The following is a 44,724-nucleotide window of genomic DNA, read 5'->3' on the forward strand; positions in this document are numbered from 1 at the left end:
CCCCCCGCCAATGAGGAAAGCGTTAAGAATGTAAACGGCCCAATCAGGACGGGCTTCGTTTCAATCCCGTATGACCGGGCTTCAAGGAATTCGTCAAAGGGTTTACTCCCGGAAATCTGAAGGGGGGCGGAATCTATCTCGGGAACCAGGTAATGGTAATTGGTATTAAACCATTTTTTCATGGCTAGAGCCTTGACATCCCCAGCCGGCCCCTGATAGCCGCGAGCCATCGCGAAATAAGTATCCAATGAAGAAATTCCCAAATCCCGGTACCGCTGGGGAACAGCATTTAACAAAACCGCAGTATCTAGCATCTGGTCGTAAAAAGAAAAATCATTGGAAGGGATGCCGTCAATGCCTGCCTCCATTTGTTTCTGCCAGTGCGTCCTGCGAAGGCGGCTTCCCGTCTCCAACAACGCCTCCGGTGCCATTTTCCCCCGGAAATACTGTTCCACGGCAACTTTGAGTTCCCGTGACGAGCCTATTCTGGGATATCCTGCAACTGATATTTTCATGGTATTTTTCAATCTGTAATGAAATGCAGGTTTCTTATAGCAAATAGCGTTATTATTCGATAATACAATTATTCTATGGCATAATATAACAAAAAGCTATAACAAATTACTGCTTGCCAGGTTCATTGACAAGAAACCGGAAGAAGGTTAGGATACGGCTTTCAACCTCTCTTCAAATAATGAATATCAAATCCGCCCTTTTGACGCTCGCCGCAACCCTTGCTCTCTCCTCCTGCAATACGATCAGTGGAATAGGAAAAGACGTGGAAGCCATGGGAAGCAAGATTGACAGCGCCTCCCAGGCCACCAGCAAGTCCATGCAATAAGGCCCGGGAAGTGCCGGACGCTGCTTCGAATCCTCTTTTAATGGAAAAGAGGCAGTACTTTACTTCCTGCCATTCTGCCCTGAATGGCAGCCATCTCCATGGGGTTCCCAACGAATTGGCATGGTCCGGCTCCATCCTGCATGGAACACGCCAAACCTTTGCGGCCATCCGGAAATCAGGGCATGCGGGCGGCAGCACATTTTTTACCGGAAAGCCGCTTCATCCGCCCGGATGAAGCGGCTTTCGTCCAAGGTCTCCACATAACCTTTTTACATGGCCCGGCTAGTGGAACGGGCGGCGGAATTAATGTCGCTGCCGACCGCTTCCACATCCTTGCCCACCCCGCCTATCGTATTGCAGGAAACGCACCCCAGAAGGGTGGCGATACTCAGAATAATCAATTTGCTTTTCATCGTTTTATTGGAAGAGTTCCGAGTAATCAGACTCTATTTCTCCGCCCCCCGTTCAAAGAACCGGCAATCATGCCACAAAGCCCCCTGTCATTCTCCGTTCTTGCCATGCGTTCCCAAAACACTTAAAAAACATGCGCCAAAGGAAAAAATGCCGGGCGGACATTCCGCCCCATTACCCGGAACCATTACTATTTACTACCAAGATGATTAAAGTAGCCATTGTAGGATACGGCAACATCGGGAAATACGCTGTGGACGCCTTGCGCGCCGCTCCCGATATGGAACTGGCAGGTATCGTGCGCCGCCCCGGCAGCGAAGCTGTACACGGCATCAAGACCGTAAGCGACGTGGAGGAACTGGGTCATGTGGACGCGGCCCTGCTCTGCACCCCCACCCGCAGCGTGGAAGAAACGGCCCTGCCTCTGCTCGCCCGCGGCGTCAACACAGTAGACAGTTTTGATATTCACGGGGACATCGTGGCCCTGCGCCGTTCCCTGGGAGCCCAGGCAATCAAGCATGACGCCGTCTCCATCATTTCCGCCGGCTGGGACCCCGGAACGGACTCCGTCATCCGTACCCTGATGCTGGCTATGGCTCCCAAAGGCATCACGTACACCAACTTCGGCCCCGGCATGAGCATGGGCCACAGCGTCGTGGCGCGTTCCAAGGAAGGAGTGGCGGACGCTCTCTCCCTCACCATCCCCACGGGTTCCGGCGTACACCGCCGCATGGTTTATGTGGTGCTGAAAGAAGGCGCCAAATTCTCCGACGTGGAATTCGCCATTAAATCAGATTCCTACTTCAGCCATGACGACACCCGCGTGCTGCAGGTGCCCGACATCGACGTGCTGAAAGACATGGGCCACGGTGTGCTGATGGAACGCAAGGGCGTTTCCGGCTCCACGCAGAACCAGATGTTCACGTTTGAAATGCGCATCAACAATCCGGCCCTGACCGCCCAGGTCATGGTGGCTTCCGCCCGCGCCAGCATGAAACTGGCTGCAGGCTGCTATACGCTGCCGGAAATTGCCCCGATGGATTTTCTGCCGGGCGACCGCGAAGAATTGATTGCCCAGCTGGTCTAATCCGGAGCATTCCGGACACACGGTGCCCGGGGCGCTCCTGTCGCCCCTGTTCCGCAGGCCTTCCTTTATCCTCCGGTCCTCAACCGGAGGATTTTTATTGCTCCACAACGACCAGCCTGCCATTGACGACCTTCACCCGGGCCGGAGTACGGGTCCGTTCCGTCCAGTCCCACGCTCGGGCCATGTCCGCCCAAAAGGCGGCGTGGGGAGAATCCTTTTCCTCTGACAAACGCGCCGGAGTGGGCACGAAGGGATAAATCTGCACGGGAACGTTTTTTTGCCCATGAACCAGAGCCTGTTCCACCATGGTATAAATCTCCTCAATTCCGGAATCGGTCATCGCCAGGCAGCCGATGGAAACATCCCGGCCATGCACCATGATGAAGCTTCCCGTCCGGTTCAGGGAGCGGTCATAGGCATTCGGATACCCGATGTTGAAAGACAGATGGTAATTGCTCCGGGGATTGAGCCCGGACGGTTCCACTTCATAAAAACCTTCCGGCGTTTGCCTGTCCCCCTCCTTCTCCTTGGGACCCAGTTTTCCGGACCATGCGGCAATCGGATAGCGCTTGGCAAGCATGTAGCATTCCGCCTTGTCCGGTTTCACCCACAGTTCCAGGACGGAGTCTTCCTTTACGGCCCGTAAAAACACAGGACTTCCCACCCTGGCGCCGCACGGCTCCAGAAAGGAATTCAGCACGGGCGTTACCCGTTTCCGCGCGATATCCGCACGGTTGGAGGATTTTTCTGCACATGCCATATTGAAAGCCGCTACGGCGGAAACCAGCAGAACCAGCCCCAGCAAGGACAGGACTACATTCTTCTTCATAAATCATCTATAATGGCGGTTTTTGTTTTGACAAGCAGAAAACCAGCCGGTTCTCTCCGAAGAAGGAAAAGGAAAAAACGGCGGAAAAAGAAGACGGAAAGAAAAGCGGTTCCTGAGAAAGGCGCCCTTCGCGAAGCTGTCCCCGGATAGAATCCATGTCTGTGCTGGAAATGCAGGCTCCGGAGAAGTATCATCGGCCCTCAGAACATCAGCGGAAGACCGACCTATAAACGCCATGGAAATAAACAACCTTCTTCCCATCACTACACGGAAGGAATTAAGAATATGGCTGGAAAACAACCACCTCACTTCCTCCTGCTGCTGGGTTCTCACAACGAGAAAACCTTCCCCACATGCCCTCCTTTACCTGGATGCCGTGGAGGAAGCCCTGTGCTTCGGATAGATTGACAGCACCCGCAAAAAGACGGCCTCCGGTTTCCTGGCCCAGCGTCTCACTCCCCGATCCAGAAAAAGTAAATGGTCCGAACTGAACAAGGAACGCGTCCGCCGCCTGGCCAGGCTGGGACTAATGACGCCCCACGGCGAAAAATGTCTGCCGGAAATGAATCCGGAAACGTTCCGTATTGACTCGTATATTTTACAGCTCCTTCAACAGGATCCGCTTATTTACGCCAATTTCCTGGCGTTTCCCCGGCTATACCGCCATGTGCGCCTGGATACCATTCAAATTAAAAAAAACCAGCCGGAACTGTTCTGCAAGCGCCTGGAAAAATTTCTGAAGAATACCCGTGAAAACAGGATGTACGGAGAATGGCACGACGGAGGACGGCTGCTGGAAAAGTAGACGCCAGGATCCCGCCATTTCCCTGCCGGACGAGCTCTGACGTTACCAAGCCGTTCCGGAATAAATCCGGAACGGCTCTGGAGGGTCAGGAGGAAGGCCTTTCGGGGGTGGGCCCCCCTCCTTGTGTTTTCTCTTGTTAGAAGTCGTAGCGGTAGCCGATGCTTCCGTTCAGCGCGCTGGACCCGTCACGGATGTCCGCGTTCCCGTTCACGTAGATGGTTCCCTTCGTTCCTACAGGCACGCTCAGTCCGGCTCCCAGCTGCAGCGCCGTCGTTCCCACTTTCGCTCCCCTCACGCTTTGCGCAAAGCCTGGGTTGCCCAGCAGAGAGACGTTCGTTTCCCCTCTCCGGTCTCCCAGGTCCTGCGCCGCGTTGACCCGGATTTCCGCCAGCGCTTCTCGTCCGAAGATGTTGCTGCCCACCAGACCCATCCACCGGCCGCCCAACGCCAGCGTCCCCGTCGTCCAGTCCTGCCTGCCGACGTTCAGGCCCGCGTTGCCCGCACCCGTTTCCTCATAGCCGTCCATCCGCGTCGTCACCACCGAGGCGTTGAACAGCGGCTGCAGCACGCTGCTGCGGTTTTCGTTGAGGTAGATGTCGTAGGTGAGTTCATACATCGCTCCAAAGCCCCACCCGCTGGTGCTTCCCTGCGTCCCGTAGCTTCCTTCCCCGTAGTTGACCGTACGGTTGAGTTTCGCGTCGTTCCACCCTCCCGTCAGGATGAGCGTGTGCGCCCAGCGCCTGTCCTGGTAGCGGCCGAAGAGGCTGGCGTAGTAGCTGTCCAGGTGCCCGTCGGCGCTGTCCGCCGCGCTGGCCGTCAGGTCGCCGTAGTTGGCCGTGAAGGCCGCTCCCATCGTGAAGTGGTCGCTGAGGTCCACGTCCATGCCCACGGTGCCCCCCCAGGTGGTGAGCTGGTAGCCGCTTTCATCCCCCCTGGTGTCCAGCTTGGCGTAAGAACCCGTGCCTTCCATCCACATGTGGAAGCAGGGGAGGTCTTCGTTGACGTAGGCGGGGTTGACGCCCATGAGGGTAGTGCGGTTCCTGATCCAGCCCATCTGGTCGCGCAGGGCGTCCCTCTGTGCCGTTCCCAGCGCGTTGACCGTGCTGCCTGCCGCGGCTGCCATGGAACGTGCCGCCCGGGAGGTGTTGCCGGACTGGATGTCGTTTCTGACGGCTTCCCTCAGGTCACCGAGCTGCGTGCCTTTCGGCGCGTTGCCGCGGTTGTTCCAGAGCAGGTTGGCCCCCGCTTCCGAGTTGGCCGTGTTGGCCGCGTCCATAAAGGCGTTCTCCGTCTTGACCATGCCCGTCACCACAATCTTGCCGCCTTCCGTCCGGATGCCGAATTCCTGGTAGTAGAAGTCAAAGTAGCCGGAGGCGTCCACCGTGGCTCCGTTGGCCGAAACCGTTCCGGCTCCCGTCGCGTCCACCAGCGTGAAGTTGAGGTTGGCCGTCGGGTCCGCCGGGTCGTCGTAGTCCCCCAGGCTTCCCAGGGAAACGGTGGTTCCGTCCAGATTGACGTCTCCTGCCTGCACGGTGATGACCGGGCTGGAGAAGAGGTCGTCACGGTTGGTGTTGATGACCAGGTCCAGATGGGAGTTTTGCAGGTTGAGTCCGTTGGCGACGGTGAGCGTCGTGTTGACCGCTCCGGTTCCTTCCCCTACCGGGCTCAGGCGCACATGGGCGCCGCTTCCCGCCGTGAGGCTCTTATAGGTAACGGAGCCGTTGCCGCCTTCCGCACCCGTCAGTTCCAGCGTTCCCTTCGTGACGCTGAGGGCCTGCCCGATCGCGCCGTTCCCCTTCAGAACCTGCGTGCCGGTGCCGTTCATGGTGATGCTGCCTTCTCCGCTGAGAGAGCCTTCATACAGGGCATTCCCGGCAGTGGTGATTTCCAGGGCGGAGCCGTTGTTCAGCGCGCCGCTTCCCGTCAGGCCGGAAATGCTGTTGGCCGCGTTGCCGAGCTCCAGCATTCCGTTGCCGTCCAGGTCCACCTGCACGCCGTCAAGCTTGGAGGTGCCGTTGAGCGCCAGGGAGGCGTTGTCCGCCACCTGGAGCACGCCGGCTCCGGAAACGGTGCTGTTGGAAAGTTCGGAACCGGCTCCCGTGAGCGAGAGGGTACCGTTTTTCCCGATGGAGAGGTTGCCGCCGTTGCCTTCATCCGTCAGCGTTCCCGCTTCCGCCTTCCCGGTAATGTCCAGGGAGGAAAGGTCGCCGGAGTTGGAGGAGTTGAGCTTGATGGAGCCGAGGTCCGCCGTGCCGGAGAGGATGAGTTGGCCGTCCTGCATGTCCAGCGTGCCGCTGGTATCCAGGGTTCCGGCAAGCTCCAGGGAGCCGTCTCCCGTCTTGGTGATATTGGCCGTCCCCCCATTGATGGTTCCGGAGTACTTCGTATCGGGACCGGACGTATTCGGATCGGTTCCCAGCAGCTCGTTGTTCAGGATGACGGAAGCCGTCTTGTCGTTCGTGCTGGTGATGTTGATAACGCCGGAAGCCGCACCGGAAAGATTGTTGATCGTCAGGCCGTCAGCCGTATCGTCCACGCCGGGGAGGTTGAGGGCCAGGTTGCCGTCCACGATGACCGCGCGGTACGGGTCCAGCTCGGAATTGTTCGTGACCGTCTTGTCTTCGCTTCCCACGGCGTAAATCTGCGTGGCGTCCCCCGTGATGCCGATGGAGCCTCCGTTGATGCCCGTCACCGTAAAGCCCAGGGATTCCAGCAGCGGGTTGAAGATGGCCGTACCGTAGCCCAGCGCTCCGTTGGTCAGGTTGAGCCACGCCGTGCGGTCCCCCGCGCCCCAGCCCTGCATGGCGTTAATCACGTCAGCGGAGAGGGTAAGGGTGAGCGTTTCAATTTCCAATTGCGTTCCGGCCGCGTCAAACTGAATCATGGAAGTGCTTCCGGCCAGGTCCTGCGTCTTGGAGACGTTCCCCGTGCCCACCACCAGGCTGGCGCTGTCCAGATTGGCGGCGCCGTTGATGCCGCTGATGACCGTTCCGGCGTCCGTCATGTTGACGGTCTTGAGCGCGGAACCGGAAAGGCCGCCCAGGGAAATGGCGCTGACGCCGGAGGCCGCATTGACGGAGACGTTCTTGACGCCCTTGTAATTCTGGCCGCCCGTCACGTTGCCTCCGGTGATGTTGAGCCCGGCTTTATAGCCATCGGCGGTGTCCTGGAAGGAAAGCGTTCCGGAAGCAAGCGTCACGGTACCCGTGTAACCCGCACTGGCGGCCCCTATGCTCAGAGTGCCCGTACCGGTTTTCAGAAGGTTGCCTGAACCGGTGAAGGCGCCGTTGAGGGTGATGTCCCCCCCCGTGGTATCCACCGTGGCGGTCTTGCCGGAAGCGGCGTTGAGGGCGACTCCGACAGAAGTTGTCCAGGCAGCGGAGGAGTTGAGCGTGCCTTCTCCCAGCGTGAGGGTTCCGGACGTGCCGGTGATATCGCCGCCCATCGTGAGCGTACCGCCGCCGCTGAGGGTGATGCCGGAGTCGGAGCCATCCAGGAAGGAGGCGGCCGCCAGCACGGCAGTGCCGCCGTTGATGTTGAGATTGCCTGCCAGGGCTCCCTGCCCGTTGGCGCCGCCCAAATTGACGCCGGTGGTGGAGGTGAGCGTGACGCCCGTCCCCACGTTGACCGCGGAAGCCTGCGTGTTGCTGCCCATCGTGCCGCCGCCTATTTGCAGCGTGGCGATATCAAGGTCTTTCTTCAAGTCCAGCGTCACGCCGTACGTGACGTCAATGAGATCGGCATTCAGCGTGCCGTTCATCGTGATGGTACGGTTGGCCGTAGCCGCTCCGTAGCCGGAAAGAACGATGCTGCCTCCGGCATTGCTGAGCGTGCCGTTAAGCGCGTCATTGCCGTTGGCCGCCTTGACGAGCAGGGAGCCTCCGTCCGTCTTGGCCAGGGTGCCGCTGATGTTCTTGAGCACGCCGGAAAGGGCGATTTCATTGCCGCCGGAGAGCTTGAGGGTGGAGCCGCTGGCCACCGTCACGGTTCCGGAGAGGACCTTGGTATTGGCGATGTTCCCCAGCGCCACGGCTCCATTCCCGGAGATGTTCCAGTTGAGGGACAGGAAGCTGTCCTGCCCGGCCGTATTCACCGTCAGTGTGGTGCCGGCTCCGGAGGCGGCCAGCTTGACCGCGTCCCCGGCGTTCTTCTGCACCATGGTCTGCGTCAGCGTCACGTTCCCGGAGGCCTGCAGGATGCCGCCGCCGAAGATGATGGAACCCGTTCCCAGCGCTCCGTCTCCGTTGATGTCCACAATGCCCCCTTCCAGGGACGTAGAACCACCGTAGGTGTTCGTATTGCGGATTTGCAGGGTGCCGTCCCCCCTCTTGGTCAGGATGGTCGTGGCGCCCGTGATGTGCCCGTCTCCCTGGAAGGTGTAGGTGTTGTCCGCGCCGCTGTTGCTGACGACGATGGAGGAGGGAGCCACGTCTCCCGTGATCGTCACGGTTTTGTTGGCTGCCGTGTTGTCAAAGAGCAGGGGCTGGCCGTCCGTGGTCGCCGGCGCGGAGCCGCTTCCGCCGTAGGTCCAGTTGCTCACGTCGCCCGCGCTCCATGTTCCGGCGTCCGCCGTTCCGTTCCAGGTGAGCATGTTCGCGGAGGATTCGATCTTGAGCTGAAGCGTTTTGCCGTCCGCGGAAAGTCCCAGCGTGTAGGTCAGTTCCGGATGGGCGTCATTGATGAGGTCCCCGATGTTGAAGGAGCCGAGCGTGAGCGTTCCGCTTCCCACCGTCAGCAGGGAATAGTCTCCCGAGTCGGTGAGCGTGTCGTAGTTGTTGAGGGTGACGTTGTGCGTTCCGGTGAGCGTCAGTCCGCCGGTGAGCGTCACCAGGGCGTTTCCTCCCGCCGTCAGTCCTGTCATGTCAAAGGTGAAGGAGGAGCCCGCGGCCATGGCCATGTCTCCGGTGACGTTCAGGCGCGAGTAGCTGACCAGCGTCAGGCTGCCGATGGAGCCGCCGTTGCTGGTGATGGCGCCCGTGGAGAGCGCATCCGCCGTGCCGGCTTTCACGTTGACCGCGTTATTCACCGCATAATTGCCGATGTCCAGCGTCGCTCCGGAGGAGATGGAGACCGTGCTGGTCCCGAACGCCGTAGCGCTTCCCGCCGCCAACGTTCCGGCTTCCGCATTGGTCGTGCCGGCATAGGTATTGGCGCCGCTGAGCGTCACCTTGCCCGGACCCTTCTGGGTGATGGAACCCGTTCCGCCGATGACGTTGGCCACCGTCTGGTCCGCATCCACCGCATAGGTCAGGAAAGCGTCTCCATTGCCGCCGAGCGTCACCGCTCCGGAACCCAGGGAGCCGGCTCCCGTCAGCAGGATGGTCCCTTCCTTGATCAGGGTCTGGTTGGTATAATCGCTGGCCTTGGTCAGTTGAAGCACGCCGTTCCCCTGCTTTACGAGGTTGGCGCCGTTGCCTTCCTTGGCTACGATTACATCCAGCTTCAAATCTGCCGTATTAGTATCGTCCAGCGCAAAATTCCCGCGCGCTATGTCAAAGATGGCCGTGCCGCCGCGGAGGGTCAGGGCATTCGCCTGACCGGTGGAGGGGGCTCCCTCCGCCACGGAGAAGACGCTCATTCCGGTAGCGGACTGCTGCGTCACAATGGTATTGGTGCCGCTGAACAAGTCGAAGCCGTTTAATCCCCCGCCGGGCATGTTCAGAATGACCCGGCTGTTGTTGAACACCATTCTGGTATTGGCCATGGTCGTATTGCCGCCGCCGACATTCCAGGTGCCGCTATTCAGGGTCAACGTGCCGAAATTCCCATTGTTGTTGTAACCGAACGGATCGCCCGCGGTAGTGTTCAGCGTGCCGCCGTTCACTATCAAATCGCCGTAAAGGATGGATTGCTGTCCGTCTCCATTCTTGCCGAGGTTCAGGACCGCGCCCTCGCCCACCGTGGTCAGCGCGGTTTTCGTCTGGGCGGTGGAAACCGTCAGGGCCGTTCCGGCGCCCGACACTTCCAGATTGATGCCGGAGCCGGTCAGCAGTTTGCCGAGCGTATTGGCCCCTCCGGAGGCAAAGGCGATCGTGCCTCCGTTGATCGTCGGCATCGTGGCTCCCAGAATATCCGCAATTCCGCCCGTTACGCCGATTTCCAGCCGTCCCGTCCTGTCCACGGTCACCGTTCCGGTCCCCAGGGCCATGTTCGCCTTCACGGCAACGGTTCCTTCCTTGATGTTGACCGCGCCGGAGTAATCATTGTTGGAGCTGTTGAAGGTCACCTTTCCTTCACCCAGTTTGGTCATGGTTCCGTTCCCGGCAAGCTTGCCTCCGTTGTTGGTCAGCTCCAGGTCCTGCCCTATCCCGTTGTTGAAATAAATGGCCTTGGCATTCACGTCCCCCGTCAGGGACGCCACTCCCGTGTGCGTTCCGTCAAACAGATAGGTCGTCGTGTTGTCCACGGCGCCGATCGGATTGCCGTCCCAGACCACCACGCCGTCCGCCATGCTGACGGAAACGGTCACCGTCTTGTCACCGGTATTCACGTTGAAGGTTCCCTGGTACAGGCTGGCCAGCGTACCGGTCAGGGTCATCGTCCCCGCATCTGCGAAGTTGCCTGCCGTCAGGTTGTCCCAGGAAACCAGCGTATAAGTCCCCGCGGTGATATTCCCGTTAATGTCCAGGCTGACGCCTGCATCCGCGCCCAGCGCCAGGTTGCTCACCGTCAGCGTCGCTCCGTCCGAGCTCAGGGCGCTTCCGTCAACCGCCAGTGAAGCGGCGTTCAGCGTTCCGGTCACGTTCTGCTTCCGCAGCGCCGTCACCTTGGCGGTGGAGGCGTTCAATGTTCCGGCCAGAGCCGTATCCGCATTCAGGTAAAGATTGTTCCCTGAAAGGTTCAGTGTTCCGGTAAAATCGCCAACATCGCCGCCCAGCGTCAGGGAGCCCGCGCTGTTGCGGGTAGTGACGGCCAGCGTTCCCGCACCGCCCAGTCCGCCGAGCATCTGCAGGCTGTCTCCTCCGGCGAGGGTCGCCGTTCCGCTGCCGGACGTTTCCACGGACACCTTGCCGTTAAGCGTCGCGGTTCCTGTGATTCCGGTAAAGACGTTCAGGACGGTCGCGGCGTTCGTCCCTTTCAGCGTGACATCCCCGTCCAGGGACACTCCCCCCGCCGCGGCTGCGGCATTCAAGCCGTTGAACGTCACCGTGACATTTTTTTCACTGCCGCCCAGCGTGACGCTGCCCTGCCCCCACGGGGTCAGCACCTGTCCGGCAGCGACGGAGGCTGTGCCGACATTATAAGTCAGGCTGATGTTACTACCGGTTCCGGCTATTTCCGTATCGCCGTCATAGGAATTCTTCACCCATCCCGTTTTAAAATTCCAGCCGTTGCCCCCAACATCGGAAATGATTTTCAGGCCGCCCGTTCCCGTGATGGCGGAGGTCAGCGTGGCATTATTTCCATTGCTGGAGCCGTCAATGACGGCGTAGCCGCCTTCTCCGGCGTCCAGCCGGATTTGCATGTCGATGAGACGGTTACCGTTCCCGTTCAGCAGGCGCAGCTTGGAACCGTTCCCCATCGTCAATATGCCCGTGCCGGTGATGTTGGTGGCCCAGCCGGTCTGCATCACCGCGTTTTTTCCCAGGGTGATGTTCAGGTCGGAGCTTAACGTCCCCTCTGCCGCAACAGCGAGAGTGCCTGATTCCACCACCAGCGTCCCTCCCGCCGATGCGTTGAACGCGTCCCTGCTCAGGGACAGCGTGCCGTCACCCGTCTTGACGACCGTCCCGGAAATGCCTCCTCCCAGCGTGGCGTTACCCGCTCCGATCACCAGCGAGCCGGCTCCGCTGTTAATCAGCTTGCCTCCGTAGGCGCCCGCCGCCAGATTCAGGCTGCCTTCTCCCGTGCGGGTGATGGTTCCCATCCAGCCGGCCAGGGATGCCCATGTGACGGCATTCCCGTTCGTATCCACCAGAACAGCGTTGGAAGCCAACGCGCCTGTCTGAATTTGTCCGGAAATGTCCGCCGTTATCCCAGCGCCGTATTTCAGAGAGCCTCCATTAAAGATGATGCTGCCGGCACCCAGCGCGGCGTCATGCCGCATTTCCACCGTGCCGCCGCCCAGCAGGACTTCTCCGGAAAAACCGGCGTTGTCCGTGGCGATGGACAAGGTTCCGCTGCCGGTCTTCTGCAGCTTGGAGCTTCCCACCAGGGAACCGGACCCCGTCCACGTATAACCGGTTGCGTCAGCATTGACGACGATCAGGCCCGGATTCACCTGCCCGGCGATGTTCACGGTCTGCGGCGCATTGCCTGCTACGTCACCGAAGATGACTCCGTTGCCGTTGGCAAAAGGCAATCCCGCATTCCAGGGGGAATCCCCCGTTCCTCCCACCGTCCACGTATTGTCTCCGCCGCCCGTCCAGGTCAGGGACGTGACCTGCGCCACGACGAATTTCAGGGTATTGTCCGTCGTGCTCCAGTTGCCGATGTATTCGGTCCCCAGCAGAATGGTATTGGCCAGATCCCCGGTGATGCCGCCCGTGGCATTAATCAGATTGTACGTGCCCGCGCTCCAGCTCACGCTGTCGCTGTTCTCCAGCAGCAGGCTGCCGTTCACCGTCAGGGCGCCGTTCAGGGCCAGCAGGGGATTGCCGTTCACCGTCATGTGAGTGGCGTCAATCCGCACGGCCGCTCCCAGGTTCAGGTTGCCGGTCATCGTATTCTGCCCCCCAAGGGACAGGACGCCGGCGGTCATGGACAGGCCGGCATTGCTGTCCACGGCGGAGACGTCCAGGCCCGCTCCCGCGGACAGGGAAAGGCCGCCGTACCCCGCGGAAATGCCGCCGATGGCCGCATTCCCCGTTACGGAAAGGTTCTTGTTCGTTCCCATTCCGGAGGCATGGCTGACAATGAGGGTGCCCCCTTTCAGTTCCACGCCGCCCGTGAAGGAAGAGGAATTGGCCAGGGTCAGCGTTCCGGAGCCGTCCTTGATCAAACGCCCGGTTCCACGGAATGCATTGTCACTGCCCGTGATCATGTTCCCTGCCCCGGTAATGGTCAGGGCGCCGTTCAGCTGGATATTATGAGTGTCGTCAGCAGTGATGGACATGGTGCTGCCGGCATTCACCACCTCCACGGCGCCGCCGCCCGCGGCGACTGTCAGGCCGTTCCCGAAGGTTCCGTCGCTTTCCTTGGTAATCTCCAAGCGCCCGTTGTTCAAGGTCCAGTACCCCGTATTGACGGCCATGGAACCCAGCCCCGCGCCGTCATAGGTATATTCTCCCACGCGCAGCACGCCGCCGTTGGTGACGGTTACCTTGTAGCGCGTATAATTACCCCCCGTCATGCTGAGGCTGGCTCCCGGAGAGCTCAAATCCAGCGTGGCGTTATTAATAGTCAGTGTTTTGGAGATTGGATCACTCCCGATTTTCTGCGTAGCCGCCGTTTTAATCCTGAAAACGCCGCCGCCGGTGATGGTGAGGCTGTTATTGCCAATATTGAACGCACCCTCCGCCTGGGTAAGCGTCTTTCCGGCCTCAATGGTCAGCGTCAGGTCGTTGGCGCCGATGGTCGTAGCCTCATTCCAGGTAACGTCCGTATCAAACGTCTGGTTGGTCGTAATGGTGAGGGGATCAGCCTGAACAGAGGCGGACAACGCAGCGCAGCAGGCAAGAAGAGCGGACAACAAGTTGACAGGCAGATGAAGCTTCATAAAAAATAACTAATAGTCAATATGCTCAACACGACGTAATTTTTCAACAGAGATAAAATACGCTATTAACCGGATGCAATATCGTATTTGAAATCCGTTGTCAATGACCATTTTTGAGGCCAAGCCCTTTAGGAAGCATGGAACAGCCTGAAAGGGGAAAGAGAAAAAACGGGGGTACCAGTTTCAAGAATCGGCATTATTAATATTTTATTCATTATCTGGGTTAATTCATATCATTTACGGATTTCAAATCCGTCCGGTTATTTAACCTGTTTCTCCCAGCAAGAAAACCCCGCATGCAGGAAAAAATGATTTCTTGTCTTGCATTTCTGCGGGAGCGCCTGTATAAGCCTCCACGTCCCCGCCGCAAGGCAGGGACGGCATCCAAGGTCATGGAGCGGTAGCTCAGTTCGGTTAGAGCGCCAGCCTGTCACGCTGGAGGTCGCGGGTTCGAGCCCCGTCCGCTTCGCCACCTTGTTCAGAAGAAACAGCCGCCTCCGGGCGGCTTTTTTCGTCCAGAAAACCTGAATTCCGGAAAACAGGCCGCCCCCCCGGGAACGTTTTACTGGAAAAAGGGGTTGGACTTCAGTAGAATGGGAGCCAGCATTACAATCATGAGCATACTTTCGGACCGTCTTTCCGCGGAAATACTGCAGGCCCGCCAGCGCGTCTACACCGTTGGCGAGCCGACTCCTCTCCAGCGATTGAATCTGCCGGGCATCCAGGCCCCGGTATACGCCAAGAGAGAGGATCTGGGGCCCATCCGGGCCTATAAGTGGCGCGGCGCGTTCAACTGCATGGCCGCATTGAGCCAGGAAGCCCGTGACAAGGGCATTGTGGCGGCTTCCGCCGGCAATCACGCCCAGGGCGTGGCGCTGGCAGCCAGAGTGCTGAACTGCCATGCCACCATTTTCATGCCGCGCTCCACGCCGGAAGTGAAGCAGACGGAAGTGCGCCGCCACGGCGGTAGGCATGTGAAGATCATGCTCCATGGGGACTGCTATGACGAGACGGCCGCCGCCGCCCATGAATACACGGAAACTCACGGCTGCACTTTTGTCCATCCTTATGACGACCTGGTGACCATGGCCGGACAGGGAACGCTGGCGGACGAAGTGGTGATGAGCGGAGAAGGCCCTTTTGACCGCGCGTACGTCGCCATCGGCGGCGGCGGACTGGCCGCCTCCGTGGCGTGCTGGCTGAAAAAATTCTGGCCCCGCATCAAGGTCATCGGCGTGGAAGGCATCGACCAGGCGTCCATGAAAACTTCCATTGAGCAGGGACGCCGGGTGAATCTGGATTACGTGGATGTCTTCTGCGACGGCACAGCCGTCCACATCCCCGGAGAATTAACCTATCCCCTTTGCCGGGAACTGGTTGACGAGTTCGTGACCGTGACCAATAATGAGGTCTGCCAGGCCATCCGGGCCATGTGGGAATCCTCCCGCGTCGTGCCGGAACCATCCGGAGCCATGAGCCTGGCAGGATTCCTGAAACAATGGAACCGGGGCGAAGTAAAGCCGGAGGAAAAGAGCTTCGTGGTCATTTCCGGAGCCAATATGGATTTCACCCACCTTACCCAGATTGCCCGGCAGGCGGGCATCGGCAACCATGAAACGCGCTATCTGCGCATTTCCATGGATTCCAAGCGCGGACAGGTGCTTAAATACCTGCGCCACATTCCGCAGGATACGACGCTGGTGGATGTGCAATACGGCAAAACGGAGGGAAACACCCAGCACCCCGTGTTCGGCATTGCCGCTTCCGATGAAGACCTGGATACCATCCGCACGACACTGAAAAAGAAAGGAATAGAATTCGAAGACATCAGTGAGGACGACGACGTGCGCTTCCGCATGATTCACTACCAGCCGGAACTGTGTCAACACCCCCTGTTCGTCCACATTGAATTTCCGGAACGAGCCGGCGCCTTCCTTGACTTCATGGAACGCATCGCGGATCTGGCTTCCCTCTGTTATTTCAACTATACCTACACTGGGGAACGCGTAGGCCGCGCCCTGGTGGGCATGGAATTTGATACAGCGGAAGACCGGGAAACCATCCGGAAACGCATGAGCGCCTTTTCCAAAAACATTATCAGGTCCATTCGGGAAATTTCCCCCGAGGCTTTCCAGAGGATCATGGGAAGCAGACAGTTGACAGGCAATCATTGACAGCCCATCATCCAGGGAGCTTGAGAAAAATCGGCTCCCTGTTTTTCATGACCGCTTTTTTCTCCCATGATTCCGCCCGTCATCCTGGCCTCCCAATCGCCCCGGCGGCGTGAATTGCTGGAGAAAACCGGCATTCCTTTTTCCATTATTGTCCGGGGCACGGAAGAACTGAAAGAGGCTTCCATGCCCCCGCAGGAACTCTGCCTGCACAATGCCGCCGCCAAGGCGGAAACCGTGTTCCAGGAACATCCGGATTCCACCGTCATCGGCGCGGATACGCTCGTTTTTCTGGAAGGCTTTCCTCTTGGCAAGCCGGAAGATGAAGAAGAAGCCCGGTCCATGCTCCGGAAGCTCTCCGGACGCACGCACCATGTCTGCACGGCGGTTGCCATCCGTTCCCCGCTGGGCATGAAAAACCTGGCCGTGCTGACGGAAGTAACGTTCCGGAAGCTGACGGAAAAAGACATCCTCCATTACATGGAACTGGTGGACGTGATGGACAAGGCCGGCTCTTACGCCTTTCAGGAACACGGGGAGATGATTATTTCCTCCGTGCGCGGGGATACGGACAACGTCATCGGACTGCCTGTCAGGGATGTGATGAAATGCCTGAACGGCCTGGGATACCGGGTTTGACCCGTCCAGGAATCCGGACATTGTCTCCGGAAGAAAAGGCGTTTCCCGCCCCGAAACGGCCTTCGGAGCGCAAGGCAAAGCCCCAGGCTTCAGGAACAGGGGATTACCTGTCTGCCAGGAACGATTCCAGTTTATTGTAAAAGGCCACAGGAAGCACAGCTTCCAGCAAGGTCCCTTCCTCTACATATTCCGTAGAGAAAACCTTGCCTTCACTATGCATGGCGGCCACCAGGTCGCTGCGGGTATAGGGAATCAGGAACCGGGCGCGCCGGACACGGCTTTCCAGCATTTCCACGCAGGCATTCAGCAGGTCTCCCTCACCATTCCCTTCTTTCACGGACATGGGAACCACCCTGCCGCTGAAATGAGGCGCCAGCAGCGTTTCCAGGGCCCCGCGCCGTTCTTCCGGCACCAAGTCCACCTTGTTTAGAACCACGATCATGGGCTTGTCACCCGCACCCAGTTCGTTGAGAACCTCCAGAGTCGTTTCATAATGGCGCACGGCTTCCGGATCGGAAGCGTCCACCACCTGAATCAGGAAATCCGCCAGAACGGCTTCCTCCAGCGTGGACTTGAACGCTTCCACCAGACGGTGCGGAAGGTTGCGGATGAAGCCCACGGTATCCGTCAGCAGCAGCGGCTGCCCATGGGGAAGCTCTATCTTCCGCGTTGTGGTGTCCAGCGTGGCAAAAAGCATATCCCTGGCCATGACTTCAGACCCGGACACCAGGGACAGGAGGGAGGATTTTCCGGCATTGGTATAACCTACAATGGCGGCCGTGGCGACGGCCTGGCGCTCCCGTTCCTTGCGCTGCGTGGTGCGCTGACGGGTCACCAGGACCAGTTCCCTTTGAATAGCCTCAATTCTGGCGCGCGCCAGGCGACGGTCCACTTCAATCTGCTTTTCACCTTCCCCCCTGGCGGCTCCGCCGCCTCCCTTGCCGCCGCCGGAGCCCCCGCCCTGGCGGTCCAGGTGGTTCCACATGCGGGCCATGCGCGGCAGGGAATACTGCATGCGGGCCAGTTCCACCTGCAGGGTAGCTTCCCGTGTCCGGGCGCGCCTGGCAAAGATGTCCAGAATGACCTCTTCACGGTCAATGACGCATTCGTCAACAAGCCGTTCCCATTCCCTCTGCTGGGAAGGGGAGAGCATATTGTCAAAAACAACGCAATCCGCCCGGCAATCCAGCGCCAGCTGCTTCACTTCCTGCGCCTTTCCGGTGCCGCACAGGAATTTGGCGTGCATGTCCCTGGACTTGACGAGGTGCTTCCCTACGATGCCGATGCCGAGATTGGAGACAAGGTCTTCCAGCTCATCCAGCATGGCCTGTTTTTCCCCGGCCTCGGAGGGATCGAAGTAAATGGAAACGAGCATGGCCCGTTCCACCATTTCCGGTTTTTCGCGGATTTCAAACATACAGGGAAGTTAACGGAATTGCTTGCTGGAGGTAGGCTGGTAATCCTTCAGAGCGAAGTCCGCGGGCTTATGACAATCACAACTGCATGAAGAGAGGAAGCCGGCCACGCATGCCAGCGTCAGAAAGCTGATCAGTCTCATGCGGCTATGAGACCTGTCCGAAGTACCCTAGGCAAGCAAATTTTACTTCATCACCATTACTTTTCTCCAAATCCGGAACAAAGGCATTTGCCCGGACGGTTTTCCTTTTTTCCGGCCCGGGGGCAGCCGGCAAAACACGCGGCGGGGGCAGAAACCTGCCGGCGGCAGCAATCCGCCGCCTTTCAAGGGCCTTTATTCCCTTCCGGAATCAACTTGATTTTCCATCGTCTCCCGGCAGCCCTTCCTCCGCCTCCAGACTGTTCATCCATAAATTCCATTTTTCAATGAAAGAGCGGTCCATCTGAAGCAATGCTTTTTCCTGCTGTGCGGAGGAAATGGTTCCCGTCAGCCTGCCAAAAATAAGCAAAGGCTTGGAATACGTATCCTCCAGGGAAGAAAATTCCGCAGGCTGCTTCTGGCGGCATTCCCGCGCCAGAGCATGCAGGGAGTTGAACGGAAGCTCGTTCCAACTGACCTGGTACGCACCGCTTCCTTCCCGGCTGTCCTGAGGCTCCACGGTCAGCAGATGTCCCTTCATTCCTTTCAGGCGCACCCTGGAGCCATCTCTGAGCACCAGAGTTTTCCCCGGTTTCTTTTCCAACAGTACGGGCAAAAGTTTCTCCATGCGGGAGAACAACGGCAGCATCTGGTCCGTCATTTCCCGGCGCATGGCCAGACGGGCTTTCACCGCAGGAGAGGAAATGACTTTTTCAGCCTCTCCATAAACAGTGGAAACTTTCTCATAATCACCGGTTTCCTTCATGATGCCCTCCGCTTCCCGGCAGACGTCTTCATAACTTCTGGATTGGGCGGCCAGCAGGATTTCCCTCCTCTTTTCCTCCTCCAGTTTTTTTTGCATCTCTTCCGCCTTTTTCCTTTCAGACGCCTTCACGGCTTCCGCAGCCTCCCAGTCCCGCGCAGCCTGGTACTGCATCCTCAAATGATCCAGTATTCCTTCCAGCGCGGCATAAGCCGGAGACATGGAAGGAACTTCCCCAATGACCATCTGTTCCCGCAGGAAGTCCGCCGCGGACCGTTTGGCCTCTACTTCAGCCACCGTTTTTTCCGGCATGTCCTGAAGACGTTTCAAGCGCGCGTACTGGTCCGTATACTTCTCCAGGTTGCTGAGCCACGCGGAAGCCAGCTCACGGACGTTCCTGTCCCGGTCATCCGCCGCATCAGCGGCCACCCGGTCCAGAAAGCCGCCGTATTCCGTCCATCTCCCGGCAAAGTACCAGGATTTCAGCGCCATGCCCACATAATAATGCACGGCCAGGTCAGAATTGGAGCGCAGCCCCGGCATCCGGGAAGACCAGTCTGCGGAGCTCAGGTACATGACCAGGTTGCCAATATCCCTGGAACGTTCCAGTTCCTCAGGGTCCCCGCAGGCTTCCATCTTTCTGCCCAGTTCTTCCAGACGCTCCACCCCTTCCGGGAACTGGCCGCGCACCCACATGCACAGAACCTGGTTCAAACCGGCCCAAAGGGATGTGGACAGGGGGCAGTCCGGCTGAGCCGCCAAATCGCCGAACATGGCGGCGGCTTTCACCAGATCCCCACGGTTCAGGGATTCCTGGGCTTCGTTAAACAGTTTGCCGAAGCGTATGCTGCGCTCCAGCCGCGATTCCGCCGCCTCCCTGTCTTCCAAGGCTGCTTCCGCCGCAGGAGAAATAGGCGAAGGCGGAGTTACGGGAGAAGGAGCTCCATCCTCCCGCCATTCCGCCCATCCCCAAACGCCCAACGCCAGCGCCACTACGGAAACAATGGAGGAGGCAACGATGATGCGGCATTTCCTGCGCCGTGCGTGCCGGGCCTCCACCGCGCGCCGTTCCGCCCAGGTGAGACCGGATTCCTGCATGGCCCGGGCGTATTCCTCCTGCGCCTGTTCCACGGCATCCATCAATTCGGGATAGGAAGAAAACCTGTCTTCTTTATTAAAAGCCATCAGTCTGTCCACAATGAAACAGGTCATTGGAGAAATGTCGTTCACCACCTGCTCCAGAAGAGGGAGATTTTTCTTGTTCTCCAGAAGAATATCGGAAGACTGGGAAGCGTCCACACGGGGAGGCGCACCTGCCAGCAAATGGTACATGGTAGCACCCAAAGCGTACATGTCCGTACGGAAGTCCTCCTCTCCTCGCAGCAGCGTTTCCGGCGCGGCGTAATAAGGAGTAACCCATATTTCCCGCTCCATGTCGGATTCGCTATGAAGCAGGGACAGGCCGAAATCCACGATTTTGACGACTCCGTCGGGGGACAAAAGAACATTGGCGGGCTTGATATCCCTGTGCATAAGGCCCGCATTCCATGCGGCGTCCAGCCCGCGCACGATATCCAGCGTCAGGCGCAGCACCCTGTCTTCCGGCACACGTTCCTCCGCAGCAATCAGGGCATCCAGGCCATTGCCCTCCACCAGCTCCATGGCAATGTAAAAAAGGCCCTGGTCACGCCCAACGGCATAAAGCTGCACCAGATTTTCATGGGAAACCCGCGCCATGATCCGGGCCTCCCGTTCAAAACGTTCGCAGCGCAGGGCATCCCCGGCATAAGTATCATTCAGCACTTTCAGGGCCACTTCCCGCCCCAGAACGGCATCCTCCGCCCGGAACACCACACTCATGCCGCCTTTTCCCAGTTTTCCGGTAATACGATAAGGCCCCATGCGCGTTTTTACACGCGTCAGCGCCTGGCAGCCCGGGCAAATGGCGTTGGCGTACGGAGGCAGCAGGGAAACATCCATGGGCTGTCCGCACGCCGGGCAATTGACGATGTTTTCTTGCTGGGGAACCATGAACGCAGGGCGGCGGAACGGGAATCAGAAAAAAGGAAGGAGGAAAAATGGCGCGGATTGTCCGCCCCCCTCCGAATATGAGCAGGGAGGGACCCCAGCCAGGGCCCCTCCCGCAAATTTGATTAATCCCGTCAGGAGAGAGCCGGAAGGGAAGCGGCGGCTACGGCCTGTCCGTGGCGCTTGGTCTTTTCATCCGGCACGCGGAGCTGGATCTTCAGCTCGGGGAATTCGGTGCGCAGCACTTCTTCCGCCTTGTCAATGATGATCTGGCCGCCGTCTCCGGAAGCCACACGGCCCAGGAAGAGCAGGTTGCGGATATCATAGAACCTGGCGTAATGGGCAATGGCATAGCCGAAGTGCACGCCGATGGTTTCATAAATCTTGCGGGCGCGTTCGTCGCCTTCCGCCATGGCGGCCTGAACCTTTTTAAGCTGTTCCGGGAAGGGCATTCCTTCAAACTGGAAGCCGGCGCGGGGGGCCAGGCGGGCCACAGCCTGCTGAGAGAAATAAAGGGCGCCTACGCCCATATCCTTGGACCATTCGTCCACTCCGCCTTCCTCCGAGTAGTCCACAGGGGCGAAAGCCAGTTCATTCAGCCAGGGCTTGATGTGGCCTTCCGGATCCACGTAGCCGGCGGCCTCGGAGGTGCCCATGGCCACGCCGAGCACGGCGTTATCGTTCATGCCCATGGCCCCTGCGAGGGCGGTGACTTCACCGTCATTCACCACTTCAAAGGGAATGTTGTTCCATTTTTCCTTCTGGAGGGTGCGGAATACCTTGCCGAGAGTCTTTTCAATGTCTTCCTGGCTGACGCCGCGGAACAGGGAGGAGGTGCGTACTTCACTGTTGATGATCACGCCGGCGGAGGATCCGCCGATGGCGTCCACCCGGGGGAGATGAGCGGCGGCGCGTTCCAGAGAATCCTGAATTCCGTCAATGTGATACTGGGGATCCTTCTGGAAGTAAGGGTCCCAGACCACTTCCTCGGAATAAACTACTTCCCCATTCACCACGGCGGCGCATTTGCGGTCGGAACCGCCCAGGTCAAAACCGATGCGGCATCCGTCCAGGTTGCGGCCCAGTGTCATGGAGCCGGAGTATTCCTCGGGAAGTTCTTCCACGGAAACCTTTTTCACTTCAATCGGGGAGCCGTAAATCTTCTTGCCGATGAAATCCCAGTCGAATTCGCGGATACCGCCCTTGCAATAGCGGGAGGCCAGCATGTCCGCAATAGCGTCATCCCCGGCGACGAGGATGATATTGCCGCCCTTCTGCCACAGCAGGAATTTCACAATGCGCTCCACATAGGTTTCATTCAGGGCAATGTTTTCTCCGGTATGGGGAAGAAGCTTGCCGGACCAGCGGAAACAGGTCCCGTCATTGCGGGTCAGAGCGATATCCACTTGATGAGAAGCAGGATCGGCGGCGGCTTTGGCCTCAAAAGCTTGATTCCAAAGAACGGCCGGCACGAAGCCGGGGTCCAGCACAGGCGTGATTTTGGGTTGAATATTCATGGCGATAATCCGTTGGGAACGTAGCATACCCGCTTTTCCTTGAAAAGTATTCATTCCCTTTCCTTATGATTTTTTTTTGCGGAATGAGGGGAGATAGCTCATTTTCTGCTGGAAAATCACCGTGTTTCCACTAAAGAAACAGGAGCTTTTCTTCCGGCACGGCCCCCTGGAAGGGCGGCCCATTCCACACATGCCTATTCCATGAATGAATTAACGGACCAGCTCATTACCCTGTTCTCTTCCATCCTGATTACCGTCATGTTCCTCGCCGTGGCGGTAAACATATTCCGCCGGAATCATGCGCCTGATACCCGGCATCCGCTGAAATGGCGCATTCCCGTAGGCCATCTGGACATGCTGGACATCGCCATGTGCGGCATCATCGTGCTTTACTTCAGCCTGGGGGCCCTGTTGGCGGCAGCCACGCCTCCGGGGGCTTCCGCTCCGCCCAGCACAACCAACATGGAGCTGGACAGCTACAAGGTTTTCAACGGAACCTGCCTGAATCTCATTCTGGCCTTCGTCCTGCTGGTGCGCATGTTCCATACGGGCCGGATGGAGGCACTGGGATTGAAAAAACATTCCCTGAAAGTCCTCCTCTACGCTCCGGCGGCAGGTTATCTGCTTGTGCTGGCCATCCATTTCCTGCTGGACAAGGCGGGCCTGTTCCAGTGGATTAAACACGCCACCAACGCCCCGGCCGAACAATCCATTGTTTCCGTGCTGAGGCATTCCAGCGACATTCCCCTGATCACGGTTATCTGCTTCAGCGCCGCCATCGCCGCCCCTCTGGTGGAGGAACTTATTTTCCGCGGTTATCTGTACCCGATCATGAAAAAATACATGGGCGTCTGGTTTGCCCTGATCACCACCTCCCTCCTCTTCGGCATCATCCACGTCAGCCTGGTTCCGTTCATCCCCCTGGCAATCTTCGGAGCCGTACTGGTGCTGCTGTACGAATACACGGGCAGCATCTGGACGCCCATCATCGCCCATTGCATTTTCAACACCGCCACTCTCATCAACATTCTGTATCCCGGCATCCTTCTTCCGTATGGAACCTGAGCCCAGCATCCGGCAGACGGGAGAGGATGCGCTGGTAGCCCGCCTCCTGCCCCTGATGCCTTCCAATCCGTCCCTGGAAACGGGGCCGGGAGACGACTGCGCCATCATCCGGGGGTCTGGCAACCGCCAGCTGCTCCTGAAAACGGACTGCGTGGTGGAAGGCATGCATTTCCTGCCCGGAACGGACCCGGAGCTAATCGGGAGGAAGGCGCTGGCACGGGCCGTTTCAGACATAGGGGCCATGGGCGGCACGCCCCTTCACGCACTGGTGACCCTGTTCGTGCACGCAGACCGCCCTATCTCCCAGGTGGAAGGAATTTACCGCGGCATGGGGCGGCTGGCGCGGCAGTTCGGCATCAGCATCGCCGGGGGGGAAAGCTCCGGCCTGCCCGCGGACGGGCTTATCATCAACGTGGCGCTGACCGGAGAAGTGGAGGAAGGCAAAGCCGTACTGCGCAGCACGGCGCGGGCGGGGGATCTGATTGCCGTAACGGGAACGCTCGGCGGCAGCTTTCCCACCGGTCACCATCTTTCCTTCATGCCGCGTGTCAGGGAAGGAGGCATCCTGGCCGCCTCCGGCGTAGCCACCTCCATGATGGATCTTTCCGACGGGCTGGGCACCGACCTCCCCCGGCTGGCGGCCGCCTCCGGGCTTGGGTTCCGTATTCATGAAGAGCTTCTTCCCGTGCGCCCGGGGTTCACTGCGGCCCAGGCTGTAGGGGATGGGGAGGATTACGAATTGCTGGTGACCTTCCGTCCCGGCGACCGAGAACGGGCGGCACAACTGGCCGCGGAGCATTTTCCGGAAACGCCTCTCACCGTCATCGGGGAAATGACTGCGGAAACGGCCTCCGCCCTTCCCCCAGGTTACAGGCACTTCAGCTAGCCCGTTAAGAATCGGGGGCAGAGCCACGCAAAACGCCTGCGGAATTATTCCGCCGCCTTTTCCTCCTCTTTCTCCCGCTGCATGTAAGGCAGGAGCTGTTCATACGCGTCTTTGCCCAGATAACGCTTGATGGAACGCTCCGGCGTTTTGAAAATGTCCACCAGGATCAGGCAGTCCAATACGTCGCCAAAATGCTTGTCCACGCTGAAGGAAAGAATTTTGCCGTTCAATTTCAGATATTGGCGAAGCAATACGGGAATGCCCTTGCCATCCTCTTCTATATCAGCGACCAATTGGGACAGCCCCTGGGCATCTGCCAGCCCCAGAGGGAGGATGCATGATTCCGACCTCTTCAGATCCGCTTTACGGGGCGGATTGTAGGCCCTCACCTCATTCACCAGCACGGGCTCCATTTCATGCGCCTTCAGATAGGAGACGATGAGGGCGCGGGAAAGGTTGGTGTAATCCCGGGAAATGCTGACCGTGCCGAACAGGTAGCGGTAATGGTGGTTGCGGGCCATGAACTGGCCGATGCCCTCCCAAATGAAACCGAGAGCCAGCGGCCTCTTCTGGTATTCCGGAACAATGAAGGCGCGCCCCATTTCCAGAGAGCGGTCCAGCACCCGCAAAGCGGCAGGGGAAAAGGAAAAGTATTCTCCGTTGTACAGCCCTTTGACACCGTAGCGGGCAAGGATTTTGTCCGTTTCCCCCATGCGGTAGGCGCCCACAATTTTCTGGTGCGTTCTGTCCCACAGGAACAGGTGTTTGTAATGGTTGTCGTATGTATCCAGGTCGCAGGCGTTGCCGGAACCTTCCCCTACCTGGCGGAAAGTATATTCCCGCAAACGCCCTATTTCAATAAGGATATTGGGGATTTGCAGGGCATCCGCCACGTACACGTCCCAATCTCCATTTTCCTGACGGGCATGCAGACACTCCGGGGGCAGCGCGTCGATTTCCGCCTGCATATCCTGCACGGAAACGGGGGAGGTCAGCGCGGCCATCTTCGCCTTCCGGTCCTTTTTGTGCACATGGGGGCGGCGGCTTTTTTCATAACTTTTGCCCAGCAGATAGGTGCGCAGGCGCAGATGGGAGACGATGGCTTCATCGGAATCATACTGTCCAAGCTGGCTGAACGGAATGGGCTTGCCTACCACAATGCGGTGTGTCCGGCGGCCGTCCCGACCCACTTCACGGGGAAGGAACGCCACGCGCGCCTTGCGGTTGATCAGGGAAATGCCCTGGAACAGCAGGCTGTTGCGCCCCGGGAAATATACGGGCACCACCGTCGCTTTCGTCATGCGGATAATGGCGGCGATATTCGCGTTCCAAGGGTCGTCCGTCACCCTTTTGTGGGCCAGGGAAAAACTGGAGACCGTGCCGGCGGGGAAAATGCCCAGAACCCCGCCCTGCCGCAGCCAGGAAATCATCTTGCGCATACCGGAAAGGTTTTTGCGCCGGGCGTTCTCATCCTCATACACGTCCACCTTGATGAGCCAGGGATCCAGCTCCCCGCACAGGGAAAGCTGCTCGTTGACCAGGATGCGGACATCCTCTCTTACGCGGGTAAGCAGCTCCCCGAACATGATGCCGTCCGACAAGCCGTGCGGATGATTGGCAACGACAACGACAGGCCCTTTCTTAGGAATATTTTCCAGGTCCCCCGGGCGCAGCTGAAGCTTCAGGTTCAAATGCCTGGAGGCAAGCTGAAAGAAATTTTCCTGAGAACCGGATTCTTTGTCGCGCACGATCTTGTCGTACGCCTTGTTCAGGCGTTCCAGGCCCAGCAGCTTTTCGGCGGACGCGGCCACCAGAGCAGGCAGACGCGTATTCTCGTCCAAAATGTCTCTGATGTCCACCATCTTCGGGTGTTTGAGCTGGGCCATGCCCCGCTGTATAACGGATTTACGGGAAAAAGTGAAACTCTTTTTGCAACGCCCTTCGGAACGCAGTCTTGATTTCCACAGGGCTCAAAGCTACAATTCAAACGGCTTTAGCCCCCATTTCCAACTCAGAAGACACTCATGCATCCAGCCATCGCCATTGACGGCCCCGCCGCCTCCGGAAAATCCACCGTCGCCAAGCTCATCGCGGACCGCCTCGGCTATACGTTCATCAACACCGGGGCCATGTACCGGGCCGTTACCTGGTACATGCTGGAACAGGGCATCAACCCTGCGGACACGGCGGCCGTGCTGGAATCCCTGCCGGCCGTGCCCCTCTCCTTCGGCAAGGACGGCAGCCAATCCGTAGTTCTGTGCGGACAGCATGTGCTGGGCGAAGAACTCACGAGCCAGCAGGTCAACGACCATGTTTCCACCATTGCGGCCATCCCGGAAGTACGCGCCCTGCTGGTGGAACGGCAACGGGAATATAACCGCCGGGAACCCGTCGTGATGGAAGGAAGGGACATAGGCACCGTGGTTTTTCCGGATACGCCGTTCAAGTACTTCGTCACCGCCTCCGAGGAAGTGAGGGCCGCGCGCCGCGCTGCGGAGGGACTGACGGACTCCATCGCGGAGCGGGACCGCAAGGATTCCTCCCGCGCCACCGCCCCGCTGGCGCAGGCGCCTGACGCTCTTCTGGTGGATACGTCAGACATGACGATTGACCAGGTCGTCCGTTTCATCACCGACAACATCCAACAAAAACTCTCCTCCAGATGAACTCTTTCTACTGGGTTTTCTACACGCTCTTCAAAAGCATTTCCAAAGCCTTCTTCTCCTGGAAAGTCGTCAACCGGGAAAAACTCATCGAAGACGGCCCCGTGCTCATCGTCAGCAATCACCAGAGCTTTCTGGATCCGCCCATGCTGGGCATTTCTTATGAGGACGGCATCTATTTTTTCGCACGCAAGACGCTGTTCCAGGGCATTTTCAAATGGGCCCTGCCCCTCTGCCAGGCTATCCCCATTGACCAGGAAAACCCGGATGCCGCCAGCCTCAAGCACGTGATACGCCTGCTGAAATCCGGCAAGCGCGTACTCGTGTTTCCGGAAGGCTCCCGCACGCCGGATGGTAAAATCCATGACGGCATGGGCGGGATCGGCCTCATCCTGAGCAAAACGAAAGTTCCCGTGCAGCCCCTGCGCATCAGCGGTGCGTATGAAGCCTTTCCCATCGGCGCCCGGTTTCCCAGGCTCCGCCCCGTCACGGTCACGGTGGGAGACCCCATCCCCTTCACGCCGGCGGAACTCAACGCCAAAGGAAAAGATGCATACCAGCACCTGACGGACAAAATCATGGACGCCATCCGCTCCCTCCCTGCGGAATAACCCCCCTTTCCCGGCCCCATGATCTCCAGGCTGAAATTAATGGACTTCCGTTGCTACGGAAGCTTCTCCTGGCAGATTCCGCAGCAGGGGGCCATCATCCTGGGAAACAACGCCCGGGGAAAAACCAGCCTGCTGGAGGCCGTTTGCTTCCTGCTGCGCCTGCAATCCCCGCGCACAGCCCGGACCGGACCTCTGGTCTCCCACGGAAAACAATCCTTCGGCATCCGCGGAGAACTTCCGGGGCAAATCCGGCGCATCCTGTGGGCGCCGGACGCTCCGGACCTCCGCGTCAACGGAGAGCCCCGCAAAGACCAGCGCAGCTACCTGGCGGACAGCTATCCCGTGGTATGGATGGGGAATGACGACCTTTCCCTGGTGCAGGCCGGCGCGGACGCCCGCCGGAAATACATGGACTTTCTGGGCAGCCAGTGGCATCCAGGCTACAGACTGGCCCTGTTCAGCTACCGCCGGGCGCTGAAAACGCGCAATTACCTGCTCAAGCACAGGCACCGGGACAAACTCCAGCTGGACGCCTACACGCGCCAGCTGGCCCTGCACGGCACGGAACTGAGAAACCTGCGCGCCCATCTGCTGGCGCTCCTGGCGCCCCATATCGCCCTGGCCTACCGCAATATCGGCGGAAGGCAGGAACAGGTCTCCATCGCTTACCGCGCCTCGGAGGAAGGAGACCTGTATGAACGGCTGTGCGCCTCCATGGACCGGGATATCCGGTACGGACAAACCCAGAACGGCCCCCACCGGGATGACCTGGACATCACGCTGAACGGCAGAAACGCCGCTCAATTCGCTTCCGAAGGGCAGCAGCGCACCACCGCCATCTCCATGAAGCTGGCGCAGTCCTCCCTCCTGACGGAAGAAACGGGACATACACCCATCCACCTGATTGACGATGTCTTCGGGGAGCTGGATCCCACGCGCCGGATAGCCTTTCTGCAGTCGCTTCCAGCGGACGCGCAGAGCCTCATCACCACCACCCATCTGGACTGGCTGCACGATGCTCCGTGCCCCCTGCCAGCCTTCCGGCTGGAGGATGGAACCCTTGCCCCCCTCTGAAAAAGCGCGGACAGAAACAACGAACAGGCGTCCGCCTGCGGCATTTCCGGGACGCTATTCCTTCACCCATACGTTCAGGATTTCCACAATATACATTTTATGGAAATCCCCGGCGGCATACCACTCCGGCACAATAGATTTATCCAGAAAGGCTTCCGGGTTAAGAGGCTCCGCGTACAGCTTGCGGCACTCCAACACCAGGCGCGCTTCCGTAAAACTTACATTGCCGTTCTCCGTCACGTATGGCGTCAGGCCGGAGGCGGCCACCTTGTCCGTATCCCGTCCGCTCGTTGTTCCGCACACGGTCAGAGCCTTATGGTACTCATGGCTGAAAAAGGAAAGCGTCAGCTCGTCCCCGGCCTCAATAAAACGGAAGGTATGGCGCTGGGGGCGGATAACGACAAACGCCACGGGCTTCTTCCACATGAACCCCAAACCGCCCCAACTGGCCGTCATCATGTTGAAATGCTCCGGAGAACCCGCCGTCACCAGCATCCAGTCGCCCCCGATCAATTGTACGGCATTATCCTGAATCTCTTTTGGTTCAATCTTCTTCATCATCGTCTCCAACGTTCGTTCGCAAACTATTCTATACCCCTCCTCCCATATGTCAAAGCTGTGGAGCGGCCGGGATGACGCGGGAAAACAAATTCCGTCCCCGCCGGGAAGCTCTCTCCGTTTGGAGTTGCATTTCCGGAACGGCGGCCCTAGCATTTCCGGGATGAATCACACCGCGCTGGAAGACAAGCTGGGTTACCGTTTCAACAATCCGGATCTGCTCGTTCAGGCCCTTACCCACCCCAGCACGGACAGCAAGCCGGAAACGCGCCGGGCGTATGAACGGCTGGAATTCCTGGGAGACGCCATTCTTCAGCTGGCCGTCACACAGTACCTTTACCACCACATGCCCCAATCCCCGGAAGGGGAACTGACCCAGCTGCGCGCCCGAACCGTCAGCCGCGCCAATCTGGGCAAATACGGCTTTATCCTGGGGCTGGATAAACACATTGCCCTGGGAAAGGGGGAGGAACGGGCCGGCGGACGGAGCAAAAATTCCATCATCGCCAACACATTTGAATCCGTCTTCGGAGCCATGTCTCTGGATTCCAACTATGAAACGGCCAAGGCTGTGGCCCTGCGCGTCCTCCATGAAGCTCTGGATTCCGCGGCCAGCCATCCCAAGGAAATCAACCCCAAGGGGGAACTCCAGGCTATCCTTCAGGACATCCTGCCCGAAACTCCTTCCTATGAAACGGAAGAAAAAGGGCCGAGAGACGCCGAAAACCGTTTTGAATCCCGCGTTTTCTGGCATGGTCACGCCATTGGAGCCGGTTCCGGGGCCAGCAAGAGAAAGGCGGAAGTGGCCGCCGCCGCAGACGCCCTGGACGCCAGGGCATGGCTCCGCATGACCTTGTAACCGCCAAAGGGGGACGGGTGGCTATTTTGTCACCCTTAAGCCTTGGACACTCCTGTGGCTGGTTTGATAGACAGAAGCCGTCTCCGGGAGGAAGAACCTTCCCCGGAAGACCTTCTCACAGACAAACCAACCATAGAAAACAAATGAAGACCTATACTCTCCCCGTCATCGGCCTCATGACTCTCGGAGCCTCCGCCTTTGCCGCTGCCGCACCCTCTACCGGAAACTCCCTGCCGGCCCGTGACAACTTTTCCGCCTGCAAATGGCTCGGCGACCGTTTCAAGTGGTTCAACTCGGAACGGGACCACAAGAATCCCTACATCCAGGAATTCAACGTTTCCCTCCGCATGCAGTACGGACTGGACTGGATTGACCCGAACGGCGAAGGCCGCGTCATGGGAGAAAAGGAAGGCAACGGCCACCGCTTCAACGATGAATGGCGCCGCTTCCGCGCCGGGTTCAACATGAAGTTTCTGAACAACTTCAAGCTCAACAACGTCTGGAACATCGGCGGCATGGACGGCCTGGAAAGCTACAATGCAAAAACCAACACATGGGACACCTCCGACCTGACCTACTCCCTTTACGAACTGAATCTGGAATACAAGGGAGGCCCCGTCACCTATGCCATCGGCAAAATAAAGCCGCGCATCACCGGGGAATACCGAACATCCTCCTCCGCCATTCTGACTATCGAACGCTCCATGCTGGTCAACCAGCTCCGCTCGGAAACCAATTACGGATTCCAGGTGAACAATTCCGACAAAAAGGATAAGCTCGGCTGGGCAGCAGGCGTCTGGCTGAACGGCAACGGGGGCACCGGAACCGGCACGTTCAACAACCGCATTGAACCCGCTTTCAATTCCCGGGACAACTGCTTCATCACCGGCACGCTGAGCTATGACACGTCTAACGACGTTTTCCTGAAGAAAAGCCGTCTGTGGCTGGATTACGCCCACAATTTCACCAAGTGGGGAGACGACGCCCAAAACAAGGCGTATGAAAAACTGACCGGTTACGGCTTTAAATCCAAATACCAGGGTACCGGAGCCAGGGACGTGGTAGCCCTGACCTGGGAAGGTTCCGAGGGGGACTTCTCCCTGATGACCGAAGTCATGGCCGGCTTCAACGTCATCGGCATGAAAGCGGGGGCTGAAAACGTCTTCGGCGTGACCGTCATGCCGTCCTACAAGTTCACCCCCCACTGGGAAGGAGTGGTCCGCTACCAGATGGCGGCGGGCAGCAACGCCGTAAAATGGGAAAAGCGCTATACGCAGAACTCCACTTATTCCGGAACTTCCGACTGCATGCAGGCCCTGTACCTGGGCGTCAACTACTACATTTTCGAATGCAGCCCAAACATGGCCAAGATCATGGCGGGCATCGAATACGCCCATTCCAACGGCACGGACGCCAGCCGGCAGAAAGGCTTTACCGGATGGAGCTACAATATCGCTTTCCGCACCAACTTCTAATTGCCGGACGGTATCATCCCGTCAACAGCTGGCCGCTTCTGTTCAGGGGCGGCCATTTTTAATGGCGTGGCGCCCTGCATGGCAGTTCCCCCAAAAAACGGCAGCCGTCATTTCCGTAATGCCTTCCATATTCAAATACCTGGTTCTTAGCAAATCGGAAGAAGCATGCCCCATTTCCATCTGCAATACATGCAAATTCTTGAAATGCCTGGCAAAATAACTGGCAAACGTATGCCTTAACATATCCGCAGGCCACTTCTTTTCCTTCCCGTCCCACCCGGCCAACCGTCTCAGCTCCCTCCACTTCGCCGGCCAGTTGCGCGGGCATACGCTTCCCGACACAGATCCCATAGCAACCGCTCTTTCCAGCAGATTTCCCAAAACCGGCTGGATCGTCACAATGCGGGCTCCTCCCGTCTTGCTGTGGCGCGCCCTCAGGGAAACCATTCCCTCCCTTAAATTAATCTGTGCCCAATCCAGCCTTCTCACTTCTTCCGGGCGGATGCCGGCATACAGCATCAGCCCAACCGCGGCCAGGCACGCCCCTCCGTCATACTCTTCCGCAGCAGCCAGCAACCGGCGCATTTCTTCCAGGGACAGCACGGGAATGGAATGCTCCTTCAGCCTCGGCAGGTCCACATGCGCCACAGGGTTTTCCGTGCACCATCCGCGTTTCACGGCCGTTCCGAAAATACCGCTGAGCACCAACCGGGCCTTATGCCTCTGCCTAAGGGTATCAAATGATTTTTCCAGACAGGCGCGGCATTCCCGGGGCGTGATAAAGCGTACGGGCCTTCGGGCTATTTCCGGACAAAACCTCAACAAACGCCGGCTGATATAACGAAAATCATCCCTAGTTCTTTTCCTGCGATCTTGCCGAGCCTCCATAGCCTCATCCACGGCTTTCCTGAACACTACCGTTTTTCCTCTGGCAACCAGGGCTTCCTCTCCCAGCCGGATGCATTCCCTTGCCCTCTTCCATCGGCTGCCGCGCCCTTTGCTGGCCTGCAGCAATTCATGCGCCAGCTGGGCGGCTTCCACCACATCCAGCCCTGTCTTTTTTAAAATGGCCAGCGCCGCATGATCCGTTGCTGAAATTTTCTCTCTCATTTCATATATTTTGCAACGGTTTTGGAATCCGTAGTCAAGTAAAAATAGTCGTTTATTAATCAAAAGGTTCGCCAACTTCATTCATGCCGTTTCACCGCACCGTCATATCAGCAATTCTCTTCCAGACAGTTTGATGACAAAGAGGACACAGGAATTCCTATACGGATTCCAAATTCGTTATTCAAGCACAAGTACATACATTGAATCTTGCATCATTTTATTAAGATACTGACCATGAATAAATTATTATCCACCCTGATTCTTTCGGTCGGCATGAGCCTAAGCGCTACCGCGGCTACCTCTCTGCTGGATAGCTCCATCGTGGGATATTCGGACTTTGCCTCCCAAACGGCGGATTTCGGCACCCTGAAAGATTCCGTTTCCATCACGTCTGACGACAGCAATCTGACGTTATCCGGGATAACCTTCAACGGATACGGTGCCAACAACCGCGACGTTATGTCTGTGACGATGGTTCTTGACCTGTCCAAAATCAACACTCCGGACGCCTATACCGCTCTGTTTAACGCCAAAAACAGCAGTGTAAGCTGGGGCGTGGGCCTGAACACGGACCGGAAACTCCAGGGATTATGGAACAACACCTCCTACAGCGGGCCTGTCGTTGACACCCCGCTGGGCACGGAAGGTTCCCTGACCATTTCCGTAGTCACCGGAGATCTTGGCACCCGCATCTATTTTGGAGACAGCACTACGTACTATTCCAACAGCGGCCTGAAATTCGGCAACCAGCAAATTGATCAGATTCTCATGGACGCAGGACTGGCTGAATCCATCGAACAGCTCTACATTCACGACTCCCTCCTTTCCCAGGAACAAGTTGGTCAACTGATGAGTGAAATCGCCAGCATCCCGGAACCCGCCACGGCTTCCCTGGGCCTGCTGGGACTGGCCGCGCTGATGATGCGCCGCCGCAGGGCATAAGCCTGTACCGTCCGCCTCCCTATATTCAAAGGCCGGCTCACAAAATCGTGAGCCGGCCTTTTCCTTATCCGTTCAAACATCTGCCGGAAAAAACAGGGGGGAAGAAGCTTCCATTTGCTGCGGTACCCTCACGGCCAGCACTTGACGGGGAAATGGCATTCAGGCTCCCCCGGGAGGGTCATTTCAAGAGCTTCCGGCCCCGCCCCACTTCCGTACACGCCCCTTTTTCCCATGCCGGGACAGCCGGAACCGGAGCATGCAAAGCCCGGCTTCCCTCAGCATCCGGAACAGCCCATCCTTTCAGCAATCCATTTCCCCGCACGGTCCGGATCGCTGCGGTTTCCGTCCGTCGGCAACAGACTCCTTCCCCGAAACAGGGAAAAGGAGTGGGAAAATGGCTGAGCTTGAACCTTTATCCCCCGTTCCCGTCCATGAACCTTCAAAAACAGCAGCTGCTACTGCGCCTGTTCCGGTATTTCAAAAGCAGAAAAGGAGAACCGCGTTTTTTCAACAAACGGAATATATGCCTTCTGGCCGCCGCCGGCGCCTACATCCTGACTCCCGACGAATTCCTGTTTGACGGAATCGGCAGGCTGGGCCTTCTGGATGACGCGGCGGTCATCCTGGGCGCCGTCCTCACCGTCTTTTTCCCGGACGGGGACTAGAGGGCCGTACCCTCCGCCGCGCCTCGGGCGGAATTAGCGGGACGACACTTTCCGGAACTTCGGGGACTGTCCCATGAATGTCTCCGGATTTTCCAGGAGAAGACGTTCCGTTTCCTGCCGGGAAAAACCGCGCCTGCGTAGCTCGCAGGCCAGGGCCGTCAGCGCCAGGGGATCGGAATCCCCCCAGTCCGCCGCGGAATTGGCCCAGACACGGTCCATTCCGTACAATTCCAGAATATCCGCCGCCCGCTTGGGATTCAGCTTACTGGTGGGATAAAGGGTCAGCCCGGCCCAGTAACCGGCCTCCTTCACCAGCGGGAAGGTATGTTCCTCACAGTGATCCACCAGCACGCGGCAAGGGTCCAGATCCGGACGGTTTTTCAGGGCGGAAAGAATCATTACGGTCCCCTTAAGCTTGTCTTCCAGATGGGGAGTGTGAATCAGCACAAGCTGGTTGAGGCGCACCGCCAGATCCAGATGCTCTTCAAAAATAGTCATTTCATGGGAAGTATTCCGGTTCAGCCCTATTTCCCCGATGCCGAGGACATTGGGCCGGTCAATGAACTCCGGAATCAGTTTCATCACATCCCGCGCGAAAGCCACGTCCTGCGCCTCCTTGGGATTGATGCACAGCCATGTGTAATGGTCCATGCCGAACTTGGCCGCCCTGGCGGGTTCGCATTCCGTAAGCTGTACGAAATAATCCCGGAAACCGTCCGCGGACGAACGGTCGTAACCGGCCCAGAACGCCGGTTCCCCTACCGCCAGGCAGCCGGCCTGCGCCATGGCCCGGTATTCGTCCGTGGTGCGGCACACCATATGTATATGAGGTTCTATGAAAGCCATCATTCTTATTTGCTGAGGTTCGGGGCTCCGCAGGCCGCTTTGGCTGCGGCGGTTTCCGGCACGGTGTCATCCCTGTAGGAAAGGGCTTCCAGAATGGCCCGGACGCGTCCGGGGCCGGATGCGGACAAGAGGGGAAGAACATCCATCAGGGCATGGTAGCGGAAATCCGCCTCCCCTTCCCCGCGGTCCACCCGGTCCAGAAATGCGGCCACATCCAGAACGCCGGCGCGCGTCGCTGCGAAATCCGCGTCCAGCACCTCCTTTTTACTTCTTTTCATGCACAGACGATACGCCTGTGCGGAAAGCCTCGTCAAGCCGGAACAGGCAACAAAATGATAACCATTCCAAACTGATAAACAGCAACCTCTTTCCCCGGTTTTTCAAAAATCCGAAAAGCGCCGGAAATTCAAGAAGAGGCTTGCCATCCGGGCTTGAACCGGGCATCCTGTGAAGACGCATTTATTTCATTAGAGCGCCTATGAATGCACTAGTAAAAACCATATGTACATTCGTGACATCCTCCATCGGCCGCAAAATCATTGTGGCTCTGACGGGGTTATGTTTGGTCTTGTTCCTTGCGGGACACCTGGCAGGCAACCTTCTCATCTTCGGAGGCCCTGAATGGATCAACACCTACGCCCACGGCCTGCACTCCATGCCGGAAGCAGCCCTCTGGGGAATCCGCGCGGGGCTTGCGGTGATCTTCATCATCCACGTCTGGCTGACCATCCAGCTGAAGCTGGAAAACCATGCGGCCCGCGAACCCTACGTGTTCAAGAACACCATTAAGGCAACGCTCTCCTCCCGCTACATGATTTACACCGGTTTGACCGTCCTGGTGTTCCTGATCTACCACCTGTACCAGTACACCCTGCGCGTGGGATACGACCCCGCCCAGTTCACCACCTTTATTTCCGACGGTACGGTGGAAACCTTTGACGTGTACAAGATGATCGTGACCGGATTCTCCAACGTATGGTGCTCCGCCTTCTACATCCTGGCCGTTCTGATGCTGTTCAGCCATCTGCGCCACGGGGTACAGTCCATCTTCCAGACTGTGGGCGTCGATTCCCGCAAAATCCGGCCCTTCTACAACTTTATCGCCATCGCCTACGGCGCGATTATCTGCCTGGGCTTCATCTCCGTGCCGGTCTCGGTTCTTCTGGGTATCATCAAATAACCATCAACTCCTCTCAAAGTCATGATTAATTTTCCCGTAAGCGACTGGATGCCGGATGCCAAAATTCCCTCCGGCCCTATTCAGGACAAATGGTCCAAGTACAAACTTGAGTCCAAACTGATCAATCCGAACAACAAGCGCAAGTACACGGTACTTGTGGTAGGTTCCGGCCTGGCTGGCGCCTCCGCTGCCGCCACGCTTGCCGAACTTGGCTACAACGTCAAATGCTTCTGCTACCAGGACAGCCCCCGCCGCGCCCACTCCATTGCGGCCCAGGGCGGCATTAACGCGGCCAAGAACTACCAGAACGACGGCGACTCCGTTTACCGCCTGTTTTACGACACCGTTAAAGGCGGCGACTTCCGCGCCCGTGAAGCCAATGTCTACCGTCTGGCGGAAGTCTCCTCCAACATCATTGACCAGTGTGTGGCCCAGGGCGTTCCCTTCGGCCGTGAATACGGCGGCCTGCTGGACAACCGCTCCTTCGGCGGCGCCCAGCTCAAGCGAACCTTCTACGCACGCGGACAGACGGGCCAGCAGCTCCTGCTGGGTGCCTACCAGGCCCTGGAAAAGGAAGTGGCCAAGGGACACATTGAAATGTTCTCCCGCCATGAAATGATGGACCTGGTGTTGGTGGACGGCGAAGCCAAGGGCATCGTCACCCGCAATCTGGTTACCGGCGAAATCAAATCCTACGCAGGGGATACCGTCCTGCTCTGCACGGGCGGCTACGGCAACGTGTTCTTCCTGTCCACCAACGCGATGGGTTGCAACGTCACTGCCGCCTACAAAGCCTACAAGCGTGGTGCCTTCTTCGCCAACCCCTGCTTCACGCAAATCCACCCCACCTGCATTCCGGTCAAAGGCGACTACCAGTCCAAACTGACGCTGATGTCGGAATCCCTCCGCAACAGCGGCCGCATCTGGGTGCCCAAGTCCCGTGAAACCGCAGAAAAAATCCGTAAGAAGGAAATCAAGCCTTCCGATGTTCCCGAAGAAGAACGGGACTACTACCTGGAACGCAAGTATCCCTCCTTCGGCAACCTGGCTCCGCGCGACATTTCCTCCCGCGCCGCCAAGGAAGCCTGCGACGACGGCCGCGGCGTGGCCGTCACCGGCAAGGGCGTCTTCCTGGATTTTGCGGATGAAATCAAGCGCATGGGCCGCGAATGGATTGACGGCCAATACGGCAATCTGTTTGACATGTACGAAGAAATCACGGACGACGACCCCCATGAAACGCCCATGATGATCTACCCCGCCTCCCACTACACCATGGGCGGCCTGTGGGTGGACTACAACCTCATGTCCAACGTGAAGGGGTTGCACGTCCTCGGTGAAGCCAACTTCTCCGATCACGGCGCCAACCGCCTGGGAGCCTCCGCCCTGATGCAGGGCCTGTCTGACGGCTACTTCGTCATTCCCGCCACGCTGCCCGCTTACCTGACGACCACCAAGCCCGGTGCCGTCACCACCGCCGCCCCGGAATTCAAGGCTGCGGAAGACGAAGTGAAGGAACGCATCAACAAGCTCCTGAATGTGAAGGGCACCAAGACGGTGGACTCCTTCCACCGGGAACTGGGCCTCATCATGTGGGAAGACTGCGGCATGGCCCGCACGGAAGAAAGCCTGACCCACGCCATTGAACGCATTCCCCAGCTCCGCAAGGAATTCTGGGAAAACGTGCGCGTAACCGGCACGGCGGACGGCATCAACGCGGAACTGGAAAAAGCCTGCCGCGTGGCCGACTTCCTGGAATTCGCCCAGCTGCTCTGCTATGACGCCCTGAACCGCCAGGAATCCTGCGGCGCCCACTTCCGCGTGGAATACCAGCTGCCGGACGGCGAAGCCAAGCGCAACGACGATGAATACGCCTATGTAGCCGCCTGGGAATACACTGGCGTGGACAGCCTGCCTGTTCTCCACAAGGAACCGCTGACCTTCGAGAACGTGCACCTTGCCATCCGCAGCTACAAGTAAAGATAGCCAATACATTAACACTCAAAAGAAAGATTATAACATGGCTAAAACACTCAATCTCACTCTCAAGGTCTGGCGCCAGGAAAACCGGGAAGCTAAGGGCCGCATTGAGACCTATGCCGCCAAGGACATTCCGGTGGACGCCTCCTTCCTGGAAATGCTGGACATCGTCAATGAAGGCCTGGTCAAGGAAGGCAAGGAACCCATCCATTTTGACCACGACTGCCGGGAAGGCATCTGCGGCATGTGCTCCCTGACCATCAACGGCATTCCCCACGGGCCGGAACGCCAGGTGACCACTTGCCAGCTTCACATGCGCAAGTTCAAGGACGGCGATACCGTCTGGATTGAACCCTTCCGCGCGAAGGCTTTCCCAATCCTGCGGGACCTGATGGTGGACCGCTCCGCCCTGGACCGCATCATCGCCTCCGGAGGCTATATTGACGTGCGTACCGGTTCCGCGCCGAACGCCAACAACATCGCCGTGGAAAAAGTGAAGGCGGACGCCGCCTTTGACGCGGCCGCCTGCATCGGCTGCGGCGCCTGCGTGGCCTCCTGTAAAAACGCCTCCGCCATGCTGTTCACCTCCGCCAAGATCGCCCATCTCAATCTGCTGCCGCAGGGCCAGCCGGAACGTTCCAAGCGCGTCCTGGCCATGATGAAGCAAATGGAAGCGGAAGGCTTCGGCAACTGCACGAACCAGTATGAATGTGAAGCTGCCTGCCCGAAAGGCATCAGCGTGGACAACATCGCCCGCCTCAACCGCGACTTCATGCGAGCCAACGCCAAGGAAGGTCTCTGTTTCTAAAGAAGATTCCTTCTTAAGACGCTCTGTAAAAACTCCCGGCGGCATCGGCTGTCGGGAGTTTTTTTCATTATCAGGTTTCCTTGAACCAGGAATAAAATATCAGACAGTTGCTTCCTCATCGTCGCGCAGCGTAAAAAATAAATGTTACACCGGAAGGTTCCCAGTAATCCAGGAGACCGTACTTGGAAATGCCGGACGAAACCTAAGCAGGCCCCGTCCGACAGCGACGGCCCCATCTTTCTTCGAGAAAGAAAAACATTGATTACAGGAATTGGACTGATGCCCGGAAGGGATGGCCTCCTGTCAAGGGCTCAGCATGAGAGGAAAACATTTTCTAACAAACAGACAACATTGATGTCTATTAAGGGAATGCACTGAACGTAAGAATTATAATATTATCTTTTCGTGTAAAATAATGACCATCTTTTATAAAAAATCAAAAACATACAAATAAAATTCTATCGACACCGACTTCAGATCATACTATTGATAAAACGATCAGGAAAGGGCGGCCCCCCTCGCTTCCTTCATTACCCCCGACTCTTGAATACCTGATGAATCCGCCTCATCGTTCCTCCTCCGTCCATCGTTCTGCCGTTCCCGGCTACCGGAAATGGTACTTTGGAGCCGGCGGCAGCCCCGGCAGGCGGGGCATGGAGGCAGCTCCGGAGCCCGATCCGCTACCGTTTGAAGCGATCCGGATCCATGAGGAAAGAACCGTGGGGCCGCCGAGCACGCCGGCGGACGGCTACAGCGCGCAAGGCACATTCACCATCCCGGAAGGAGCGGAGGGCAAAAAACTTTACGGCACCTGCTCGCTCTTCCTGGGGGTGGACGACTGGGGGAGCCTGGAGGTAAAGGACTCCGGCGGCAACGTGGTGGCGCAGGTGGATCTGAAGGAAAACCCGCAGACGGCGGGCGAGCAGGGCGGGCACAAATACCACACGGGGACCGGCGGGGCGCAGCTCCCCTCCGGCACCTACAGCTGGGAAGTCAGCCAGACCAACATCGACTACAATCCGGCAAGCGGCAACACCTCCATCTGCAACTACAGCATCGACGTGGTGCCGACGGAACCGGGGGGCAGGAAAGAACCCGAACCGTGTCCCTGCGAGGGAGACACGTGCGACAACAGCGGCGGAACGCCGCCCTCCCCGCCGCAGTCCCGGTCGGGCCCTGAGGCGGGCATGGAAAGCGGCGCCCTGGGAAACTACAGCTCGGCGGGGTGCAGCGTGACGGCGGAAAGCACGGCCACGCTGATGTACTGGTCCTGCAACTTCGGAATGTTCCGGGGACTGGGGGGGCTTCCTGCGGGCCGGGTGGAACTGAGGGGTGAAGAAAACGTCTCCGGCCTGGAAAGACCCTCCTCACTGGCCTACAACCATCCCCTGAACAGCCGTCTGGACGTGCCGGAAGGGGGCATTGTCCCCGGAGCACGGTTTAATCTGGTGCAGGGAGACCGGGTAATTGCCATGCGCTGCTACACGGACGGGTCCGTGCTGCCCATCGGGGTGGACACGGGCGGCGGAGGGCGTGCGGCGCTGGCCACGGTGGAAGGACAATCCTGCCTGCGCTGGGTGGTGGAAGACGGCAGCCAATACCTCTTCTCGGCGGAAACGGGAGCGCTCCTCTCCTACACCACCACGGACAGGCAGGTCATCTCCAACGCGTCATCCTATCTGGACGTCAGGCATGCCGGAGACGGCTCGCTGAGGCAAATCTGGAACCTGTGGGACGGCCTGCTCAACGTGGAAAACGTCACCTCCACGGGTTACACCATCGCGCTCTATACCCCTGGGCAAATCACCGGAACGGACGGACAGGGATTTTATACCGTTACGGGCGCTCCCTTGAAAACATTTATTCTTTCCCTGGATGCTGAGGAAAAGTTCACCATCACGGAACAGGCGCCTGCCAGGCAGCCCTACGCCGTCACCTGGTGGAACGACGGCCTGGCGTGGAACATGCGGCAGGGCACGGGGGAAGACGCCGTCACGACCCTCCGCACACGCACGGAACTGGAACCGGAAGACGCGGTCTGGCTCTTGGTCACGGAAACCTCCAAAAACGGAATCGTGGCGGCGCGCACCTGCGCCATCTACCAGACCACGGACGTCGGCGACCTGCTGCTCGCGCTGACGGAAGGCTACGGAAGCCCGGAGGAGCAAACCACGCAATACGCCTACGACCAGTGCGGACGGCTCAGAACGGAAACGGCCCCGGACGGCAGCCAGACTCATGACGCCTATGACCTCTACGGCCGCCTGCTCAGCCGGGACGAACCGTGGGCGGAAAGCGGCAGGCGCATCACGCGCTACACCTATGCGCATTCGGGGGCGGACAACTTCAACGACGAACCGGCCACGGAAACGGCAGACCTGCTTCCGCTGGAAGGACACGTCAAAACGCTGACATCCACCACCTGGAAATACACGACGGCCAACCACATCAAAAGAACGGAACGGCGGGTCACGGGCCTGGGTGTGGCGGGCACGCGCCTGACGGCGGAGGAACAATGGCTGGCCGGAGCCGCCAACATCCATGCCCGCGGACGCACGCGGTTCAGCCGGGACCTCGACGGCGTGCAAACGTGGCACGACTACGCGGCCACGACGGAGCACGGCGCCCTCTACACGGAAACGGTGGAAACGCGCATCAGCGGAGAAGCCGTGCCGGGACAAAGCACGCGCGCCGTCACCTGGATCACGGCGGAAGGGCAGCGCGTCAGGGAAGAAAACTACCTCCTGCTTTCCACCGGGCAATGGGCGCTCACGGGCAGCGCCGTCTACGAATTTGACACGCAGAACCGGTGGGTGAAGCGGACGGCGGGCAACGGCCGGCTCACGGAACGCGAACTGATGTGCGACGGAGGCCTGCTGTGGGAAATCGATGAAAACGGCATCAGGACGGACTACTCCTACGACACGGCGCGCCAACTGGTGGAAGTCACGCGTTCCGCCGTGATGGACGGGGAAACCGTCATCACGCCGGAAACCATCACCACCTACGCCCGGGATGCGGCAGGGCGCGTGCTCTCCACGCGTCAAGACACGGGGGCGATGACTACCCAAGAAAGCACGGAGTACGACTTGCTGGGGAGAATGACTTCCTCTACGGACGTCCTGGGCCGGGTCACTACCTACGCCTACAGCCAGGACGGCCTGACGGTCACGCAAACCGTCCCTTCCGGGGCTACATTCATCACGCGCAGCGCGCCGGACGGAACGGTGATGGAAGAATCCGGCACGGGGCAGCGGCACGTCATCTACGCCATCGACCTGGTCAGCGACGGTGTGCGGACCTTCACGAAAGCCGTGTCCGGGGAAACGGAAACCGAGCTGCAGCGCAGCATCGTCAACGGAGCCGGGGAAACCCTGCGCACGGGCATCCCCAACACCGTCGGCGGAGTCATTTACACGAGGCGCACCTACAACGCCAAAGGGCAGCTGGTCAAGGAACAGACGGACGCGGGCAACGCGGCCACGACGATGGCCCCGACCCTGTGGGAATACGACGCCTTCGGCAACAGAACAAAAGAAACCTGGAAGCTTGCCGATCCGGCCACCGTGTCCAACTCGCGCATCACCGCGTGGAGCTACGGCACGGAACAGTCGGAAGACGGCGTGTACCAGGTCGTCACGGCGACCAGGAACAACGGCCGGGGAACGACCTGCGACGAAACGCAGAAAACGCTTCTTTCTTCCCTCTCGTCCACGCTGGAAAGCAAAGTCATTTCCATCGACCCCAGGGGAAACGCTTCCGAACAATGGAGCGAATACGGCCCGGGCGCCGTCCGGACGCAGAAAAGCAGCATTCCCACTTCCAATGTCATAGCAACGGCCACGGTCATTGACGGGTTCACCGCGTCGCAGACGGACCATGCGGGCGTCACGGCCACGCATACCCGCGCCTACACGGAAACCGGCGTCATCTACTCCAGCACGGACGGCCGGGGCAACACGGTCACGACGCGCACCGACCTTGCCGGGCGCACGATCTCGGTGACGGACGCGGCGGGCAACACGACTTCTACCGCCTACGGCCCCTGGTTTGACCAGCCTGCCGTCGTCACCAACGCCCTGGGCAACACGACCTGCTACGGCTACGACCTCCGGGGCCGCAACACGGCGCAATGGGGAACGGGGACCCAGCCCCTGCTCTTCGGCTATGATGAAGCGGACAGGATGATAAGCCTCACCACGTTCCGGGAGGACGCGGGCGACATCACCGCCGACCCCACGGGACGCACGGACGGGGACGTCACTACGTGGAGCTACGATGACGCCACGGGCCTCGTCACCCGCAAAACCTGGGCGGACGGCACCCATGAAGACACCGCCTACAATGCCCTGAACTTCAAATCCACGCTCACGGACGCGCGGGGGGTGGTCACCACCTGGGGCTACAACTTGAAGAAGGGGGTCAACAACTCCGTCTCCTACAGCGACTCCACGCCCGGCATCCAGTACGCCTACAACCACCTCAACCAGCTGACCCAGGTCACGGACGCCTCCGGCTCGCGCGTCCTCACGTACACCCCCTACAACGAACCGGACACCGACGCCATTACCATCGAAGGAGTCTCCTGCCAGCTCCAGGAACACTACGACACTTACGGACGCTCCTCCGGCTATACCCTGAAACAGGGAACCGGTGTCCTCCAGGAAGCCAGCCAGGGCTATGAAGCCGACGGAAGGCTGGCCAGCGCCGGAATCATGCACGGGGGAACGGAGCAACGCTTCGCCTACGGCTACCTGGCGGGAAGCAGCCTGCTCTCCAGCCTCGCGATGCCCGACGGCATCGTCCGGGAACTTTCTTACGAACAGCGACGTGATTTGCTCAGCGGCCTAGACTGCCGCCTGGGGGAAACCGTGCTGGTCTCCCGCAGCCAGAGCTACGACGCATTGGGACGCCCGGTCACCCGCACCCAGCAGCGGGGAACCGAAGCAACTCGTACTGACAGCTTCAGCTACAACGGCAGAAACGAGCTCACCGGGGCTACTCTGGGAACAGCCCCCTACGGTTACAGCTACGACAACATCGGCAACCGCAAGACGGCGCAGGAACCGGCCCAAGAACTCGCCTACGCGGCCAACGAACTCAACCAGTATACCCGCATTGAAGAAAACGCGGAGGCGCCTTTTGCGCCTCAATACGACGCCTCGGGCAACCAGACGCTCATCAGGACGTCAACGGGCATCTGGACAGTGGCGTACAACGCGGCCAACCGCGCGGTGAGCTTCACCAGCCGGGACGGCGCGACAGTCGTGGAATGCGGCTACGATTACCAGGGACGGCGCTACATGAAGAAAGTAACCCAAAACGGCACGGTCACCAGCCATGAACGCTGCCTGTACCGCGGCTACCTGCAACTAGCGGCGTTGGACATGCTGGACAACCGGAACGTGCTTCGGACACTGTTGTGGGATCCTCTGGAACCGGTGGCCACGCGTCCCCTGGCCCTGGTGCAGGCCGCCTCTCTTTACTGCTATGGATGGGACTTCAACAAAAACGTGACGGAGGTCTTCGACGCACGGGGAACGATCGCGGCAACTTACGACTATTCGCCCTATGGGACAGTTGGCAGCACAGGCAACCTCGTCCAGCCCGTCCAATGGTCCAGCGAGATGAACGACGAAGAACTCGCCCTGGTCTATTACAACTATCGTTATTACAATCCCGCTGACGGCAGGTGGAT

General features: G+C 58.8%; 29 protein-coding genes, 1 tRNA gene and 2 pseudogenes. 19 read left to right on the forward strand and 13 right to left on the reverse strand.

Translation table 11 applies throughout. The features are described from left to right. A pseudogene (locus tag WW58_RS08205) lies at positions 1-515 on the reverse strand (5-methyltetrahydropteroyltriglutamate--homocysteine S-methyltransferase); the annotation flags it as partial. Between the two features lie 179 nt (positions 516-694). Between WW58_RS08205 and WW58_RS13325 the strand changes: the two are divergent. Further along, positions 695-841, forward strand: a complete 147-nt coding sequence (locus tag WW58_RS13325; RefSeq protein ID WP_022198599.1) for a hypothetical protein — start codon at positions 695-697, stop codon at positions 839-841. A gap of 269 nt (positions 842-1,110) precedes the next feature. Here the strand turns inward: WW58_RS13325 and WW58_RS13330 are convergent, their stop codons facing one another. Then, positions 1,111-1,254 carry a hypothetical protein gene (locus WW58_RS13330; RefSeq protein WP_012419632.1) on the reverse strand — a complete coding sequence of 48 codons (144 nt, stop codon included), beginning with the start codon at positions 1,252-1,254 and terminating at the stop codon, positions 1,111-1,113. 203 nt (positions 1,255-1,457) lie between these two features. Here WW58_RS13330 and WW58_RS08215 point away from each other — a divergent pair, with 203 nt between their 5' ends. Further along, entirely contained in the window at positions 1,458-2,339 is an 882-nt protein-coding gene (locus WW58_RS08215) for a diaminopimelate dehydrogenase (RefSeq protein ID WP_022198601.1), read from the forward strand. Positions 2,340-2,433: 94 nt separating this feature from the next. On the opposite strand, the gene WW58_RS08220 is transcribed toward WW58_RS08215, so the two are convergent. Next, complete coding sequence (locus WW58_RS08220) at positions 2,434-3,168, reverse strand: L,D-transpeptidase family protein (protein WP_046436800.1); 735 nt, start codon at positions 3,166-3,168, stop codon at positions 2,434-2,436. A 235-nt stretch (positions 3,169-3,403) separates the two neighbouring features. Between WW58_RS08220 and WW58_RS13780 the strand changes: the two are divergent. Continuing rightward, positions 3,404-3,973 (forward strand): annotated as a pseudogene (locus WW58_RS13780) (YdeI/OmpD-associated family protein). A 136-nt stretch (positions 3,974-4,109) separates the two neighbouring features. Here the strand turns inward: WW58_RS13780 and WW58_RS08230 are convergent. Beyond that, a complete protein-coding gene (locus tag WW58_RS08230; protein ID WP_215836858.1) occupies positions 4,110-13,631 on the reverse strand; it encodes an autotransporter-associated beta strand repeat-containing protein in 9,522 nt (3,173 codons plus the stop codon). Positions 13,632-14,025: 394 nt separating this feature from the next. On the opposite strand from WW58_RS08230, the gene WW58_RS08235 reads away from it, so the two are divergent. The 3 genes from WW58_RS08235 (at position 14,026) to WW58_RS08245 (ending at position 16,441) form a co-directional block, all read left to right on the forward strand. Continuing rightward, positions 14,026-14,103 (forward strand) — tRNA-Asp (locus WW58_RS08235). Positions 14,104-14,245: 142 nt separating this feature from the next. Then, a complete protein-coding gene (locus tag WW58_RS08240) occupies positions 14,246-15,805 on the forward strand; it encodes a pyridoxal-phosphate dependent enzyme (RefSeq protein WP_046436868.1) in 1,560 nt (519 codons plus the stop codon). A gap of 66 nt (positions 15,806-15,871) precedes the next feature. Next, positions 15,872-16,441 carry a Maf family protein gene (locus tag WW58_RS08245; protein ID WP_046436803.1) on the forward strand — a complete coding sequence of 190 codons (570 nt, stop codon included), beginning with the start codon at positions 15,872-15,874 and terminating at the stop codon, positions 16,439-16,441. A 103-nt stretch (positions 16,442-16,544) separates the two neighbouring features. Here the strand turns inward: WW58_RS08245 and hflX are convergent, their stop codons facing one another. From hflX to WW58_RS08260, 4 genes are all read right to left on the reverse strand, one after another. After that, entirely contained in the window at positions 16,545-17,858 is a 1,314-nt protein-coding gene (gene hflX / locus WW58_RS08250; RefSeq protein WP_046436805.1) for a GTPase HflX, read from the reverse strand. 9 nt (positions 17,859-17,867) lie between these two features. Continuing rightward, on the reverse strand, positions 17,868-17,999 hold the full coding sequence (locus tag WW58_RS13345; protein ID WP_012419640.1) for a hypothetical protein: 132 nt from the start codon (positions 17,997-17,999) through the stop codon (positions 17,868-17,870). Between the two features lie 208 nt (positions 18,000-18,207). Next, positions 18,208-20,790: a serine/threonine-protein kinase gene (locus WW58_RS08255; RefSeq protein ID WP_102758730.1), complete on the reverse strand. Its 2,583-nt coding sequence runs from the start codon at positions 20,788-20,790 to the stop codon at positions 18,208-18,210. A 131-nt stretch (positions 20,791-20,921) separates the two neighbouring features. Then, positions 20,922-22,304, reverse strand: coding sequence for an ROK family protein (locus WW58_RS08260; RefSeq protein ID WP_012419642.1), 1,383 nt, complete (start codon positions 22,302-22,304; stop codon positions 20,922-20,924). A gap of 201 nt (positions 22,305-22,505) precedes the next feature. On the opposite strand from WW58_RS08260, the gene WW58_RS08265 reads away from it, so the two are divergent. Beyond that, positions 22,506-23,369 (forward strand): CPBP family intramembrane glutamic endopeptidase, encoded by an 864-nt coding sequence (locus WW58_RS08265; RefSeq protein ID WP_046436809.1) that lies wholly within the window; start codon positions 22,506-22,508, stop codon positions 23,367-23,369. Then, positions 23,359-24,255, forward strand: coding sequence for a thiamine-phosphate kinase (locus tag WW58_RS08270; RefSeq protein ID WP_046436811.1), 897 nt, complete (start codon positions 23,359-23,361; stop codon positions 24,253-24,255). The genes WW58_RS08265 and WW58_RS08270 overlap by 11 nt, the downstream gene beginning before the upstream one ends. Before the next feature lie 44 nt (positions 24,256-24,299). Here the strand turns inward: WW58_RS08270 and WW58_RS08275 are convergent, their stop codons facing one another. Beyond that, positions 24,300-26,141, reverse strand: coding sequence for a lysophospholipid acyltransferase family protein (locus WW58_RS08275; protein ID WP_051729305.1), 1,842 nt, complete (start codon positions 26,139-26,141; stop codon positions 24,300-24,302). Between the two features lie 138 nt (positions 26,142-26,279). Between WW58_RS08275 and cmk the strand changes: the two genes are divergently transcribed. From cmk to recF, 3 genes are read left to right on the forward strand one after another with little or no spacing between them, the layout of a single operon-like run. Beyond that, entirely contained in the window at positions 26,280-26,921 is a 642-nt protein-coding gene (cmk, locus tag WW58_RS08280) for a (d)CMP kinase (protein WP_046436813.1), read from the forward strand. Further along, positions 26,918-27,529 (forward strand): lysophospholipid acyltransferase family protein, encoded by a 612-nt coding sequence (locus WW58_RS08285; RefSeq protein ID WP_022197634.1) that lies wholly within the window; start codon positions 26,918-26,920, stop codon positions 27,527-27,529. The genes cmk and WW58_RS08285 overlap by 4 nt, the downstream gene beginning before the upstream one ends. Before the next feature lie 18 nt (positions 27,530-27,547). Then, positions 27,548-28,603, forward strand: coding sequence for a DNA replication/repair protein RecF (gene recF / locus WW58_RS08290; RefSeq protein ID WP_046436815.1), 1,056 nt, complete (start codon positions 27,548-27,550; stop codon positions 28,601-28,603). A 54-nt stretch (positions 28,604-28,657) separates the two neighbouring features. On the opposite strand, the gene WW58_RS08295 is transcribed toward recF, so the two are convergent. Then, positions 28,658-29,161: a flavin reductase family protein gene (locus WW58_RS08295; RefSeq protein ID WP_046436872.1), complete on the reverse strand. Its 504-nt coding sequence runs from the start codon at positions 29,159-29,161 to the stop codon at positions 28,658-28,660. A 163-nt stretch (positions 29,162-29,324) separates the two neighbouring features. On the opposite strand from WW58_RS08295, the gene rnc reads away from it, so the two are divergent. Further along, positions 29,325-30,020: a ribonuclease III gene (gene rnc / locus WW58_RS08300; protein ID WP_046436874.1), complete on the forward strand. Its 696-nt coding sequence runs from the start codon at positions 29,325-29,327 to the stop codon at positions 30,018-30,020. 143 nt (positions 30,021-30,163) lie between these two features. Then, complete coding sequence (locus tag WW58_RS08305; RefSeq protein ID WP_046436817.1) at positions 30,164-31,495, forward strand: porin; 1,332 nt, start codon at positions 30,164-30,166, stop codon at positions 31,493-31,495. Positions 31,496-31,537: 42 nt separating this feature from the next. Here the strand turns inward: WW58_RS08305 and WW58_RS08310 are convergent, their stop codons facing one another. Next, the gene (locus tag WW58_RS08310; protein ID WP_046436818.1) at positions 31,538-32,605 is read right to left on the reverse strand and encodes a tyrosine-type recombinase/integrase; all 1,068 of its coding nucleotides are present in this window, start codon (positions 32,603-32,605) and stop codon (positions 31,538-31,540) included. Between the two features lie 234 nt (positions 32,606-32,839). Between WW58_RS08310 and WW58_RS08315 the strand changes: the two genes are divergently transcribed. Together WW58_RS08315 and WW58_RS13350 are read left to right on the forward strand one after the other, a co-directional pair. After that, on the forward strand, positions 32,840-33,547 hold the full coding sequence (locus tag WW58_RS08315; RefSeq protein WP_146023965.1) for a PEP-CTERM sorting domain-containing protein: 708 nt from the start codon (positions 32,840-32,842) through the stop codon (positions 33,545-33,547). A 431-nt stretch (positions 33,548-33,978) separates the two neighbouring features. Next, positions 33,979-34,212 (forward strand): DUF1232 domain-containing protein, encoded by a 234-nt coding sequence (locus tag WW58_RS13350; protein WP_012420033.1) that lies wholly within the window; start codon positions 33,979-33,981, stop codon positions 34,210-34,212. Between the two features lie 33 nt (positions 34,213-34,245). On the opposite strand, the gene WW58_RS08325 is transcribed toward WW58_RS13350, so the two are convergent. Both WW58_RS08325 and WW58_RS08330 read right to left on the reverse strand, forming a co-directional pair. Next, positions 34,246-35,058, reverse strand: coding sequence for a TatD family hydrolase (locus tag WW58_RS08325; RefSeq protein ID WP_035196335.1), 813 nt, complete (start codon positions 35,056-35,058; stop codon positions 34,246-34,248). Positions 35,059-35,063: 5 nt separating this feature from the next. Next, on the reverse strand, positions 35,064-35,336 hold the full coding sequence (locus tag WW58_RS08330) for a hypothetical protein (protein WP_046436823.1): 273 nt from the start codon (positions 35,334-35,336) through the stop codon (positions 35,064-35,066). A gap of 200 nt (positions 35,337-35,536) precedes the next feature. On the opposite strand from WW58_RS08330, the gene WW58_RS08340 reads away from it, so the two are divergent. The 4 genes from WW58_RS08340 to WW58_RS08355 all read left to right on the forward strand — a co-directional run. Further along, positions 35,537-36,238: a succinate dehydrogenase cytochrome b subunit gene (locus WW58_RS08340; protein ID WP_012420030.1), complete on the forward strand. Its 702-nt coding sequence runs from the start codon at positions 35,537-35,539 to the stop codon at positions 36,236-36,238. Positions 36,239-36,259: 21 nt separating this feature from the next. Further along, positions 36,260-38,218: a fumarate reductase/succinate dehydrogenase flavoprotein subunit gene (locus WW58_RS08345; protein WP_012420029.1), complete on the forward strand. Its 1,959-nt coding sequence runs from the start codon at positions 36,260-36,262 to the stop codon at positions 38,216-38,218. Positions 38,219-38,258: 40 nt separating this feature from the next. Continuing rightward, positions 38,259-39,026, forward strand: coding sequence for a succinate dehydrogenase/fumarate reductase iron-sulfur subunit (locus WW58_RS08350; RefSeq protein WP_046436827.1), 768 nt, complete (start codon positions 38,259-38,261; stop codon positions 39,024-39,026). A 554-nt stretch (positions 39,027-39,580) separates the two neighbouring features. Beyond that, positions 39,581-44,724, forward strand: a 5,144-nt coding sequence (locus tag WW58_RS08355; protein WP_046436829.1) for an RHS repeat domain-containing protein, incomplete at its 3' end; no start/stop codon positions are given.

It is taken from the genome of Akkermansia sp. UNK.MGS-1 (genome assembly GCF_000980515.1).
Taxonomy (GTDB): domain Bacteria; phylum Verrucomicrobiota; class Verrucomicrobiia; order Verrucomicrobiales; family Akkermansiaceae; genus Akkermansia; species Akkermansia muciniphila.

Coding starts and splice junctions, on each gene's coding strand:
- WW58_RS13325 (WP_022198599.1), top strand. CDS start 695: ATGAATATCAAATCCGCCCTTTTGACGCTCGCCGCAACCCTTGCTCTC.
- WW58_RS13330 (WP_012419632.1), bottom strand. CDS start 1,254: ATGAAAAGCAAATTGATTATTCTGAGTATCGCCACCCTTCTGGGGTGC.
- WW58_RS08215 (WP_022198601.1), top strand. CDS start 1,458: ATGATTAAAGTAGCCATTGTAGGATACGGCAACATCGGGAAATACGCT.
- WW58_RS08220 (WP_046436800.1), bottom strand. CDS start 3,168: ATGAAGAAGAATGTAGTCCTGTCCTTGCTGGGGCTGGTTCTGCTGGTT.
- WW58_RS08230 (WP_215836858.1), bottom strand. CDS start 13,631: ATGAAGCTTCATCTGCCTGTCAACTTGTTGTCCGCTCTTCTTGCCTGC.
- WW58_RS08240 (WP_046436868.1), top strand. CDS start 14,246: ATGAGCATACTTTCGGACCGTCTTTCCGCGGAAATACTGCAGGCCCGC.
- WW58_RS08245 (WP_046436803.1), top strand. CDS start 15,872: ATGATTCCGCCCGTCATCCTGGCCTCCCAATCGCCCCGGCGGCGTGAA.
- hflX (WP_046436805.1), bottom strand. CDS start 17,858: ATGTTTGAAATCCGCGAAAAACCGGAAATGGTGGAACGGGCCATGCTC.
- WW58_RS13345 (WP_012419640.1), bottom strand. CDS start 17,999: ATGAGACTGATCAGCTTTCTGACGCTGGCATGCGTGGCCGGCTTCCTC.
- WW58_RS08255 (WP_102758730.1), bottom strand. CDS start 20,790: ATGGTTCCCCAGCAAGAAAACATCGTCAATTGCCCGGCGTGCGGACAG.
- WW58_RS08260 (WP_012419642.1), bottom strand. CDS start 22,304: ATGAATATTCAACCCAAAATCACGCCTGTGCTGGACCCCGGCTTCGTG.
- WW58_RS08265 (WP_046436809.1), top strand. CDS start 22,506: ATGAATGAATTAACGGACCAGCTCATTACCCTGTTCTCTTCCATCCTG.
- WW58_RS08270 (WP_046436811.1), top strand. CDS start 23,359: ATGGAACCTGAGCCCAGCATCCGGCAGACGGGAGAGGATGCGCTGGTA.
- WW58_RS08275 (WP_051729305.1), bottom strand. CDS start 26,141: ATGGCCCAGCTCAAACACCCGAAGATGGTGGACATCAGAGACATTTTG.
- cmk (WP_046436813.1), top strand. CDS start 26,280: ATGCATCCAGCCATCGCCATTGACGGCCCCGCCGCCTCCGGAAAATCC.
- WW58_RS08285 (WP_022197634.1), top strand. CDS start 26,918: ATGAACTCTTTCTACTGGGTTTTCTACACGCTCTTCAAAAGCATTTCC.
- recF (WP_046436815.1), top strand. CDS start 27,548: ATGATCTCCAGGCTGAAATTAATGGACTTCCGTTGCTACGGAAGCTTC.
- WW58_RS08295 (WP_046436872.1), bottom strand. CDS start 29,161: ATGAAGAAGATTGAACCAAAAGAGATTCAGGATAATGCCGTACAATTG.
- rnc (WP_046436874.1), top strand. CDS start 29,325: ATGAATCACACCGCGCTGGAAGACAAGCTGGGTTACCGTTTCAACAAT.
- WW58_RS08305 (WP_046436817.1), top strand. CDS start 30,164: ATGAAGACCTATACTCTCCCCGTCATCGGCCTCATGACTCTCGGAGCC.
- WW58_RS08310 (WP_046436818.1), bottom strand. CDS start 32,605: ATGAGAGAGAAAATTTCAGCAACGGATCATGCGGCGCTGGCCATTTTA.
- WW58_RS08315 (WP_146023965.1), top strand. CDS start 32,840: ATGAATAAATTATTATCCACCCTGATTCTTTCGGTCGGCATGAGCCTA.
- WW58_RS13350 (WP_012420033.1), top strand. CDS start 33,979: ATGAACCTTCAAAAACAGCAGCTGCTACTGCGCCTGTTCCGGTATTTC.
- WW58_RS08325 (WP_035196335.1), bottom strand. CDS start 35,058: ATGGCTTTCATAGAACCTCATATACATATGGTGTGCCGCACCACGGAC.
- WW58_RS08330 (WP_046436823.1), bottom strand. CDS start 35,336: ATGAAAAGAAGTAAAAAGGAGGTGCTGGACGCGGATTTCGCAGCGACG.
- WW58_RS08340 (WP_012420030.1), top strand. CDS start 35,537: ATGAATGCACTAGTAAAAACCATATGTACATTCGTGACATCCTCCATC.
- WW58_RS08345 (WP_012420029.1), top strand. CDS start 36,260: ATGATTAATTTTCCCGTAAGCGACTGGATGCCGGATGCCAAAATTCCC.
- WW58_RS08350 (WP_046436827.1), top strand. CDS start 38,259: ATGGCTAAAACACTCAATCTCACTCTCAAGGTCTGGCGCCAGGAAAAC.